34 protein-coding genes, 1 tRNA gene, 2 pseudogenes and 2 riboswitches are annotated in these 50,753 nt (G+C 70.1%); of the genes and pseudogenes, 12 read left to right on the forward strand and 25 right to left on the reverse strand.

The genetic code is table 11. The features are described from left to right. On the forward strand, positions 1 to 213 hold a 213-nt coding region (locus tag ABT112_RS25150), incomplete at its 5' end, for a hypothetical protein (protein WP_351513256.1). On the opposite strand, the gene ABT112_RS25155 is transcribed toward ABT112_RS25150, so the two are convergent. After that, on the reverse strand, positions 120 to 323 hold the full coding sequence (locus ABT112_RS25155) for a DUF397 domain-containing protein (protein ID WP_351513193.1): 204 nt from the start codon (positions 321 to 323) through the stop codon (positions 120 to 122). The genes ABT112_RS25150 and ABT112_RS25155 overlap by 94 nt on opposite strands. Continuing rightward, a complete protein-coding gene (locus ABT112_RS25160; protein ID WP_502975436.1) occupies positions 320 to 1,156 on the reverse strand; it encodes a helix-turn-helix domain-containing protein in 837 nt (278 codons plus the stop codon). Before ABT112_RS25160 ends, ABT112_RS25155 begins: the two co-directional genes overlap by 4 nt. 285 nt (positions 1,157 to 1,441) lie before the next feature. On the opposite strand from ABT112_RS25160, the pseudogene ABT112_RS25165 reads away from it, so the two are divergent. The 4 genes and pseudogenes from ABT112_RS25165 to ABT112_RS25180 all read left to right on the forward strand — a co-directional run bounded on the left by ABT112_RS25165 (position 1,442) and on the right by ABT112_RS25180 (position 4,402). Next, positions 1,442 to 1,974 (forward strand): annotated as a pseudogene (locus ABT112_RS25165) (PadR family transcriptional regulator). 124 nt (positions 1,975 to 2,098) lie between these two features. After that, entirely contained in the window at positions 2,099 to 2,527 is a 429-nt protein-coding gene (locus ABT112_RS25170; protein WP_351513197.1) for a PPOX class F420-dependent oxidoreductase, read from the forward strand. A 536-nt stretch (positions 2,528 to 3,063) separates the two neighbouring features. After that, on the forward strand, positions 3,064 to 3,486 hold the full coding sequence (locus ABT112_RS25175; protein WP_351513199.1) for a DUF2000 domain-containing protein: 423 nt from the start codon (positions 3,064 to 3,066) through the stop codon (positions 3,484 to 3,486). Positions 3,487 to 3,733: 247 nt separating this feature from the next. Next, positions 3,734 to 4,402 carry a DUF998 domain-containing protein gene (locus tag ABT112_RS25180; protein WP_351513201.1) on the forward strand — a complete coding sequence of 223 codons (669 nt, stop codon included), beginning with the start codon at positions 3,734 to 3,736 and terminating at the stop codon, positions 4,400 to 4,402. A gap of 52 nt (positions 4,403 to 4,454) precedes the next feature. Here ABT112_RS25180 and ppk2 read toward each other — a convergent pair whose 3' ends face one another. Then, entirely contained in the window at positions 4,455 to 5,240 is a 786-nt protein-coding gene (gene ppk2, locus ABT112_RS25185) for a polyphosphate kinase 2 (RefSeq protein WP_351513202.1), read from the reverse strand. 380 nt (positions 5,241 to 5,620) lie between these two features. On the opposite strand from ppk2, the gene ABT112_RS25190 reads away from it, so the two are divergent. Next, positions 5,621 to 7,501 (forward strand): phospholipid carrier-dependent glycosyltransferase, encoded by a 1,881-nt coding sequence (locus tag ABT112_RS25190; RefSeq protein ID WP_502975437.1) that lies wholly within the window; start codon positions 5,621 to 5,623, stop codon positions 7,499 to 7,501. A gap of 28 nt (positions 7,502 to 7,529) precedes the next feature. After that, positions 7,530 to 8,033, forward strand: a pseudogene (locus ABT112_RS25195) (tyrosine-type recombinase/integrase); the annotation flags it as partial. 141 nt (positions 8,034 to 8,174) lie between these two features. Here ABT112_RS25195 and ABT112_RS25200 read toward each other — a convergent pair. From ABT112_RS25200 to ABT112_RS25250, 11 genes are all read right to left on the reverse strand, one after another. Further along, positions 8,175 to 8,789 (reverse strand): hypothetical protein, encoded by a 615-nt coding sequence (locus tag ABT112_RS25200; RefSeq protein WP_351513204.1) that lies wholly within the window; start codon positions 8,787 to 8,789, stop codon positions 8,175 to 8,177. A gap of 17 nt (positions 8,790 to 8,806) precedes the next feature. Then, positions 8,807 to 15,661: a polymorphic toxin-type HINT domain-containing protein gene (locus ABT112_RS25205; protein ID WP_351513247.1), complete on the reverse strand. Its 6,855-nt coding sequence runs from the start codon at positions 15,659 to 15,661 to the stop codon at positions 8,807 to 8,809. A 144-nt stretch (positions 15,662 to 15,805) separates the two neighbouring features. Then, entirely contained in the window at positions 15,806 to 19,894 is a 4,089-nt protein-coding gene (locus ABT112_RS25210) for a LamG-like jellyroll fold domain-containing protein (protein WP_351513249.1), read from the reverse strand. 672 nt (positions 19,895 to 20,566) lie between these two features. After that, entirely contained in the window at positions 20,567 to 21,526 is a 960-nt protein-coding gene (gene lipA / locus ABT112_RS25215; protein ID WP_351513206.1) for a lipoyl synthase, read from the reverse strand. A gap of 113 nt (positions 21,527 to 21,639) precedes the next feature. Continuing rightward, a complete protein-coding gene (gene gcvH, locus ABT112_RS25220) occupies positions 21,640 to 22,014 on the reverse strand; it encodes a glycine cleavage system protein GcvH (protein ID WP_351513208.1) in 375 nt (124 codons plus the stop codon). Positions 22,015 to 22,158: 144 nt separating this feature from the next. After that, the gene (locus ABT112_RS25225) at positions 22,159 to 23,349 is read right to left on the reverse strand and encodes a glycine cleavage T C-terminal barrel domain-containing protein (protein WP_351513210.1); all 1,191 of its coding nucleotides are present in this window, start codon (positions 23,347 to 23,349) and stop codon (positions 22,159 to 22,161) included. Between the two features lie 180 nt (positions 23,350 to 23,529). Next, on the reverse strand, positions 23,530 to 26,400 hold the full coding sequence (gene gcvP, locus ABT112_RS25230) for an aminomethyl-transferring glycine dehydrogenase (RefSeq protein ID WP_351513212.1): 2,871 nt from the start codon (positions 26,398 to 26,400) through the stop codon (positions 23,530 to 23,532). Between the two features lie 52 nt (positions 26,401 to 26,452). Continuing rightward, a riboswitch (glycine riboswitch) is annotated at positions 26,453 to 26,550 on the reverse strand. Then, a riboswitch (glycine riboswitch) is annotated at positions 26,551 to 26,646 on the reverse strand. A 516-nt stretch (positions 26,647 to 27,162) separates the two neighbouring features. Further along, a complete protein-coding gene (locus tag ABT112_RS25235; RefSeq protein ID WP_351513214.1) occupies positions 27,163 to 29,025 on the reverse strand; it encodes a WD40 repeat domain-containing protein in 1,863 nt (620 codons plus the stop codon). A 271-nt stretch (positions 29,026 to 29,296) separates the two neighbouring features. Continuing rightward, positions 29,297 to 30,928, reverse strand: coding sequence for an endonuclease/exonuclease/phosphatase family protein (locus ABT112_RS25240; RefSeq protein WP_351513250.1), 1,632 nt, complete (start codon positions 30,926 to 30,928; stop codon positions 29,297 to 29,299). A gap of 666 nt (positions 30,929 to 31,594) precedes the next feature. Next, positions 31,595 to 32,092 (reverse strand): hypothetical protein, encoded by a 498-nt coding sequence (locus ABT112_RS25245; protein ID WP_351513216.1) that lies wholly within the window; start codon positions 32,090 to 32,092, stop codon positions 31,595 to 31,597. 3 nt (positions 32,093 to 32,095) lie between these two features. Next, positions 32,096 to 32,812 carry a hypothetical protein gene (locus ABT112_RS25250; RefSeq protein ID WP_351513218.1) on the reverse strand — a complete coding sequence of 239 codons (717 nt, stop codon included), beginning with the start codon at positions 32,810 to 32,812 and terminating at the stop codon, positions 32,096 to 32,098. Positions 32,813 to 33,032: 220 nt separating this feature from the next. Here ABT112_RS25250 and ABT112_RS25255 point away from each other — a divergent pair, with 220 nt between their 5' ends. Then, positions 33,033 to 36,833 (forward strand): nSTAND1 domain-containing NTPase, encoded by a 3,801-nt coding sequence (locus ABT112_RS25255; protein ID WP_351513220.1) that lies wholly within the window; start codon positions 33,033 to 33,035, stop codon positions 36,831 to 36,833. A 48-nt stretch (positions 36,834 to 36,881) separates the two neighbouring features. Here ABT112_RS25255 and ABT112_RS25260 read toward each other — a convergent pair whose 3' ends face one another. The 8 genes from ABT112_RS25260 to ABT112_RS25295 form a co-directional block, all read right to left on the reverse strand. After that, on the reverse strand, positions 36,882 to 37,043 hold the full coding sequence (locus ABT112_RS25260) for a hypothetical protein (RefSeq protein ID WP_351513221.1): 162 nt from the start codon (positions 37,041 to 37,043) through the stop codon (positions 36,882 to 36,884). After that, the gene (locus ABT112_RS25265) at positions 37,040 to 37,207 is read right to left on the reverse strand and encodes a hypothetical protein (protein WP_351513223.1); all 168 of its coding nucleotides are present in this window, start codon (positions 37,205 to 37,207) and stop codon (positions 37,040 to 37,042) included. Before ABT112_RS25265 ends, ABT112_RS25260 begins: the two co-directional genes overlap by 4 nt. 102 nt (positions 37,208 to 37,309) lie before the next feature. Continuing rightward, the gene (locus tag ABT112_RS25270; RefSeq protein WP_351513225.1) at positions 37,310 to 37,501 is read right to left on the reverse strand and encodes a hypothetical protein; all 192 of its coding nucleotides are present in this window, start codon (positions 37,499 to 37,501) and stop codon (positions 37,310 to 37,312) included. Then, positions 37,498 to 37,866, reverse strand: coding sequence for a DUF6415 family natural product biosynthesis protein (locus tag ABT112_RS25275; protein WP_351513227.1), 369 nt, complete (start codon positions 37,864 to 37,866; stop codon positions 37,498 to 37,500). The genes ABT112_RS25270 and ABT112_RS25275 overlap by 4 nt, the downstream gene beginning before the upstream one ends. Next, positions 37,863 to 38,306 carry a hypothetical protein gene (locus tag ABT112_RS25280; protein ID WP_351513229.1) on the reverse strand — a complete coding sequence of 148 codons (444 nt, stop codon included), beginning with the start codon at positions 38,304 to 38,306 and terminating at the stop codon, positions 37,863 to 37,865. The genes ABT112_RS25275 and ABT112_RS25280 overlap by 4 nt, the downstream gene beginning before the upstream one ends. Before the next feature lie 127 nt (positions 38,307 to 38,433). Next, positions 38,434 to 39,666, reverse strand: a complete 1,233-nt coding sequence (locus ABT112_RS25285) for a helix-turn-helix domain-containing protein (protein ID WP_351513231.1) — start codon at positions 39,664 to 39,666, stop codon at positions 38,434 to 38,436. Positions 39,667 to 39,854: 188 nt separating this feature from the next. Further along, positions 39,855 to 40,319 carry an ATP-binding protein gene (locus ABT112_RS25290; RefSeq protein ID WP_502975438.1) on the reverse strand — a complete coding sequence of 155 codons (465 nt, stop codon included), beginning with the start codon at positions 40,317 to 40,319 and terminating at the stop codon, positions 39,855 to 39,857. A gap of 122 nt (positions 40,320 to 40,441) precedes the next feature. Further along, positions 40,442 to 41,656, reverse strand: coding sequence for a helix-turn-helix domain-containing protein (locus tag ABT112_RS25295; protein ID WP_351513233.1), 1,215 nt, complete (start codon positions 41,654 to 41,656; stop codon positions 40,442 to 40,444). A gap of 243 nt (positions 41,657 to 41,899) precedes the next feature. Here ABT112_RS25295 and ABT112_RS25300 point away from each other — a divergent pair, with 243 nt between their 5' ends. Together ABT112_RS25300 and ABT112_RS25305 are read left to right on the forward strand one after the other, a co-directional pair. Beyond that, entirely contained in the window at positions 41,900 to 43,966 is a 2,067-nt protein-coding gene (locus ABT112_RS25300; protein WP_351513235.1) for a galactose-binding domain-containing protein, read from the forward strand. A 284-nt stretch (positions 43,967 to 44,250) separates the two neighbouring features. Continuing rightward, the gene (locus ABT112_RS25305; protein ID WP_351513237.1) at positions 44,251 to 44,871 is read left to right on the forward strand and encodes an HAD-IA family hydrolase; all 621 of its coding nucleotides are present in this window, start codon (positions 44,251 to 44,253) and stop codon (positions 44,869 to 44,871) included. Positions 44,872 to 45,112: 241 nt separating this feature from the next. On the opposite strand, the gene ABT112_RS25310 is transcribed toward ABT112_RS25305, so the two are convergent. The 3 genes from ABT112_RS25310 to ABT112_RS25320 all read right to left on the reverse strand — a co-directional run bounded on the left by ABT112_RS25310 (position 45,113) and on the right by ABT112_RS25320 (position 47,841). Then, positions 45,113 to 45,186 (reverse strand) — tRNA-Pro (locus ABT112_RS25310). Between the two features lie 485 nt (positions 45,187 to 45,671). After that, positions 45,672 to 46,556: an alpha/beta fold hydrolase gene (locus ABT112_RS25315; RefSeq protein ID WP_351513253.1), complete on the reverse strand. Its 885-nt coding sequence runs from the start codon at positions 46,554 to 46,556 to the stop codon at positions 45,672 to 45,674. Between the two features lie 718 nt (positions 46,557 to 47,274). After that, positions 47,275 to 47,841 (reverse strand): nucleoside deaminase, encoded by a 567-nt coding sequence (locus ABT112_RS25320; protein WP_351513238.1) that lies wholly within the window; start codon positions 47,839 to 47,841, stop codon positions 47,275 to 47,277. A 151-nt stretch (positions 47,842 to 47,992) separates the two neighbouring features. Here ABT112_RS25320 and ABT112_RS25325 point away from each other — a divergent pair, with 151 nt between their 5' ends. Both ABT112_RS25325 and ABT112_RS25330 read left to right on the forward strand, forming a co-directional pair. Next, positions 47,993 to 48,970 carry an antibiotic biosynthesis monooxygenase gene (locus tag ABT112_RS25325; protein ID WP_351513240.1) on the forward strand — a complete coding sequence of 326 codons (978 nt, stop codon included), beginning with the start codon at positions 47,993 to 47,995 and terminating at the stop codon, positions 48,968 to 48,970. A gap of 271 nt (positions 48,971 to 49,241) precedes the next feature. Next, positions 49,242 to 50,651 carry an FAD-binding oxidoreductase gene (locus ABT112_RS25330; protein ID WP_351513241.1) on the forward strand — a complete coding sequence of 470 codons (1,410 nt, stop codon included), beginning with the start codon at positions 49,242 to 49,244 and terminating at the stop codon, positions 50,649 to 50,651. Positions 50,652 to 50,753: the final 102 nt, after the last annotated feature.

The raw sequence follows: 50,753 nt of genomic DNA on the forward strand, positions 1-50,753 counted from the left end.
GCAGCGGGCAGCGGGCAGCGGGCAGCGGGCAGCGGGCAGCGGGCAGCGGGCAGCGCGAACGACGGCGCCCCGGCTGCCGGTTCCCACCGGCAGCCGGGGCGCTACGTCACCACCGAAGCTCAGCCCCGCGCGACGAACTCCACGAACGCCGCCCACTCACCCGCGGCAAACGACAGCATCGGCCCGGACCTGTCCTTCGAATCCCGCACATGAACAGCACCCGGCCGGGCAGCCACCTCCACACACTGGCCGCCCTCACCACCGCTGTAGCTGCTCTTCGACCAGGCCAGTTCAGCGGTCCTCGCATCTTCTGCGATGTTCATACCTCTCCCAGCAACTTCTCGATGAAGCCCAGCGACTCCCGTGGGGGGAGAGCCTGCGCTCGGATGATCCCATACCGAGAAGCGATGGAACGGACTTCGTCCCGGCCCGCGACGGTGGTGCTCCTCCCCTGCCCCTCCACGTACGCGACCTGGTCCCCGCCCTTGGGGATCAGCAGTGTGAAGGGTCCGTCGACACCGGCGTTGTCCTCCCGGCTCATCGGCATGACCTGGATCTCCACATTGCGCTTCTGGCTGTGGAGCATCAAGGCTTCGAGCTGTCCCCGCAGAACGGCGGCTCCACCGAGAGGCCGTCGCAGCGCGCCTTCTTCCACGACAAAGCTCAGAGTGGGCGCAGGACGCCGGTCCATCACCTCCTGCCGCGCCAGCCGCGCCGTCACCCGCTGCTCGATCATCTCCTCGTCCAGCAACGGCCTCCGCATGGAGAACACCGCCCGGGCGTACTCGTCCGTCTGCAACAGCCCGTTCACGATGTGAGTGTCGTAGACGTGCAGCTCCACCGCCTCCGCCTCCAGCCGCGCTGCGTCGCGGAAGAAGGCCGGGTACCTCGTCCGGGCCACCTCTTCCTTCATCGCCGCCAGGATCCCGCCTGCCGCCAGCACCTCGTCCGCCGTGTCGATGAGGAACGGCTTGGGGATTCTCCGGCCCTGCTCGACCGCCGAGACCTGGTCCTCGCCGTACCCCAGGCGGGCACCCAGTTCGGCCTGTGTCAGCCCCGCCTGCTCCCGGAAGAGTTTCAACTGCCTGCCGAAGCATCGGAGGAAGGCTCCCGAGCCGTCTCCGTCCGGTTGCTCCGGTCGCCCTGTACCGGCCAACGTCGCACCTCCGTCGTACCCGTGTCGTCGGACCACGCCCCCGCGGCTCCTGCACCAAGGCCCCGCGCAGCCCCCTCGATGGCCACCTTCGATGGCCTCCTCGATGACCAACGAGCTCCCCCGGCACGGACACGGCCGACAGCCCCGACAGGAATCCCCTCCGCCCACGACAAGGCGCACTCGCCGCCTCGCGCGCCCCTGCCCGCTTCCGCGGCGGCCAGGGCTCGCCATAAGTCGAATCGATATATGGCGCTTCGACGCTCTACGCTGTGCGCCATGTCCGGCATGTTGGATCTCGCCGTCCTGGGCTTCCTTCACGAAGAGCCCCTGCACGGCTACGAGTTGCGTACCCGTATGGCCCGGCTGACCGGGCACGCCCGCGTCATCAGCCACGGCACGCTCTACCCGGCCATCAAGCGCATGGAGCGGGCCGGCTGCTCCGGCGCGAGTCAAAGCCGGGCGCGGCTGCCGCGCCGCGCCACGTGCTGAGCCTCACCGAGGACGGCGAACGGGCGCTGCAGGACGCGCTGCGGGAGCCCGACGAGCCGTTCATCACCGACGAGAACCGCTGGTTCACCCTGCTCGCGTTCCTCCGCCATCTGCCGGACCCTGCCGCGCAGGCGGACGTACTGCGCCGGCGTCTCGCGTTCCTGGAGGAGCCGAGCAGCTTCTTCTACGAGGGCGACCGGCCACTGCGCGCCGAGGACGTCGACGACCCGTTCCGCCGCGGGGTGCTCACCATCGCCCGGGCGACTTCCCGGGCGGAGCGGGCATGGCTGGCCGACACACTGACCGAGCTCCGGGCGCAGCAGAGCTGACACCGGCACGGACAACCGGCACCGGCGACCCGCGCCGACGACCGGCACCATCACCGGCGACCGGCACCGCACCGCACCGCACCACAGCGACAGCGACACAACGAGGAGTGGCACCGTGCAGCCCATGACCGACACCGAGTGGCAGGCGTTCGTCCTCGCCGGAACCCGCACCGGGAAGCTGGCGACGAACCGCAAGGACGGCCGCCCCCATGTGACCCCGGTCTGGTTCCTCCTCGACGCCTCGGACGACCCGGTCCGTGTCGTCTTCACCACCTGGCACGAGTCGATGAAGTACACCGCCCTCCGCCGGGAGCCGCGTTTCTCGCTCTGCGTGGACGACCAGCAGACGCCGTACAGCTACGTCATGCTGGAGTGCACCGCCGAGTTCACCGACGACCCGGACGAGATGCGCACCTGGGCCACCCGGATCGGCGGCCGCTACATGGGGCAGGAGAACGCCACGGCATACGGCGAACGCAACTCCGTACCCGGCGAATGGCTGGTACGCGCCCGCATCGACCGGGTCATCGCCTTTCACGGCATCGCGGACTGACCTGAGCGAACGACACCGCACGCGCGGAGGCCTCCGGAAGTGCGGGCCGGGAGCCGGGGACAGACGAAGGGGTGCGGCCGAGACCGCCCGCGCCGACTGAGCAACAACTCACCTATTCACCAAGGGCATTGAAGGTGCGCAGCGGAAGGCGCCTACCACCCCTTCCAGGTGTTCCGGATGAGTTGCGCCCCACGGGGAAGGCCATGTCTCAGATGCTGGGCGTGCGTTGACGCACTCGCTCACGCCGACTTCCATGATCACTACACGGAGACCGCACCGGACCGCGCCGTGAGGGGAAACGCTGGGCCAGGTCGTGCCCTTCACATGCCGTTCCGATGTGGGCCGACGCGCCCCACACGCGCAACGCCCCGGGGCCGACACCCGAAACGGGCGACGCACCATCACGACCTAAGGCGTACGGGGACGTCTTCGGTCGGCTTCCCGGGCAGGCGAGGCGCCAGGACCGGGTGCGGGCTCCACCGCAGGCAACGCTTCACCGAACCCGAGAGCACCGAACCCCGAGAGCAAGGAACGCCATGCATCGTGATGTCGCCACCAGCAAGTGCGTGATCGTCGTCAACAGCGCACTGCCGACCGGTCTGATCCTGAACGCGGCCTCGGTCACCTCCCTCACGCTGGGACAGCAGGTGCCCGAACTGATCGGCACGGACGTCAAGGACGCCGATGGCGGTGTGCACCTGGGCATCACCTTCATTCCGGTACCGATTCTCCAGTCCACCGCCGAGGACCTCTCGCGCATCCACCGTGAGGCAGGGTCCGACCCGGACGTCGTGGTCGTGGGCTTCAGTGACCTGGCCCAGTCCTCCCGCACCTACGAGGAGTACGGCGAGCGCATGGCCACCACGCCCGCGCAGGAGCTGACGTATGCCGCGGTGGGAATCTTCGGTCCGAAGAAGCTGGTCAACCGCCTGACCGGCAGCCTGCCCCTGGTGCGCTGACCTCCCGTACCGGCTCCCCTGCTCGCCACTTCCCCCAAAGGAGCCGCACGCCCCCGGTCCGCGGTCCCGAAAACGAGGGACCGTCCTTCGCTCGTCTCAGCGATGTGCGGCCTGCCGCCGGCTGGAAAGTTGGGTCCGGCCGGCCGGAGAGGCCGCACGGGCACGGATGTTCCGCACGGACGGACGGTCCGGAACAGACGGACCATCCGGGACGGACGGACCATCCGGGACAGAGGGAGTGGGCGACATGAGCACCAGAATCGGCGCCGTCGCGTGGGTGGTGGGGACCGCGCAGTTCCTTGTCGTGCAACTGGTGGTGGCGGCAGCCTGGCGCACCCCGTACAGCTGGGGCGGCAACAACATCAGTGATCTGGGGAACGTCCACTGCCAGATCTGGGACACCTCACGTCCGCGCTATGTGTGCTCGCCGCTGCACAGCCTGATGAATGTGTCCTTCGCCGTCCACGGGGCGCTGTTGCTGGCCGGCATCCTCCTGACCGGCGCCTGCTGGGGCCGGGGCGGGGTCGCCCGGGCCGCCCGGATCCTGTGCGGCACCGGCGGAGCCGCGTTCGTCGTGGTGGGCCTGGTCCCCGCGGACGTCGACGAGAACCTGCACCTCCTGGCCGCCTTGTTCATCATGGGCGTCGGCAACGTCGGGCTGCTCTGTGCCGGATTCGTCCGCCGGGATTCCTTCTTCGGCCGGCTGCGTCCGGTGAGCCTGTTCGCGGGTGCGGTCGCGGTGGTCTCGGCGGGCCTGTTCTTCGCACAGCAGGATCCCGGGATCGGCCTCGGTGGCATGGAACGGGTGGCGGTGTTCACGCTCGACGCCTGGACGCTGGTCATGGCCTTAGCCATGTGGCGCAGCCGTGGGGACGCCACCGCGCTGTCCGCCCGGGCCGCTGTCGCCAAGGTCTGAGCCGCGTCATCGTCACCGTGACCGTCACCGTGCGGAACGCATCCCGGAGCGGTCAGCGCGTGAGCCCCGCCGCGTGGTCCGGGACATACGTCTGCAGGTCGCGCGGCGGGCGCTGATACCCGGTGGACGGCGGACGCGCCGGCAGTTCCAGCGTCGCACTCGGCACCGCCCGGTACGGCACGGTCGACAGCAGGTGGGCCATCATGTTGAGGCGCGCCCTGCGCTTGTCGTCGCTCTCCACGACGTACCAGGGGGCCTCGGCGATGTCGGTGTGCACGAACATGTCGTCCTTGGCCCGCGAGTACGCCTCCCACCGGGTGATGGACTCCAGGTCCATGGCGGAGAGCTTCCAGCGCCGCGCGGGATCCTTCAGCCGCCGCCGGAAGCGCTCCTCCTGCACCCTGTCGCTCACCGAGAACCAGTACTTGCGGAGCAGGATCCCGTCCTCGATCAGCATCCGCTCGAAGATGGGGCACTGCCGCAGGAAGAGCTGGTGCTCCTCGGGGGTGCAGAAGCCCATGACGTGCTCCACGCCCGCGCGGTTGTACCAGCTGCGGTCGAACAGCACGATCTCGCCGGCCGCGGGCAGGTGTTCCACATACCGCTGGAAGTACCACTGCCCCCGCTCCCGCTCCGTGGGCCGGGGCAGCGCGACGATGCGGGCCACCCGGGGGTTGAGCTGCTCGGTGACCCGCTTGATGGTGCCGCCCTTCCCGGCCGCGTCCCGCCCCTCGAAGACGACGACCAGCCGGGCTCCCTCGGACCGCACCCACTCCTGAAGCATCACCAGCTCGGTCTGCAGCCGGAGCAGCTCGCGCTCGTAGACCGGCCTTGGCACCTTCGCCGGCGGGCTCCCCGGGGCTCCGGATACCCCGCCGCGGGCGCGGCGCCGCCCGGGGTCGTCACTGCCCGACTTCTCGCCCACTGGCCCGCCTCCCGAGGTCCGGCTGCATCCTGAGGTCTGGATGCAGCCCGAGGTCTGGATGCAGCCCGAGGTCTACCCGCATCCTGATCCGTCTGCTGCCTCAGGCCCGTCAGCCGCCCGAGGTCGCTCGTGCAGCTCGTTCCGCCGGCCCCACGCGCGCGGCGGCCGGGCCCCACGCGCAGAGCAGCCGGACACCGCTGAACGATTCCGCACGGATCGTCCGTATCACAGGTCGTGCCGTCCGTTCCGGACGACACCCAGGGCGCTGCCGGACACACCGGGGTACGGGGACGATGACGCACGAACACCACACGGTCGTCGGTCCGGACACCCCTGAGCCCGCCGCGAGCCCGGGACACACCAGGCCGGGGACACCACCCGCGCCGCCTGCCCCTTCTGGTCCCAGCCTGGTGGCGGCGGAGCGGTGGACGAGCCTTCCGCCGCTGCTGCGGCGACACCGGCGCCGGTTGTTCGTCCTCGCGGTCGTCGCCCTGCTGGCCCAGATGGCGGTCGCCATGGTGTCGACGGCCGTGGAACAGACGCCGACCATCGACGAACCGGTGTACGCGGGCACCGCCGCGGTCTACCTGCACCAGCACAGCCTGCGGTACAACCCCGAGCATCCCCCGCTGGGCAAACTGATCATCGCCTCCGGCCTGGCCTTCGGCGAGGCGCGGCTCGACCCCGGCTTCACCGGGAACCAGACCGAGCTCGGACGACACCTGCTGTACGAGTCGGGGAACGACCCGCCGCGCCTGCTGCTCCGCGCCCGCCTGCCGGTGATCGTGACGACGCTGCTGTTCGGGCTGGTCGTGCTGGCCTTCGCCCGCGATCTCGCCGGCCCGGTGGGCGCACTGTGCGCGCTCGCCCTGTACGCCTTCTCCCCCGACGTCATCGCGCACGGCTCCCTGGCCACCCTCGACGTCCCGGCGGCCGGCTTCCTGCTGACGGCGGTGTGGTCGCTGTGGCGGGCGCGCCGGCACCGGCTCCCGCTCCATCTGGCGCTCGCGGGCGCGGCGCTGGGGGCGGCGCTGGCAACGAAGATGAGCACCTTGGCGGCGGTGCCGGTGCTGCTCGTGCTGACCGTCGTATCGGTCCGGCACGCCCTCCGGCGGCGTCGCGGAGGTCAGCCTCCGCCGTCAGCGCCGCCCGGGGGCGTGCGGCATGGCGTACGAGGGGCCGTACGGGAGGGGCTAGGGGATTCCGGACGAGAGGCCGTACGGGAGGCGGTACGGGAGTCGGTACGGAAACTCGCGCTCGGTGCGGCAGCGGCGCTCGGGGTGGCCCTGGTCGCGGTCGCCGTGGTGTGGGCCGCCTACCTCGTGGTCGACCCGCGGCTGCGCTGGACACCCCCGGCGGGCCTGCCCGTCATCCGCGGGCTGCGCGGGCTCGTCGCCGGGCTGCTGCCGTTCCCCGAGCCGTACCGGGACGGCATGCTCATCCAGTTCGGCTTCGAGTACGCGCACTGGAGCGGCTTCCTGTTCGGCCGCCACTACGACGGTTCGCTCTGGTACTACCTGCCGGCCGCGCTGCTGGTGAAGACACCGCTGGGCATGCTGGCCCTGTGGGCCGCCGGGTCCATCGCCATGCTGACCATCCGGCGACTACGGCCCGCCGCGCCGTACGTGCTCCTCCCCGCGGCCGTCCTGCTGGCCGCGGCCCTCCACTCCTCCCGCGACCTCGGCGTCCGCTACGCGGTCTTCCTGCCGATGCTGCTGGCGGTGGCGGCATCGGCCGTATGCGCGTCACGACACCGGTGGGCCCGTGGCGCGGCGGCGGCACTGACCCTGTTCGTCGCGGTCAGCTCCCTGCGGACGTACCCGTACTACCTGCCGTACGCCAACGAGGCCTTCGGCGGCCCGGCCGGCACACACCGGCAGCTGCACGACTCCAACGTCGACTGGGGCCAGGACCTGGGACGGCTGGCCGACCGCCTCCGGCACCGCTACCGGGGCGAGCGGATCTGGCTCGTCTACAAGGGCAGCGGCGTGCCGTCCTTCTACGGCATCCACGCGTCCAACCCGCTCAAGGCCCCCGCGCACAAGGTCCGCGGGCTGCTCGTGGTGTCGGACTCCTCACTCGCCAAGGCCGAGGGCCGGCTGGCGCGGCTGATCGAGAGCAGCGAACCCATCGACGATGTGGGCCACTCCATCACCATCTTCCGCCGGAGGTGACGCCGTCCTTCCGAGCCTCGATCAGGCGCGCACCAGCACCGGTGGGCTCACCACGCTCCCCACCAAGACCCGGGCCTCCGAACGCCGCATCGCCCTCCCCACCCGCTGCGTCCAGTCCCTGAAGGTTCACCGTGAGCAGCAGCAGCGCGAGCGGGAGGCCTCAGGCACCGCGTGGCGGCACAGCGGGCACGTCTTCACCACTGCGCAGGGCGGTCCGATCGACCCGACCAACCTCACCCGCGCCTTCACCACGCTCCTGCGCAAGGCCGGCCTCCGCCGCATCCGCTTCCACGACCTCAGGCACTCGACCGCGACCCTGCTCCTGGACCAGGGCGTCGAACTCGTCGTGATCAAGGAACTCCTCGGCCACGCCCACATCGGCGTCACCGCCACCGTCTACGCCCACGTCCGACTCCGCCTCCAGCGAGACGCCATCGACACCCTCAGCACCGCGCTCGACGGGTCGGCGGTCGCCAAGACGGTCCGTGCCGACGGCGACGAACCGCCGCCCTGCGCCGCCCTCGTCCGCTGACGTTGCCGTCAACTACTGCCGTCACCCATCGCAGAAGCCCCGCCAGGACGTACCTGGCGGGGCTTCAGATTTGCGCAAACGTACTGCTGTACGGGGCTCAGCACCTGGGCCGGATCGACTCCGGCGGGCCGCTCCGTGACGTTACGGCCGTCTACCGCTCGGAGGTCCGTAGTTGGCGGTCAGAGTTACGGCGTACTCGTCCGGAACGGTCCGCCCCGCGAAAGTCAGCGGGAGATACGACTCCAGTGCGCCTGACACCTCCAGGAAGGGCCCGAACTGCGTGCGCCATTTATTCCGTGCGGCCACGTTCGGAAAACCCCGGAAGACTGCAACCTCGGGATCCCTTTCGCCCCAACACCCCCACCTTCCGGAAGGTCCAGTCACAGCGATGACGTTCGCAGAGATCGCGATCGACCCCATGATGTCGCCGTCCGGCTCGTGACCGATCGCCGCCCAGTAGTCGTCCACGTCGGCCTCGACGGACAACGACAACGCTGGGTAAATCCGATACTCCGGGAGGTAGAACGCGTCGCAGTCCGGCTCAAGAACCAGCAGTTCGACGTGCCTGTCACCATGCCACCGGGCCATCGCGCAGAGCGCCCGCCAGAATTCCGGGGTGAGGACCACATCGAACTCACAGAACAGCGAGTCCTCCGCCCCCTCTTTGAAGACCTGGCCAGGCAGTCTGGCATCAAGATCGAAGGTGGCTGCGCTACGGGAGCGAATATCCAGATAGCCGTTGCGATCGATCACCATCGAATCCGCCTCTGCCATTAGTCCTCACCCAGCCTGATCTTGATGTCGGCCTTCTTTGACCCCGGATTGTAGTAGTCAGCGGTCCACCCCTCGTGACTGTTCGCCTTCCCGCGAAGGAAATACCTCGCCCCATCCTTCTCGTACATGATGTTCGGGCCCTTGTCAGTGCGAGCCCACCCGTTGGCCTCAAGGTTCTTTCCGAACTTCACGGGACCGACGTCCGTCGATTTGTTCAGCATGCGAGCGCCAGGACTAGTGATGTCCTCATATTTTGACGCGGTCGGACAGTTGCTGTTGTGAACGAGTACCGGTGTGGCCCCCGCCAGCACATAGTACGTGTGGACGTCGGACACGGTGAGGTTGCGGACCGCGGCCTGCTGTGCCCATTTCTTGACCGCCGTGATCTGAACCCGGGTCCCCGCCGACGTGCGGAGCCACTGGCCGGTGCGGAGATCGCTGGCGTCGATCCAGGAGTGGATTTCGGGGAGCCAGAAGGGGTGCCCGTCGGTCGCCGTGACTGAGGCGGTCTTGCTGCCCTTGTCTCCGTCAAGGTCAAGGGTGAGTCTCACGAGGTGTTTGAGACCCTTGCCCTTGATCTCGGCAGTGACCGTCTTGATGGTGGTCTTGCCGGTCTTGGGGTCGGTGGCGATGACCTTGTCACCGATCTCGACGTCCTCGATGGGTTTCGTCGTGCCGTCGGCCATCAGCACCCCGGTGCCCGGGGTGAAACTGTTACAGGCTTTCAGGAGCTTGAGGCCCTTGAATACGCGGGCCCACGGTAAGTCAAGGGCAGCTGTCCCACACGCCTTGGCGCTCTTCCCACTGAGACAGCTCTTCCACGCGTCGACGTCCGGGACAACCAGGCTGGTGACCGCCTTCGCGAACGCGCTCTGCTCGTAGCTCACCAGCCCGATCGCCTCGGCGGCGGAGCAGAAGCCCTTGGGCCCATGCACCCCCGAGTCGCACTTCCCCTGTGCCCATCTCTGGAGCTGCTCCTTGCTTTCGTACCCGGGGAAGCGAATCGCCAGTTCGCGGGCGGTCGGGATCCTGATGCCCTCCAGCCATAGCTCCCCCTTCTTCTGCGTGATGTTGATCGTCCGCCCGGGACGGTAGGACCTGCCGCTGCCGCTGCCGGGCCAGGATCGGGACGGGGAGTGGGACACCGGGTAGAGGAAGCGGCCGCCCGTCCCGTAGCAGCCCTCCGTGGTGCAGCCGGGGCCGTGACTCGCGGTCCATCTGTTGTTGTCGCCGTCGGCGCTGCAGCCGTCGCAGAAGAACCCGGTGGGATCGGAGCCGGTGACCGGGTTGTTGTTGGCGTAGGCGTAGCCGTTGATCTGCTGGGGGTCGGTCAGGTCCATGACCGAGTCGACGGACAGGAAGCGGCCGGTGGTGGGGTCGTATTCCCGTGCGCCCAGGTGGGTGAGGCCGGTGGCCTTGGTGTCGTCGGTCCCTCCCACGAAGCCCTTGGTGCCCGGCCAGGCCTTCGGCTCCTCGCCGCGGAGTTCACCGAAGGGGAGGGTGCGGCGCTGAGTGAGCTTCTGGGAGGCGGCGTCGACGGCGAGTTGTCCGGTGCCGTGGTGGTCAGCGAGCGTGATGGAGACGCTGCCGTCGTCCTGCTGCACGGCCTGGTGGCCGCCGCCGAGATCGATGTAGCGGGTGGCTTTCGGTGTGGACGAACCCTTGGGCAGCGTGATCTCGGTGGCGCCCAGGTAGAGGGTGGTTTCGGTGGGGGTGCGGCCGATGAGTCGGTTGCCGTCGGCGTCGTAGAGGTACTCGGTGACCTTGTCGGCTCCGCCCTCGACCGGTTCGGTCACCTTCGACAGGCGCCCCTCGGCGTCCCACTGGAGGGACTGGGTGTCGCCGGCCAGCCTCCGGGTAGTGGTGTTGCCACTCTCGTCGTAACCGAAGGTGTCCTCGGCGGTTCCACTCGGCCCCGTGGCCTTGACCGAGGTCAGCGTATGCGGCTGGGGGCTGCCGGGGGCGGGATAGCCATAGGTGCGTTTGGTGTTCTTGGCGGGATCGCCCGAGGGGTCGTGGAGGGTCTCGGTGCTGCGGTTGCCGACCTTGTCGTATGTGTAGGAGGACCAGTAGGCGGCCGGACCGCCCAGTACACCGCCGCTCGGGGTGCTGGCGCACTCCTTGCTGCCTTGAGTCCACGCTTCGGTCAGGCGCCGCAGATAGTCGTAGGTGAAGCACTGGTTGTCGATGCCGGAGCGGGATCCGTCCGCTATCGACAACACATTGCCCATCTCGTCGTAGCGGTAGGTGCTGTGCTGGTCGACGCCCGCCACGTCCTGACGGTCCACCCGCGCCGTGGCCAGACGCTGCGTGCCCCATTCGTAGGTGTTGGTGGCCCAGGTCTTCTTGCCGCCGCCGCTGGAGAGTTCGTACTGCTGCGGTTTGCCGGTGAGGCTGTACAGGGTGCTGGACTTCACTCCCTGGCTGCCGTCGACGGCGACGGGGCGCAGGGTCGCGTCTTCGTAGGTGTAGGCCATGCTTGCCGCCGGCAGGGATCCTGCCTTGGGGTAGCCGACGCTTTCCACAGCGTCGAAGACCTTGTAGCCGGTCGCCGAGAGATAGGTGCCCTGGAGTGCGCCCTCGGAGGCGGGGATGGTGACCGAGGAGCGAAGCGCACGGTAGAGGCGGTCGTAGGCCACCACCTTGGAGGTGTATGCCTGGCCGCCCTTGTAGCGGGTGGACTCGGCCAGCTGCCCCTTGGCCCCGCTGATCGTGTCGTACACCCACTTCGCACGCAGCTCACCACTCGGCGAGTCCTTGTGCAGCTCGGTACGTCGGCCGAGGCCGTCGTAGACGTAGGCGAGGGTGGTCTTGCGCCCGTCGGTGGTGGAAGTCAGCTGGCCTCGGTCGTCGTAGGCGCTGCTGGTGGTTCCCTTGTCGGGGTCCTTTGCCTCGGTGAGCTGGCCGAGCAGGTCATAGCTGTATCGCCAGATGTTCCTGGCGGGATCGGTGACCGACTTCAGTTCGCCGCGCGGAGTGTAGGCGTAGGTGGTGGTGTCGAAGGCGGCATCGGCTGTGCGCTGGTGGAGCTGGCGCAGTTCGGTGGTCTTGCCGCGGGCGTCGGTGAGCGTCGTTGTGGCTGTGCCGCCGACGGGTGGGATGACCGTAGTGCGGTCGCCGCTGTGGATGGTCTTGGTGACGCCCAGCACCGTACCGCCGTCGCCGTTTCCGGCAAGCTGCCGTGACTCGGTCTGCCGGCCCAGGCCGTCGTAGCTGTAGCGGTTCTGCGTCTCGAGGCTCAGCGCGTCTTCGGGTTTGAACAGAGTGCCGCTCGGCTTGCCGTCGGCGTAGTAGGCGGCGAAGTCCTTTTTCTTCAAACCGCGTTCGTCGTAGAAGGCATCGGTCAGCAGCCGTCCGCCGCCCGGTCCGGGAGCTTGCGTCTGCCGTTCCCGTAGCAGTCCGTCATAGAGGGTGTAGGAGGTCTGCTGGGTGCCGTTGTTCCCCAGCGTCTTGGTGCCCACCGCCACCGGTTGCCGGTCGGTGACAGCGTAGGTGAACTCGTACGTGGGGGTCTGTCCTGTGAGCCGGTCGGCCAGCCACACCTTGGTGGAGCGTCCCAGGGCGTCGTAGGCGTAGTGGGTGACCTTGCCGTTGGTGTCGGTCTGGGTCAACGGCAAGCCGCGCCGCACGTCACGCGTGGTGGTCGTGGTCTGTGCGGTGGCCCCATCGCCGCTCTTTGCGGGCGGAGAGGTCACCTTGGCGCTGGTGGGAAACCCTGTGGCGGGCGTATAGGCGGTCGTGGTCGTGCGGCCGTCGGTCCGGGCGGTGCGCTTGAGCGCTCCGGATGCGGTGACGGTGACGTCGGCCGTCAGGTCGGTGCTGGTGAGCACCCGTCCGTAGGAGTCGTAGGTGGAACCGGACTCCGTATAAGCGGCGGTGGTTCCGTCATATTTCTTCAGCAGCGCGGTTGCAGTGGCGTCGCCGGTCGCGGGAGCGTCCCCGTAGCCGCCGCCGTCGTAGGAGGTGCGCGCGTCGGAGATGACGTCGTCCGGTCGGGCAGCGGTCGCGTCACACGCTGTGGCGACGGCTTCCACCCGGGAAGGGAGGGTGAGGATGTTCTTGTCGGTGTTGGTGGCGTAGGTGGAACGGGTGCAGATGTTGTCCGCAGCGGTGTCGTTGTCTCCGAAGTCGTCGACCTGTTTGACCCGCCCGGCCACCGTGTCGAAGCTGGTCGCTGTTGAGGTGGTCCGCCATCTGGATCCGGCGCCGTCGTCCAGCGAGGTGAACGTCTTGGTGTGACCGGTTCCGGTGAGGTTGGCTGTGACCGTGCCCCAGTCGCGAACCTTTTTCGCGGTCTCGTGGCGCCAGGGGCGGTTCACCGTCTTGGCCAGGGTCTTGCCGCCGGGTCCGGAGTAGCTGACTGTCTTGTAGGCGAAGCCGGCCGCCGACTCGTGGTCGGTGAGCGGGTCGCCTTCGTCGTCGCCGAGCGCGACGGTGACACTCTTGGTGCCGCCTCCGGTGTCCTTGCGGTCGCCGTCCATGCCGCGCAGGAAGTAGGTGTCCTGCTGCGACTTCATGGCGGCCGCCCCGCCCTGGCCACCCGTCTGTACCCGGACGTGCCCGTAGCCGCGCCACTGCGACCAGGTCTTGAACTTCTCCTTCGTGAGTCCGTCGTCATCGTCGTAGTGCCAGGCCGCGCCGCCCTTGTAGTCGTAGGCAGTGACCTGATCGGGCGCTCCACCGGTGCGGTCGGTCGTGGTCACGGAGTCGACCACATACTTGTTGAACCACTGCCGCTCGGGGTCGTCGCTCGCGCTGCCGCCGATGAACTGCGGGAAACAGCGGGTGGTGTTCGTCTGCGGGGTCGGGAGGGTGCCCCAGTCGCAGGCCTCGGCGCTGTAGTTGACGTCGATCTGTCCGCCGGATTCGTCGGCGACCGTGGACAGGCGGTCCTTGATGAACGGTGCATAACCGTCGCCGGTCTTGTCCAGGCGGTTGGCCAGCTGGGTGTAGGCGAAGGTGGTCTTCGGCAGCGTGATGTCCGGTTTCTGGCTGCGGCCGGTGCGCTGAACGGACTCCAGTTCCAGCTGGTAGTCGGTGTCGGCCTTGCCCCAGCGGTGGCCGAAAGCCCAGCTGTCGACGTCCTGATAGGCGCCGCCGTCGAGGGCCTGTGTGGTGACCCGGGTCAGACGCTTGCGGGTGAAGAACACCGGAGAGAGCCGACCGTCGTCGCAGTCCTCGTCCGCCGTGCAGTTCAAATCCCAGGGGGTGTCGTACCAGTAGAAGGCGTCCTTGCTGATGGATGCACAGTCGGTCTGCGCATCGGGCAGGCAGCGCTCCCCACTCGTGAAGTCGACCTTCGCCAGCGCCTTGGTGCCGTATACCGAGGACGACTTCAGGCCGTATTCGATGCGGTCCAGGTCACCCCCGCGGACATAGCGGGTGTTGTCCTTGGCCTTGAGGTTACGGCCGTAGGAGTTCGCTTCCTTGTCGTAGTAGTAGGTGATGGCGTTGCCGTGAGGATCCACGACGTAGTCCAGGTTCCATCGCCACGCCTGCTGACACCACGATTCGGCGAAGGTCGCACCGTGACAGGGCTCGTCGGCACCGTTGCCGAACACCGGTACCGTCCATGCCGAATCGGTGGTCTCCTTGCCCTCGGTCCAGCCCGGCAGTCGGTTGTAGCCGAAGTAGTAGCGGACTCCGTCGGGTGTGGTGACCCGCCAGTACTCGTCCTTCCTGGCACCGTTGCCGCGCACGTTGTCGGCCGAACCGTAGAGGCGGTCGATCTTCGTGCCGTCATCGCTCTTCAGCTTCCAGGAGTCGGCGCCGCTGGGCACCAGCTCCCCGCCCTTGCCATTGAAGGAGATGAACGCGTTGTCGTAGGACCAGCACAGGTCTCCCGGCTTGCCACCGTCCGCGTGCTTCACCCCGTCGTCCGCGCACGATTTGTAACTGCGCTCGATGTGGCCGGGCCACAGGTCGAAGCCGTCGCCCACCCAGGAGGACTGGTTGTTGGTGTTCGCGGAACGGCCGTCGACCGCGCCCGAGGAGTAGGACAAGCCCACGCTCGGTGTCAGTCCACCTGGCACATCCGGCACCGGCATGCCGTACGACCAGGTGAAGTCGCCGGTGTTCAGGTTGGTGTCCCATGTCGCGGAAGGCGACAGCGAGGTGGCCTTGAAGTTCCCCTTGTCGCCCTTCCCTTCCGCCACGGCTGCCAGCACCGTCGGTTCACCGGTGCGCAATGACAGGTCGGGGGCGGTGAGGGTCCGCTTCTCGGTGTCGTTGACGACCTCAACAGGCTCGGGCGTACGGCATGACCGTTTGGCCGGCGAGGTCAGCACGCAAGCCGGCAGCTCGACCAAGGTCAACCGGGACGCGTAACCACCCCCGTAGGCCCCGGCGAAGGACGCATAGTCGACTCGGGCCCTTACCCGGCCCACCGTGGCGTTCTTCTTGCCGCTCCGCCCCATGTCGGGCTGCAAGCTGAACAGCGGCCCGTCGACCCCGGCCTTCTTCGCTTCCTCACGGCCCAGCACTCGGGCCGTGACTTCACCGCGGGCACCCTTGCCGTGCCTGACTACTGCGTCCAGGGCCAGCGGCAGGCCGCGCACCGGCTTCGGTGCCGCTCCGGCCTTCGCGCCGGATGCGGGCAACGTCACGACCGCTGACGCCGCCTTCGGCCAACTGGCCCGAGGCGCGGCCCGTGGAGTGCGGGGCCCCTTCATGACCGTGCGTGGCTTGACCTTGCCGATGGCGCCGGAAACCGGCTGCTCGGCCCGGGGACGGGCCGGCCGTCCCTTTCCGTCGTCCGCTACGGCAGCGGGCTGTGCCACCGCCTGCAGCAGAGTCGCCACCATGACCACGGCCGAGGCCAACGCGACACGAGGACGCAGCACTCGACCCCGCATGCTCGATCTGCCGTTCATCCCTGTCCTTCATCCCTCACTGTGTGCACCACCGGACGCGAACGCCGCGGGGTGAAGAGAAAGCCACTCCTGGGGAGGTGCCGGTGGCCGGGCAGCCGGAGATCATTCAGGCGCCCGCCACGTAGATCAGCTGCCGCCCGGCACATCCGTGGGCATGCCGGGCATCCCCGCCGCCAACTGGGAGACCTGCGGGTCCGTCAGCGCTCCTTGGAAGGCCCAGACGTCCGAGACGGCACCCGGCCAGAACTCGCCCCAGGAGGAGCCGGCCTTGAGCCGGCCCAGTTGCAGGGGCTGTGTGCCCTTGAAGGACAGCACGTTCTCCGCCGTGGAGACCCGGTCGGCGCAGGCAGCGTCGTCCGGGGCACCGTCCTCATCGGTGTCCCCGCACGCCACCTCTTCCAGCTCTCCGTTGACGTAGAGCTTGAGTTCCTTGTCGAACCCGTCGTAGACCAGCGCCAGATGTGTCCAGTCGGTGGGGCCGTGGAACTGGCCGTTGTCGACCTGCGTGACCGGGGCGTCCTTCGTGTCCGCACCAGCCATGGAGAGCCGCCACTGTCCCGGATCCGTTTCCGGGGTCGCACTCGGCGCGTACCGCACCGCGAAGGCGTTCTGCTGTGCTCCGGGCGCGCTGAGCAGCGTCACACCGTTCTTCGGCACGGCCGCCGCTTGCGCCCACGCGGTGACGGTGAAGCTCGCGCTCGTATCCACCGGCACGGTGGAGGTCATGGCGTAGTCGTCGACGCCATCGAGCACCGCGCCGCCGTCGACCCAGCCCGGTCCGATCCTGGCTCCGCTGTGGAGTGTCATGGCGTTGCCCGACGCTGACGCGTCCGGGGTGGTGAGCGGCGTGCCGGACGCCTTCTCGAACGTCCAGCGCCCCTTGACCAGTGCGCGCTGTCTGAAGAGCTGCTGCACCTCACCTGCCGAGACCGGACGGTCGAAGAGCCGGATATCGTCGATGGTGCCCGGGAAGTGGTTGCCGACGTTTCCGTCGTAGGAGCTCGCGCCGATGTACATGGCTCGGTCCGCGTAGAACGCCCCGGCCAGACGGGTGGCCCCCGCCTTCGCGCCGTTGACGTAGAGGGTGAGCGTGTCGGCAACGGTGTCGTGCACGCCGGTCAGGTGCACCCACTCCCCCGCACGCGCCTGGGTACCGTCCGGCTGCATCGCGCGGATGGGGTTCGCGTTCGTGGTGTCGGCGGAGTACTGGTTGACGGCCCACCTGTCGTACGTCTTGGAGTAGTACAGCTCGAAGCCTGGCGCGTGCTCACCGCTCTGGGCCGTGATCACCGCGGTATCGTCCGGCCTCCGGTCGAGCTTGGCCCACGCCGAGACGGTGAAGCTGCGGGAGGAATTGATGTGCGGGGCCCGCTCCTGGCCGACTCTCGCGAAACCGTCACTGCCGTTGAAGTGCGCCGCCTTGCCCGCCGCCCCGGGGATCCCGGTGGTCACGCCGCCCGCGTACGTCGCCGGGATCACTCCACCGTAGCCCTTGACGTCGGTGGCGCCGGGCTCTTCATCAAGGTGGAAGACGGTCACGGCCGGGCGGCCGGGGTCGCCCACGGCCTGCCGGGCATACAGCTTGTCGACCTCGTCCTGCGTGACCGGCTTGTCGAAGATCTGCGTCTCGTCGATGGTGCCGGGGAAGAAGTCCTCCGGCTTCCCCTGGGAGGCGCCCGCGCCGATCTGCAGTCCCCTGCGGGCGTTCCAGCCGATGGTGTGGGAGGCGGAGCCCACCAGCTTGTCGTCGACGAAGAGCTGCAGCTTGCCGTCCGCCCCGTCGTACGTGCCGACGAGATGGGTCCACTCCCCAGCCCGCACCCCACCGGGCGCAGCAGCCATCGCGCGCACCACCGTGGCACCGGGCTTGTCGTCAGCGAAGGTGTTGAACACCCAGCGCTTGTAGGAGGCCGAGTAGTACAGCTCGAAGCCGGCGTTCTCGTTGCCGATCTGCGAGGCCACCATCGCCGTGCGGTCCGGCACCTGCGCGAGCCTCACCCAGGCGGAGACGGAGAACCCCCGGGTGTTGTCCACCACGGACAGGTCGGTGGAGGCGTAGCCGTCCGTGCCGTTCAAGGAGAGACCCTTACCCGCCACGCCTTCTGCCCCGGTCTCGGCGCCGCCGTGCAGGGCGAGCGAGCGTGGTGGTGTGGATCCCTCGGACCGCGTCGCGCCGGCCGGCTCGTCCAGTTGCCAGGTGGCGCGCTCGGGCTGGCCGGCCTTCACCCTGAACTGGTAGGTGCGGATTTCCGATCCGTTGCCCGCCTGGTCGAACGCTTGCGCCGTGACGAAGTTCAGCCCCGGTTTCGCCGGAAGAAGCTTGACCGCCCTGGAGGCTCCCCCGGATGTCGATGTCTGGTTCGCCGACACCGGGTCGCCATTGACCCCCCATCGGTACCTGGTCACATCGGGCGAGGAGGAGTCGAAGGTGAAAGTGCCGTACTGCCCCACACCGTCGAGCCAAGGATCGTCGGGGTCGTCAGGGTCGGACGACGGGTACTCCCCGGAGCCCACCGCGGGTGCCTTGGGCACCGAGGTGTCGCGAACGAAGTAGCAGCCGGTCGCATCCCCCGCGGTGGACCACGGGGAGTACTGGGCACCGTCGTAGGACCGGACGTACCAGTCGACGACTCTGTTCGCCGGGATCGAGGACGGCAGGGGCACCGCGAAGTCCGATCCCGACTTCTTCAACGACGTCGGATCCGGCTTCCACCGGGCGACGGCGCCCTTGCCGTCACCGGTGTCCCAGGCGGCCTGGAACTGGACCGCGACCCTGTCGCCGTCGGGGTCGGTGATGTTGTTCGCGTAGATCTTGCCCAGGGTCCGCACACGCGGCGCGTCTCCGGGCTTCTTGCAGGTGCCTCCGTACTCCATGGTCAGCTGCGACATCCTGACCTGGCCCGGCGGACGGTTGTACTTCACCCGCAGAAACGCATCGTCGGAGAAGCGCTTCCAGCCGTAGCGGTCGCTCTCGCTCGACGCCCTGAGGCCGAACGTCATCGTCGGCCACTTCTTATTGGCGGCATGCTGAACCGCAGACTTCACCGAGAACTCCGCGTCCTTCGCAGAACACCCGTTGAAACCGTGGGCGAACGACTCCGTGGTCAGGTGATCGACCCAGAAATCCGAGGAGTTCTGCGAGTTCCAGGTGGTGGACGACGAGATCCCCTTCGTACGCCACAGCTGCACACCACGTGCGCCGCACGAGGCCGACCAGGTGTTCCGCACCACGAACTCCGCGGACAGCACGGACTTTCCCGCGAACCTCGATGTCGGCACCTGGTAGAAGAGCCGTTTGGTGTCGTCGGGCTTGCAGTAGTACCAACCGCAGTACCCCATGCCGCCGTCGGAGTCCCCGTTGAACTTCCACTGCGGCGAGGAGGCCCAGTACTTCGACGCCATCGTCCACGCCGTCGCCTTCGGCGAATACCACTGCGGATCGATGAACACCGGGTAGACGGTGTCCTTCCCCTTCAGCACACCGGCGTCGGGCCTGAGCACCATCTCGTTCTGCGTGCTGGGGACTTCGACCCCGACAGGGGCCAGCTTGCCCGACTCGCCCGCCCCGGGCTCCTCGTCCTGGGCCCCGGCAACACCACGGTCCGAGGCCTTCATGGGCTCCCGGTCAGCCGGCCGAGCCTTCGAGTCACGCTTGTCCGTGCGTTCCAGTGCGGCAGCTCCTGGGCTGGAGTCCCACATCACCGGCTGCGGCGCCTCGAACACGGTCCCGCCGGCGCCCTTGTCCTTCGCCTCGACGCCACCGGAATCGACCTTGCGGACGTTGAGTCCCTCGGCGTCGAGCTTCAGCCGTAACTCCGCCAGCGCTTTGCTGGAGGCCGCCTCTGCCGACTTCACCACCAACAGCTGTGTGAAGCCGTCCTCCTGCGCTCCCATCCGCAGATCCACACCCGGCAACACATCCCGATACGTGGCGGTGTCCCCCTGGAGCAGAGGAGCCGGCAACGCGGTGGGCCAGGACAGCGCCAGCTTGCGCCCTGCCTTCGTCATGCGGACCAAGGGCTCGTCGCCACCACCGGAGAACGCCAGATCAACCGTCGCGGCCTTCGGGGCCACCATCCCGCCATCGGTGGTGGCCAGGGCAGTATCGATCGGCCTCCACTTACCGTCGACGCGGGTCCGTACCGGCCGTAAGTGCTCTCTGGCCTCCAGCTTCCCGTCAGGAGTGGCGAAGACCTCACTGCTCTCCCCGCGCATGGAGGCGATCTCCACAGCCTCACCGTCCCGCTCGGCGAGAGCCCGCGCCTGCTCTTCGTCAGCGGCCGTCTTCTTGGCGTGTTTGACGGCCGCCTGACGGGGCGGCTCCTGTGCGACAGCGGACTGCACACCGTGCGACGGAAACACCCCCAGCGCCACCGCCGCAGCCAACACCACGCCGGGCACCCGAGCCCGCCGCCAACTCCCCCGAGGCATGCCTGACTCCCCCCACAGGGCCTCCTCAGACCCCATGATTATTTTGTGAACGATTCTGGACGAAATCGTGAAGATTACGCTACGCATCGATTCGCACACCCGTCCAGAATGCAGCGAATGCACATAGAGATACATAAGCCGCAAATACATCACCAGCATGACGTGATGTGCGCCACAACGAACACTGGTGATGCATCAGTACCGTGAACTACGGCAGCCCCATCGGCCGCGGCACGCGCATGGCGGGACGACCACCTGTCGGCAGGGCTGTCCGGACACGTGTCGTGTGCCGTCCACCCATACAGGTGCCGCCGCCGCCCCACACGACGGGCTTGGATCCAGTGGCGACGACGATGTGGTCGCTGGAGAGATGTTCGCGGGTGATGGGTCGAGCGCGGGCAGGCCCGCGCGGCCGATGGGCCCCCCGTGCGGTCCACCGGAGATCGGGCCGGTTCGTCAGTCGTGCGGCTGCTGCCGGGGCCTCCGCTCCCGGGCCTGCTGGTAGAGCCGTCCGGCGCGGTAGGAGGACCGGACCAGCGGTCCGGACAGCACTCCCGCGAAACCGATCTCCTCGGCCTCTTCCCGGAGTTCGACGAACTCCTCGGGACGGACCCACCGGTCCACCGGGTGGTGCCGTGCCGAGGGGCGCAGGTACTGGGTGATGGTGATCAGGTCGCAGCCGGCGGCGTGCAGGTCGGCCAGCGCGGTGGAGATCTCCGACCGGGTCTCCCCCAGGCCCAGGATCAGGTTCGACTTGGTGACCAGGCCGAACTCCCGCGCCGCGGTGAGCACACCGAGCGACCGGTCGTAGCGGAACGCGGGCCGGATCCGTTTGAAGATCCGTGGCACCGTCTCCACGTTGTGGGCCAGGACTTCCGGGCGGGACTCGAAGACCTCGGTCAGCAGCGCGGGGTCACCGCCGAAGTCCGGGATGAGGTTCTCCACCCCGGTGCCCGGGTTCAGCGCGTGGATCTGTCGGACCGTCTCGCCGTACAGCCAGGCGCCGCCGTCGGGCAGGTCGTCGCGGGCCACCCCGGTGATCGTGGCGTACCGCAGCTTCATCGTGGCCACCGACTCCGCGACCCGGCGCGGCTCGTCCCGGTCCAGCGCCTGCGGCCTGCCGGTGTCGATCTGGCAGAAGTCGCAGCGCCGGGTGCACTGATCGCCGCCGATGAGGAAGGTCGCCTCGCGGTCCTCCCAGCACTCGAAGATGTTCGGGCATCCGGCCTCCTGGCACACGGTGTGCAGCCCTTCGGCCTGCACCTGTGCGCGCAGCGCGGTGTACTGCGGCCCCATGCGCACCCGGGTTCTCATCCACTCGGGCTTGCGCTCCACGGGCGTCCGGCTGTTGCGCACCTCCAGCCGCAGCAGCCTGCGGCCGTCGGGCGAGGCGGCGGGGGTGAGGGCATCGCTCATGTCACAGCTCCGGGTACAGCGGGTGGGCGTCGGCGAGCTCTGTCACCGGGGCCCGCAGCTCGGCGGTGAGGGCCGGGTCGAAGTCGGCGAGCCGACGGTCGAGGATCGACATGTCACGCTCCTTCCGTGAGTGCCGCGTAGGCGGTGGCGTCCAGCAGGTCCGGCGTACGGGTGATCCGCATCCGGAACAGCCAGCCGGCCCCGTACGGGTCGGAGTTGACCAGGCCGGGGTCGGTCACGGCGGCTTCGTTGATCTCGAGGACCTCACCGTCCGCGGGAGCGAACAGGTCGCTCACGGACTTGGTCGACTCGATCTCTCCGCACACCTCGCCGGCCGTGATCGTCGTGCCGACGGCGGGCAGGTCGAGGTGGACGACGTCGCCGAGCGCGTCGGAGGCGTGGGCGGTGACACCGACGGTCGACACGTCGCCCTCGCTCGCGATCCACTCGTGGTCGCGGGTGTAGTGCAGGTCGGGGGGCAGGCTCATGAGCTGTTCTCCTGTGGTGGTGATCAAGCGGGTGCGGTGGCGATCCGGCGTAGGCGGTGGTGCATCAGGCGTGTGCGGTGGCAGTCACGCGCAGGTGGCGGGCATCAGGCGCAGGTGGCGATGATCAGGCGCAGGTCGTGGTGATCAGGCCGGGCGGCGGTGGAAAGGCAGCTCGACGACCCGGGCGTGCTCGTGGCCGCCCCGGATGTCGACGAGCACCTCGGTGCCGGGAGCGCTGCGGTCGGTCCGCAGGTAGGCCAGAGCCACGGGGTGGCCGAGGGTGGGCGACAGCGCGCCCGAGGTGACCTCGCCGATGTGCTCCCCGGTGTCCGGGGCGAGGACGGCGCAGCCGGTGCGCGGAGCCCGTCGTCCCGTCGAGGTCAGCCCGACCAGCACGCGGGTCGGGCCCTGGTCACGACGGGCGGCCAGAGCGGCCTCGCCGACGAACCCGCCGGGCTTCCCGAAGGTCACGGCGTGGCCCAGCCCCGCTTCGAACGGCGTGGTGCGGGGCGTGAGTTCCCGTCCGCACGACGGCGTCCCGGCCTCCAGGCGCAGCGTGTAGCGGCAGGCCAGGCCGCAGGCGAGGAGGCCGTGGCCCGTGCCCGCCGCGCTGATGGTCCGCCAGAGGGCCTCGGCGTCCGCGGGGCGGCAGTGGACCCCGAAGCCGTCCTCGCCGATGCCGCCGGCGCCTCCGGTACTGCCGGTGCCGCCGGTACTGCCGGTGCCGCCGGTACTGCCGGTGCCGCCGGTACTGCCAGTACTGCCAGTACCTGCGGTGCGGGCGAGCAACACCTCACGGCCGCCCAGTCGCGCCGGGGTGATGGCGTTGTGCTCCAGCGACACCACATCCCTGTCGGCCACTGCGCCGATGATCGCCTGGGCCGCCGGGCCCTGGACCGCGATCAGGGCCCGGTCTCCGGAGGCGTTCCGGATCGTGGCGGCGTAGCCGTCGACCCGGTCACGCAGCTGGGAGAGCACGACCATCGCGTTTCCGGCGTTGGCCACGATGCGGTAGCGCGTCTCGGCCAGGCGGTGGACGACGAGGTCGTCGAGGACTCCGCCGGTCTCGTGGACCAGCACCGAGGAGCACCCCCGGCCGACAGCGATCCTCGACGGCTGTCCGGTCAGGGCGTGGTCGAGGGCTCGCCCCGCCTCGGGGCCGGACACCTCGGCCTCTCCCAGGTGGGTGAGGTCGAAGAGGCCGGCGGTGGTCCGTACGGCGTGGTGCTCGGCGAGCTCGGAGGTGTAGCGCAGGGGCATGGACCAGCCGCCGCAGTCGGTGAACGTCGCGCCGAGCTCCGTGTGGAGGGCGTGCAGGGGTGTCTTCTTCGCCATGGTGGTTCCTCTTCGGACCGTGAGCCGGTCGGGACAAAACTCGGACCGTCACCGGCCGGGTCGGGACTCGGACGGTGGCCAGCCGGTGCAGGACGCGGACGGTGACCGGCCGGGCACGACGCGGACCGCGACCGGTCAGGTCAGGTCAGGTCAGGTCAGGTCAGGTCAGGTCAGGTCAGGTCAGGACGCGAACGCTTCGGGAGGCGGGCAGGAGCAGACCAGGTTGCGGTCTCCGTGTGCCTGGTCGACCCGGCCGACCGGCGGCCAGTACTTGTCGGGCGTGACGCCCGCGGGGAAGGCCGCCCGCTCGCGCGAATAGGCGCGGGTCCACTCGCCGGCGATCGCGGCGGCGGTGTGCGGCGCCTGCCGCAGCGGGCTGTCCTCCAGGGACCAGACCCCCCGCTCCAGCAGGTCGATCTCCGCACGGATGGCGATCATCGCCGCGCAGAAGCGGTCCAGTTCGGCGAGGTTCTCGCTCTCCGTCGGTTCGACCATCAGCGTGCCGGGGACCGGAAAGCTCATCGTCGGCGCGTGGAAGCCGTGGTCGATGAGCCGCTTGGCGATGTCGTCGACCGTGACTCCCGTGGCGGCGGTGAGCGGGCGTACGTCGAGGATGCACTCGTGCGCGACGAGGCCCGACTCCCCGGCGTAGAGGACGGGGAAGTGGGGTGCGAGGCGGCGGGCCACGTAGTTGGCGCTCAGCACGGCCGTCCGGGTGGCCTCGGCCAGCCCCTCCGCGCCCATCATCCGGATGTAGGCCCACGGGATCGGCAGGATGCCGGCGCTGCCGAACGGTGCGGCGCTCACCGCCCCGATCCCGTCGCGACGCCCGGTTTCGGGGTGCAGCGGGTGGGTGGGCAGGTACGGCGCGAGGTGTGCGGCCACCGCGACCGGGCCGACTCCCGGCCCGCCGCCACCGTGCGGGATGCAGAACGTCTTGTGCAGATTGAGGTGGGACACATCGCCACCGAAATCGCCGGGCCTGGCGACTCCGAGCAGCGCGTTGAGGTTGGCGCCGTCGACGTAGACCTGTCCGCCGTGCTCGTGCACCAGCTCGCAGAGCCGGGTGATGCCGTCCTCGTAGACGCCGTGCGTGGAGGGGTAGGTCACCATGATGGCGGCCAGGTCGTCGGAGTGCCCCGAGCACTTCGCCGCGAGGTCGTCGAGATCGACCGTGCCGTCGGGCCGCGACGCCACCACGACGACGCGCATCCCGGCCATGGCGGCGGAGGCGGCGTTGGTGCCGTGCGCGCTGGCCGGGATCAGGCACACATCGCGTCCGGCCCCGCCGTTGGCCTCGTGGTAGCGGCGGATCGCCAGGAGGCCGGCGAGCTCGCCCTGCGAGCCGGCGTTGGGCTGGACGGAGACCTTGGCGTACCCGGTGACCTCGGCCAGCCATGTCTCCAGCTGTTCGACCAGGGCCAGGTACCCGGCGGCGTCGCTGAGGGGCGCGAAGGGGTGCAGGTCGGCGAAGCCGGGCAGGCTGACCGGCTCCATCTCCGTGGTCGCGTTGAGCTTCATCGTGCAGGACCCGAGCGGGATCATCCCGCGGTCCAGCGCGAAGTCACGGTCGGAGAGCTTGCGCAGATAGCGCAGCATCGCGGTCTCCGAACGGTGCCGGTGGAAGACCGGGTGGGTGAGGAAGGGGGATGTGCGCCGCAGGTCCTCCGGAAGCGCCGTCGGAGCGCCGGCCGCCGGCCGGTCCGGGTCGTCCCCCGCCTCGTCCCCCGCCGCGCCGAAGGCGGCGAACACCCGACGGACGTGGTCCGGGGAGGTGGCCTCGGAGCAGGAGACGCCGACGTGGTCGCCGTCCACCAGCCGCAGCAGCAGCCCCCGGTCGTGCGCGGCCGCGACGACCTCCTCGGCGCGGCCGGGGACCCGTACGAGCAGGGTGTCGAAGAACTCCCGGTGCACCACCGTGATCCCGCTGTCCCGCAGACCCGCGGCGATGCGTGTGGCGTGCCGGTGCGTCCGTCGGGCGATCGAGGTCAGGCCGTCGGGGCCGTGGTACACGGCGTACATCGAGGCGACCACGGCGAGCAGGACCTGCGCCGTGCAGATGTTGGAGGTCGCCTTGTCGCGGCGGATGTGCTGCTCGCGGGTCTGCAGGGCGAGGCGGTACGCCGGCCGTCCGGCGTTGTCCACGGACACGCCCACGAGCCGGCCGGGCAGGTGGCGTTCGAGCCCTCCGCGGACCGCGATGCAGCCCGCGTGCGGCCCGCCGTAGAACAGCGGGACACCGAACCGCTGGGACGAGCCCACGACGATGTCGGCGCCGAACTCCCCCGGCGGCACGAGCAGCGTGAGCGCCAGCAGGTCGGCGGCCACCGTGACCAGCGCCCCGCGCTCCCGTGCCGCGGCGGTCACCCGGCGCAGGTCGCGGACGGCTCCCGAGCAGCCGGGGTAGGACAGCACCACTCCGAAGAAGTCGTCCTCCGGCAGCGGTTCGGCGACGTCGATCTCGACGACCTCGACGCCGACCGCGGCCGCACGGGTGCGCAGGACGTCGAGGGTCTGCGGCAGGGTGTCGCGGTCGACCAGGACGCGGGGGCGGCCCTTGCGGGCGACGCGGCGCATGACCGTGACGGCCTCGGCGACCGCCGTGCCCTCGTCGAGCAGCGACGCGTTGGCGGTCGGCAGTCCGGTGAGGTCTCCGACCATGGTCTGGAAGTTGATCAGTGCTTCGAGCCGGCCCTGGCTGATCTCCGGCTGGTACGGCGTGTAAGCGGTGTACCACGACGGGTCCTCCAGCACGTTGCGCCGGATCACGGCGGGTGTGGTGGTCGCGTGGTAGCCCAGTCCGTTCATCGGGACGGCCACGGTGTTCCGGCCCGCGAGCTCCTGCAGTTCGGAGCGGGCCTCGGCCTCGGTGGCGGCGGGGGGCAGGTTCAGGCCGGACGGGCTCCGGATGCCGCTCGGGACGGCGGCGTCGATGAGGGCGGCGAGCGTCGGGTAGCCGACTTCGGACAGCATGGCGGCGCGGTCGGCGTCGTCGACACCGATGTGACGGGTGGCGAACGCACCCGACGCGGAGGACTCGGGAAAGGTCATGGTGGGAGGCTCCCTGTGGGGGCACCGCGATCGCGGTGCCGGGGACGGGTGGCCTCCCCGCTCTGTCATCGGTACCTGAGAGCTTCACCACCGGGTCCGGCGGTTTGCACCGTGGGCGCAGGACATGACGTCCTGTCTTTCCAGAGTCGCCTGGCCGAAGCGGTAGTGGGGCCTGAGAGATTCTGGGGAGAGTTGCTCCTTCGGCGCCTCGCCAAGGGTGGGCGAGGGCTCTCCCGCTTCGGTTCGAACAGCGCGATGTGGAGTTGTCGGGCCCGGCGGTGAGGCCGGGGGTACAGCGGCCTTCGGCGCCACGTCGTGGGACGACGTGAGCTCTCCCGCGCAGAATCGTCAGCGGTGTATGCGGTTGTCGGGTCTTTCGGGAGGCAACGTACGGGCACCGGAACACCGCCGTCAAGAGTCTGCTCGGTGGACGCTCCCGTAACGGCATCTGCCCAGGACGGGCACTCTGAGCTGCACAAACGCTGCTCGGCACGGGCGAGCGCCGGACTACTCGCAAGTAGTGTCCAGCGTTCGGCCGGATCCGTGACGCGGCACCGACCGCGAGCGCCGTTCCCGGCACAGGGGAGCGACGCTCGCCCCGGTGCCGGTCGAGGGGAACGGCACGTGCTCCCGGTCCGGTCGAGGGGAACGGCGCTCGCTTCCAGTGCCGGTCGGAGCGGCGCTCGCCCCCGGTGCGGTTGCCCCCGCACGGCCGGCCTCGCCCGGCGGAGCCGTCGGCTCCGCCGGGCGACGCGAGGGTCGCTACGCCGTCGGCCCGGCGCAGATCCGCTGGAGCTCCCCGGCGGCCCACCGCACGGACGTGTCGTCGTCCTCCAGCAGCGGCAGCAGGACGGGCAGTGCCTCCTGAACCGCCGCGCGCTGCGCCCGGCCCCGGTCGCCCCGGGCGTCCGGGAGGTCGGCGATATCGGCGATGAGGAGCAGCAGGGTCCCGCGGGCCCGGTTGGCCGGGTCGGTCATGAGCTCGACCAGGAACGGTACGGCGGGGGCGGCCGCCGTCAGGGAGCCGTCCTTGGACACGATCAGCCGGTACAGGTCGTGGACGGCCTGCTTGGCCGTGGCCTCGTCATCGGAGCCGATCCGGACGATCAGGTCGGACACGCCGTTCTCGTCGGCCGGCCCGCGCGCGGTCCAGAAGGAGCTCCAGTCGATCTCGTCGAGCTGCTCCCGCATCTTCCGCGTCGGCCAGAGCCGGTCCAGGTCCAGCCGCAGCACGGCGGTGCCGTCCGGGCCGGTCACCCGCAGCAGGCCGTCGGCGTCCAGGGCCAGGCCCTGGATCCCGGTGCCGAGCCGCAGATCCGCGACGACGTCGGTGTAGAGGTCCCACACGCGGACCAGGCCGTCCGCCCACGCGGCCGCCACCGCCGGGCCGGTGCCGGGCTTCCCGGCGGCGACCGCCGTGACCGCCGTCCGCCTGCGGTCGAACGGGCTCCGCCGCGGGGCCTTGTCCGTCAGCCAGAAGCGGAGGACGCCGTTCGAGTCGCCGCTGACCACCACGCGCCGGCCGCTGTCCATCCGTACGCAGCCGGCCCCGGTCACCGGCGCGCGGTGCAGGGCACGGCTCTCGGCCTCGGACGGCGCCTCACCATCCGTCGCCCAGAGGTGGATCGCTCCGTCACGATCCCCCGCGACGACCGTGGTCCCGTCCTGATCGGCCGTCACCACCGTACGGCCGGTCACCTCGTCGAGGCCGGTCACGCGGGGAACGGCGGGCTCCTCCGGCGCGGCGCCCGCCGACACCACCGTCCACCGTCCCCGGTCGTCGGTGTCCCCGGCCGCGAGTGCCACCGGGCGAAGGTCCTCCAGGGGCGCCGGCACCTCGCTGGGCCCCTTGATGTCCCCGTCCTCGTACGGGACTCCCAGGGTGTCGGCGACCTGGACCAGCGCCTCGCGCGTGCGTCCGTGGATCACGATCGCGAAGTCCGCGCCCGGGCCCCGGCCGTGGCGGATCAGCGCGTCCGGTCCGCCGTACGACAGCGCGTCGGTGCCCATCTCCTGCCACGGCAGCAGTCCCAGCTCCCGGTAGGACGCGCGGAGCCGCTCGACGATCGCCGCGTCGTCCTCCACCACCGTGCGGTGGATCCGCAGGCTCCAGCCGAAGTTCCCCGGCATCCGCTCCATGGCCAGCTGGAGGAAGAACTCCGAGAGGGAGCGGGACTGCACCACCCAGCCGTCACCGGTGCTGACGAAGACCCGCGGATCCGGCCGGCCGGCCTCCGCGGCGAGGTAACCCCACTGATTGCAGTACTGGTACTCGGACATGAAGACGCAGACCCGCAGGTCCTCGTCCGCGCCGAGATGCGGGGTGTCGTCCGGAAGCTCGTCCCCGGCGATGCTCGGCGGCCACTGGGTGTGCGTCCAGTACAGCCGCGGCCGGAAGGCGAAGGAGTTGACCGGCGAGTCCCACCACTCGCCGAGCGCCTCCGGTATGGGAAGGTCCTCGTCGATCCCGTACTCCGAGTTCTCCCCGCCCCAGCGGGAATGCGGCGGCTCACCCCCCGGATCCTCGTAGCCCCACTCACGCTGAACCTCGTCCAGCAACGCCCAGCGCGACCGCTTCTCCTGCAGCCGCTCGGCGAACCGCCCGTAGTCAATGATCTCTGCCACGCAGGGCATCGTACGGTTTTCGGCCAAGTCCGGTTGTCGTCGGTCCGGTTGCGTCGCAGTCCGCGCGCGTTCCGGCCCCTCGGCCGCCCTCGCCGCGCACCACGCCCGGGATCGCCGGCCCCGGGCACCGGCCGCACCGCACATCGCGCATCAGCGCACGTGTGTCATTGCACGTGTGTCAGCGCATGTGTGTCACAGACCGCCCTGTCGGGGCGGACCGTGGTCGCGGTCCGCCCCGACACGGCATCCGGACGGCCTGTGGGAGCCCGGCCTACTGCGCGGCCTTCCAGGTCAGCTCTCGCTGGAAGCCGTGACGCCAGCCACGGGTGTGCACGGCGTCCTTACGGGGTGTGTCCGTATCCGTCGCCTTGGCATCGACGTCCTGCCCGCTGTCGAGGTAGGACTGCAGAGCCGAGGCGTGCCAATCCTCCTCTTTGCCCCACGAGAAGTACTGCTCATCACGGCCCCAGAGATCGTGGTTCTGCATCACCACCGGCCCACCGTTACCGCCCTCGTAGGCCATGACCTTGCCGATGGCCGGGTTGTAGAGGGCGAATTTGTCATTGCCACCCACCTGGAACCACTGGCAGCCCGCATCGGCATGGGCATCGTCCTTGAGCCATACGGAGTTGTTCGCGTCGCTCGCGCAGAGGTTGTAGCCGGGGAAGGCGCCACTCGCGACGTACTCCTGGTCTCTGGTGTTCCAGGTGAGTTCCATCTGGTCGCCATGGCGCCAGCCGCGGGTGTGGAGCGGACCGGTACGGGGCGTGTCGCTGCCGGTGGCCTTGGCGTCGATGTTCTGTCCCGGGTCGAGGTAGGACCGCAGAGCCGAGGCGCCCCAATCCTCCTCTTTGCCCCACGAGAAGTACTGCTGATCGCGGCCGCGAGGATCGTAGTCCTGCATCACCAGGGGCCCGCCGTTACCGCCCTCGTAGGCCATGACCTGGTCCTTGCCCAGGTTGTACAGCACGAAGTGATCGTTGCCCACGGGGTATTTCATCCACTGGCAGTACCCCTGGTCGGCCTCCGGGCCACGCAGCCACACCGAGTTGTCCGCCGCGCTCGCGCACAGCATCTGCTGCTTCCAGCGCCCGCTCGTCAGCATTTCCGGCACTCCGGCAGCTGCCCTCAGGTTCCTTCCGAACGAGACGGGTTGGTGATCGGATATCGGACCGCCCAGTTGGGCGGCGCGGTAGGCCGGGGTGAAGTCGTTGGTCACCATGTAGTCCAACTCGCCACCGTTGCGGTGCGTCGAACGACCGGAGTTGACCACGCGAACGGTGTTGCCCGGCCACGCGGGGTCGCTGACGAGCGCAGCCGGCGACCGGTTGAAGTCAGCGAGCAGGGCCCACGAGTCCACTCCGGCCATTTCCGTTCTGACCGCAGCCACGATGTTCGCCGCGTCATTTCTGTCATAGGCCCCTGCGTGTGCGGTCCAGAACACCGATCCGTCGCCCAGTTCCACGCCGAACATCGGCCTGCTTCCGGGATTCCCCCGCGCGTCGCGCTGGGGCGGCAGGATGTGGACCTCGTCGACCTCTTCGCGCGTCACCATGGCGAGGTTGACCCGGTTCCCGTTGGGGTCGGTCAGCATGTGGTAGATGTAATAGCCGCCGGTACGATTGGTTCCGGGCCACTGGTATTCGACGACCTGGTAGGCGACCCCGTTCGACCAGCTGGTGAACGTGCGCCGCCGGTTGGCCAGAGCGCTGCGGGGAACGGCGCCGGCTTCCTGAAGAGCCACCACGTCGGCCCCCTGCATGGTGAACAACTGCCTGAGCTGGTTCGTCCAGTTGCTCTCCCCACCACTCGTGGCACCCTGCATGTTCCAGGTCACCGCGGTGTGGTCCCGCACCGCCGCATCGGCGGGTGCGACCGGCACGGCCAGCCACGTCGCCACCATCAGGGTCACCAATACCAGTGCCCTGCTGCCACGTCTCCATCGTCCGATCGAGCGCGGCGGGATACCGCCTGATTGATCCGACACTCAGACCTCTCTCCGGGTCAGCGAAATCTCCCTGCCCGGAGGTGTTTTCGCCGGGCAGGCATGTGCACGCACGTAGCATTTCCTGCATGACGAAGCATCGATCCGGGAGCCCCGGAAGCGGGAATCCCGACTCGTCCAAAGAATTCCGGCTCGTCCAAGGAATCCGAACGCGCGGTTCCCTCGACTCCGCCGACTGCGATACCGGCGCCCCCGGGACATGCCTCATGCAATGAGCGCCCCTGCGGGAATGACATGTCCCCTCGCCGCACAGGACGCCGCAAACGGTCAGGAGGCCGCGAATCATCCGCCGCCCCTCCCCTCACGACAAGAGGGGCACGGAGAAATCCGGACACCGAGGCGACTCACCGGAGCTGCTTCCTGACGACTCAACGTCCCTGACATCCACCCCGGAGTGGGGAGAATTCCGGCCAACACACCATTTCTACGGAGGGCCGTGACGGTCGGACATGATGTGACTGCAGTCCGGCACCCCAACTGTGTCCGAAAATCGGACACAGTTGGGGTGCCGGACTGGACGGAAAGAGGGACGGGCGGCACCCGCCCGTCCCCCTCCCGCGCGCGCTACCGCCGCGCGGTCAGCACCGCGCCGGGACCCACGTACTGGGAGCCCGTGGCGGGGCGGTAGCCGACGACGTCGACGGTCCGGCCCGATGCCGAGACGGCGCTCGCCGCCAGCGGCTCGGCGCCGTCGGCGGGCAGCTTCATCGACACCCACTTCCGGCCGGTGTAGCGGAGCGCGGCACTGGTCTCCTCCGTCTTCTCCTCCAGGACGACGGGCTCCCCGCGGCTGACCGTGACCGATCCGAGCCGCCCGGTCCCGTTCGGCAGCGGGACTTCGGTCCACTTCCTGCCGTTGTAGTGCAGCGCCAGCGCCTTCCAGGACTTGTCCGGCGCCTGGATCTCCCCCACGGCCCACAGCTGCCCGCCCGGCCCGGCGACGACGTCCTTCAGCCCTGCGCGCGCGGCACCGACGCCGGGAACGGCGACCTTGCTCCAGCGTGTGCCGTCGTAGTGCAGCAGCACCGGCTTGCCCGACTCGAAGAAGCCCGTGCTGCCCACGGCCTACACATCGTCGGCGGCGAGAGCGGCGACGCTCGACAGCTGCCACCAGAGGTCCCTGTCCCCCGCGGTGACGTCCGGCAGCTTCTGCGCCTTCCAGCGGGTGCCGTCCCAGTGCTGAACTGTTCCGACGATGCTGGAGCGGCCTCCGGCGCGTACCTGTGCATACCCCGCTGCCCAGGCATCGCCGGGAGCGCGGGTGTCGACGGAGAGCAACCCGCCGCCCTCGGCCCCCCGCGGCACCGGAGCGACAGCGGACTTCCACGCCCTGCCGTTCCAGCGCTGGGTCACCACACCACGGGACTGCTCGGTGTAGTCACCGACCAGCATGGCGTTGCGCGGCGACGAGGCATCGACGTCGTTGAACCGGACATCGCCCCGGGGCACGGGCGCCGTCTTCACCCGCTTCCAGCCGGGGCCCTTGCGCTCGTCGCGCTCCCACAGGGCGGGCACGAGCTCGAGGTCGTCCCCGCTGCCCACGAACCGCGCCCCCGCCACCCATGTGGTCCGTGCGTCGGGCCGCGTGGTGGCGATGAGCGGGGCGTCGCCCCGGGTCACCCTCGACTCGCTCCACCCGGAGGCCTGCGGTGCGGCCGCGGACGGAGTGGACTCGGCCGCGGAGCCGGCGGCCCACGCCGGTATCGCGCTCGTGGTCAGCGTCAGCGCGGCACACGCCACCATCGCACCGCGGAGACCGCGGGTACGGATCAAGCTGTTCACGTTGTTGCCTTTCCCGTAGACGTCAGCGGACGGGCCCTGCGCTCTCGGGGGCGCTGCGGCTCGACCGCTCCGCCATTCCAGCGGCTGTACGGTTGTTCAGCAGCCCTCCTCCGAAGCACGGAACAATCACGAAAGGCGCTGGTCGCCGACGGTGCGACGGGGAGCGGGGCTCCACACGGGGGACAACAGAGGGGGAACGGTGGGCCGCCGAGAGAGGCCGGTGGACCCGAGCGCGGGTCCGGTTCAGCGCTTCGCCCACGAGCTGCGCAAGCTGCGTCAGGAGGTCGGAGGCCCGACCTATCGCACGATGGCGCAGCAGGCGCGGTATTCGGTGACGGCGCTGTCCCAGGCGGCGGCGGGCGAGCAGTTGCCCTCGCTGTCGGTGGCGCTGGCGTATGCCGAGGCCTGCGGCGGGGACCGGGCGGAGTGGGAGGCGCGCTGGCGGGAGGCCGCGGCGGAGGCGGCGGAGGCGGCGGCCGTGGAGCGGGCCGGGGACGACACCGCCGACCCGCCCTATCGGGGCCTGGCCCGCTTCGAACCGGGGGACCACGGACGCTTCTTCGGCCGGGACGGGCTCGTCGCCGACATCGTGGAGCTGGCGCGGAGCAACCGGTTCAGCGCCGTCTTCGGCCCCTCCGGAAGCGGCAAGTCCTCACTGCTGCGGGCGGGCCTGATCCCCGCGCTCCGGAACGCCGGCAGCGGCGGCGGTGACCCGTCGGCGCCGCCGCCCGCCGTCGTCCGGGTCCTGACGCCGGGTGAGCACCCCGCCCGCACTCATCGCGCGGCGCTGATCCCGAAAGCGGGGGACGGCGACACCTGGTTGATCATCGATCAGTTCGAGGAAACGTTCACGCTCTGCCGGGACCCGGCGGAGCGGCGGGAGTTCCTCGACGCGCTGCTCGCCGCGGGCGCACCGGAGAGCCGGCTGCGCGTCGTCGTCGCCGTGCGGGCCGACTTCTTCGGCCGGTGCGCCGAACACCGCGGGCTGGCCGCCGCACTGGGCGGCGCCACGCTGCTCGTCGGCCCGATGGGACCGGCCGAGCTGCGCGAGGCGATCGTGAAGCCGGCCGCCGCGGCGGGCCTGATCGTGGAGCGGTCGCTGACCGCCCGGATCGTGGCCGAGGTCGCCGACGAACCGGGCGGCCTGCCGCTGATGTCCCACGCCCTGCTGGAGACCTGGCGACGGCGGCGCGGACGGGCGCTGACGGAGGAGGCGTACGAGTCCGTGGGCGGGGTCCACGGCGCGATCGCCGCCACCGCGGAGCGGGTCCACGGCGAACTGTCCGCGCGCCAAGCGGAGCTGGCCCGCCGGATCCTGCTGCGGCTGATCACCCCGGGCGAGGGCGCACCGGACACCAGGCGCCCGACGGACCGGGCGGAGCTGGCAGCGGACGGGACACCCGGGGACGCCTCGGACGACACCTCGGTGGTGCTGGAGCGCCTGGTCCGGGCCCGCCTGGTGACCGTCGACGACGGGGTGGTGGACCTCGCCCACGAAGCGCTGATCACCGCCTGGCCGCGACTGCGGGGCTGGATCGAGGAGGACCGCGGACGGCTGCGCGTCCACCGGAGACTGACGGAGGCCGCGAAGGCGTGGCAGGGGCTGCACCGGGATCCGGGCGCGCTGTACCGCGGGACGCGGCTGGCGGAGGCGGAGGAGGCGTTCGGCACGGACGGGGAACGGGCCGCCCTCACCTCCCTGGAGCGGGCGTTCCTCACCGCGAGCAGCGGCGGGCGCCGACGCGAGCGCCGCCGGGTCCGCGCCGTGGTGGGCACGCTGTCCCTGCTGCTGGTCCTGGCGATGGTCGCGGGAGTGGCGGCCTGGCAGCAGAACCGCGAGGGTGACCGGCGCCGCGCGGAGGCCACCTCCCGCCGCGTCGCGTCGACCGCGGAGACCCTGCGCTCCACCGACCCGGTGACGGCGCTGCGGCTGAGCGTCGCCGCATGGCGGATCAGCCACACCGACGAAGCACGCGCGGCGCTGCTGGGGGCGGTGACGCAGCAGGATCAGGACTCCTTCACCGTGCCCGGCGCGAACGCCGATGGTGACACGTACGTCAGCGCGGACGGGCGGACGCTGGTGCGGGTCGCGGACGGACGGGCACAGCGCTGGGATGTGCCCGGCCACCGCCGGACCGGCACACTCCGGCTGACCCGCGGGGAGGAAGTGGTCGACCTGTCCCCGGACGGGCGGCGGCTATTGGTGACGGCAGGCGGTCGGGTGACGGTCCGTGACCTCGACACGGGGAAACCGGTGGGCGCGCGCCCGGTCCCCGTCCCCGAGGACTCGAATGTCGTGTTCGCCCCGAGCGGGCGCACGGTGCTCGTCGACGGCGACCATGCGGTCCGGCTGTGGGATGTGCGCCGCGGACGCTCGGTGTTCCAGCGCGAAGGCGAGGACGTCTACCAGCCGGTCGTCAGTCCGGACGACCGGCTCATGACGCTGTGCGTGGGGCACTCCCTGGAGCTCTGGGACATCGCCGCGCGGCGCCGGGTGCGCCCGCCCGGCTCGGCCACGCTGTCGCGCGCCGTCTGCGGTACCGGCAAGAGCCCCGACAGCGGCAAGGCGTGGGAGTTCGATCCGCGAGGCCGCAGACTGGCCGTCGGCAGCGAGAAGCCGGCCGTCCGGGACCTGACGTCCGGGAGGACGGTACGGATCCCCTACGACGGCGACACGCTGGACGGCGTCCGGTTCAGCCGCGACGGACGGTTCGTCTCCACGGTGGGCGACCAGCGGATCACGCTGTGGCGGATCTCCGCGGACTCCGCCGAAGAGGTCTACTCGCACCGGCTGGCCAGCGACTTCGCACTGGGCCACTGGCTCGATCCGGAGCGGGGCGTGATCCGGTACCAGGAGGGGGTCAGCGACGGCAGCGGCAGCGTGCGGACGCTGTTCCTGCGCGACGCCACCGCCCTCCCCCGGCGCCGGGAACCGGCCCGGAAGGCCGCGTTCAGCCCCGACGGGCGGCTGGTCGTCACCGCCCGCCGCGACGGGGAGCGGATGCGGTTCGAGGCGCGGCCCACCCACGGCGGCCGGGCGGTCCCGCTGCCGCCGGTCGACTGCGGAAGGCCCGACCGGCGGCTGCGGAAGAGCGAACAGTGCTGGGCACACCTGGCGTTCAGCCTCGACGGGCGGACCCTTGCCTATGGAGTCGGCGCGCAGCAGACGCGCCCGGAGGACGAGGGAGGGACCAGGGCACGCCCGGAGCGGATCACGGTGTGGGACCTGCGGGAACACCGCAAGCGGGCGGAGCTGGTACTCGCGGCGGACGACAAGGAGTGGGAGAGCGCCGAGACCATCGCACTGAGCCCGGACGGCTCCTCCCTCTTCGCCCTCCGCCGGGGCGCCGGAGCACTGGAGAAGTGGGACGCGCAGCGCCGCACCAAGGTGGCGCAGCATACCGAGGAGTCCCTGAGCGGAATGGGCTCCTGGTCAGCGCTTCCGACCGGCGCCATGGCGGTGCGCCCCGACGGCCGTCAGCTGGCCACCACGCAAGGGAGCGGCTTCGCCCTGCCCTCGGCCCGCCGGGCCCCGCACACCACCGGGCAACTGAACGCCCGGGCGCTCGCCTACAGCCCCGACGGCGAACGGCTCGCCCTGGGCGGCGCCTCCGGCCGGGTGAGCGTGTACGACGGCGACGGGGCGCGTCACCTGGGTTCGCTCGCCGGAATGTCCTCGGGCCGGCCCCGGAAGGGGGAGCCCGTGTCCGCCCTCACCTACTCGCACGACGGCAGGACGCTGGCCGTGGCGGGCACGAACGGCACGGTCCAGCTGTGGGACGCCGCCTCGGGCCGCCCGCTGGGGACCACGCTCACCACCGCCGCCGACCCCGTCCTGGCGCTCGCGTTCAGCCACGACGACCGGACCCTGCTCGTGGCCGGGACCCGCACCCCCCTCCGGGCCTACCCCGTCGACCCCGCCCGCACCACCGCCGCCGTCTGCGAACGCGCGGGCGACGGCCTGTCACGCGCCGACTGGTCCACGCACATCCGGGAGGTCCCGTACCGCGACATCTGCTGACCGGGGGGGGTGCGGGGCCGTTTCGCCGGATCACCAACCCGCAGGCGATCAGCGCACCGAGTACGTGTACGTGAGCAGCGCTACCGGCATCGCGGCGCACAGGACGAGACAGATCCTCCAGGCGGGAACGCCGAAGAAGCGGGTGCCCTCGCCGTCTGTGCACACCTCGCCATCATCAAGCACGATGGTCCGTTCGGTCCTGATCTTCATGTCTGCCTCCGGCGGATCATGGCGGCGGCGAGGAGTAAAAGGCCGGCCACCGGCGCCACGACCATACAGCCGCTCGTCTGCCCGTTGCCCTGGTCTCCGCCCGGCCCCGCCTTCTTCCGGCCGCGCTTCTCGGCTTTGTCCTCGTACTCGCTGTAGGTGCTCACGGCGCCTCCGCTGTCATCGGGGTGAGAGCCCCCGGTGTGTCGGGGGCAGGTGTGGTGTGGGGGCGGGCCGCCGACGGAGGGGGAACGCCGCCGGCGACCCGGTCAGATGCGGCGCCGCTCGTAGACGGGGCAGCCGCTCAGAATGGGGTCGAACGGTCGAAGCCTGTAGATGCGCATGCAGTCCGGGCAGGCGTACTGGATCGCGCCGGGCCCGCTGCCCGTCTCGATGAGGGCGATCAGCGTCGGCTGATCCGTTCGCCCGGTGCACCAGGTGCACCACTGCTTGGCGCTCATCCCTGCTCTCGTCCTTGAGCGAGGAGCCACCGGCACTCGTGCGCCAGGGTGGTGACCTGGATATGCGCGGAGAGCGGGCGCTCGTCGAGCTGCTGCTCCAGCAGATCCCGGAGCCGGTCAAGCCGGGAGCGGCCGTTGTACCAAGCAAGGCTGCCGTGCCAGAGCCGGTCGACGGCGGCCTCCGCCGCGGGGTAGAGGTACGCGATGTACCCCCGGAAGAGCCCGTTCAGCTCGGTCAGCTCGGCCATGACGAGACGGCCGGTGCCGGAGTTGAGGGCCCGCTCGATCGTGTCCTCGACGTCCTGCTGCGCCGGTGGCCGGTCGGCTGCCTCGTCGGCCGGGGGCGGGGTGGTGGCGCGGCTCATCCGAACGCCTCCGCGGGCAGCTGTGGGCCGTGGTCGGCGAGAGCGGCAGCAAGGGTTGCGGGGTCGGTCAGCAGGCCGGAGCCGTCGGGCGCCTGCAACCAGTAGGGGCCCGGCGGCTCGGTGCGCTCCGGGGCCGGGACGGCGAGGTAGCAGAGCTCTCCGAAGCACTCGGTCCCGTCGACCTGCCACGTGGCGGAAGTACCGCGGGGGACGAGGACGTAGGCGATGCGGCCGTACGAGTCGTGGATGACGGGGCCGGTGATGTCGTCTCGCTGGGTGATGCGAATTCCGTCGTCGGCGCCCAAGCGCACGGCGTCCCACTTCTGTCCGACGGGGAGGAGGGCGACCTGCATGGTGTCCCACCATCGGTCGGCGTGGACGGGGTCCGGGTCGGCCGCGGCGAGCCAGCGGCGCGCGGCCTCGGTGTTGGTAGCGGACACAGGTGATCCCCTCACACTCCGGTTGCGTTCTGTGAGGGGATCCTGTCGCGCTGTGAAGGGGTTCGAGTGGACAGCTTTGTCCAGGGGAGAACTGGCGCATATTGCTTGACTGGTGACTGAGCGTCAGCTATGCGCCCATCCACCGGGCCATGCCCGCGAGGCTCTCCTCCGAGTGCCGGTCCAGCCGCACCAACGTGGCCACGGTCTCCCGCGCCTGCGGCCGGAAACGCGTGTGCCCCGGGGCGATACGCCGCGCCTCTTGGAGCGAAGCGAACGAGCCGTGCCGGTCGCCCTCGGCGAGCTGCACCGCCGCAAGATCAATCCAGTGGTGCGACGCGCGCTCACCGACCGTCCCCGCCGGCGGCGTCCACAGCCCCCGGCCCTCGTCGCGGCCCCACTCGCCGACCCGCGCCAGCGCTTCCTCCGTCGCCCCGATCTCCAGCAGCGCCGCTACCTCGTGGATCCGGATGTTGGTCGGGCCGAAGCTGGTCTCGTACTCCAGCACGTCCAGGTCACCCGCCATGCGGGCCACCTCGCGGGTCTCGTCCAGCAGCGTCCGCACCGCCGCGTGGTCCCCGGCCCGCGCCTCCACGATGGCGAGCTTCAAGAGGAGTCCACCATCGACAGCCAGAGCGGACGCGGTGTAGCAGCCCTCCGACTGCAGTCGCCCCAGCTCGGCCCGCAACCCCAGCAGCTTCCTCCGGGCCCCGTCCATCGCGCCCTGCCGGAGCATCGCCCCGGCAACGAGGTACCCGGCGGTGACCTGCATCAGCGGGTCACCGGACCGGTCGGCCGCCCAACGCACCCGGTCCAACGCCGTGTTCGACAGGTCGTGATGCCCCAGCTTGTGGGCGAGAGAGTTCACAGCACGGTAGACCCGGGCGAGATCCCAGTAGGCGCGGCGCTGGTCCCGGCCGGTGGCGCCGAGTGCGACGTGCGTCAGCTCGGTGACGAGCGACGGGAGCAGCGGCCCCATCTCGGCGTAGGCGGCGTCCCGACGCAGGGCGGAGACCTGGTCGACCTCGGCAGTGAGGACAGGCAGGGCGCGCGGGGTGACGTCGAGGTCGTCGGGGCTGTCGTAGGTGAGGAGGACGCGACGGAGGTCCGGGATGATCGTCTGTGCCCGCTCCTGGCCTTCGGCCTCGCCGTAGTCGGGCAGGCCGTCGAGCACCTCGATGCCGACGTGGAGTGCGCGGGCCAGATCCAGCAGGATACGGCGGCTCGCGCGCCGGGCTCCGGACTCGATCTTGAGCAGGTAGTTCGAGCTGACGTGCACTCTGTCGGCGAGCTGCTGGGCGGAGAGCTGTCGCATGTGACGGGTCGTGCGGATCCGCTGGCCCGTGGTCGTGCCGGTCGTCATGCTGCCCCCATCGGGTGGTGTATGGGGTGCCAGAGTACGGGCGCCGGTGTGGCTGCGCCCAGATCTGCCGGCCGGTGCCCGGGCATGACGAAATGGCCCTGGTCATCCACCACGGGGCGGACGACCGGGGCCGGGTCGAGGGGCCGGAGCCGGTAGATGCGCATGCAGTCCGGGCAGGCGTATGCCGGTCATTCGTGCCCCTTCCCCCGCAGCTCTGCCCACACCCGTTTGCCCCACGGCAGCGGATCGGTGCCCCAGTCCTCGGCCAGCGCCTCCACGAGCGCCAGGCCGCGCCCGCCCTCGTCCTCGGCGCTCGGCTCCCGGGGCACCGGGAATTGCTTCGACTTGTCCACGACACCGATACGCACCCGCACTGCCTCGGGCCGGGTGACCGTGATCCGGATGGAATTGCTCCGGGCGTGCTGCACGGAGTTGGTCACCAGCTCGGAGACGATCAGGGCCGCGACGTCGGCCAGCTCTTCCATCTGCCACGCCGCTAAGGCGACGTGCACCAGACGCCGGGCGGTGGCCGCGCTCCCCGGTTCACGCGGCAGGGTCGCGCTGTAGCCGGGGTGCCCGGTCGGGCGGGCCACGATGAGCGGCAGGCATCGCCGGGGCTGCTTTCGTGACTGCCCGTCCGTGGATTTCGGCACGTCAGTTGCTCTTTCAGGTCGGCCGCAGCCCCGGCCGTTCACGAGGTCGCGGGGCAGTGACCATTCATGTAAGCGACGTACCAAGAAGGGTGACAGGGGCGGAACATCCCACTTTCACCACGCTATTCGCCGACCCCCAGGAACTCCGCCAACGGCCGGAGTCCCGGTGGATGGTTGGGGAGCGCCCACAGGTCGCGCACGATGGCCACGGCCAGCGTGTGATGCTGCATCCAGGTCGGTGCCACCCGGCGCAGGGACTCCAGCGCCTTCACCGCTCCGGCAGCGTCACCGGTGTCCGTGTGCGCTCGGGCCACGTCCAACAGCAGCCACGTCCGCCAGGACGGCGGAGTGTCCTTGCTCAGACGCATCCCCTTGGCCAGCGCCAAGGCATCATGCGGGTGCCCGTACTGGACGGCCAGCCGGACGCGTTCGATACGGACCGACGACGGGCTGAAGACGCTGACCATGCGGTTGTCACCGCCGTCGGGCAGCTTCGACACTCGGGCGGCTTCCTGCTCCGCCGTTGCCATCATCGCCGCCGCGCGCTCATAGTCACCGCTTCGCGCGGCCGACGTGGCGGCGCTCATGGTCAGCGCACCCCACACCTTCAGGCCGTCGGCCGTGCCGGTACGGCCCGCGTTCGCCATGTCCTCGGCAGCACGCAGTGCGATGCCCAGCGCGTCTGTCAGGCGCCCCTGCCGCTGGTAGGTCCACGCCGTGGAGTTGACGATCATCGGCACAAGCAGCGGATCGGAGGACTCTCCCGCAGCGTCTATGGCGCGTTCCAGGCTCGTCAGGGCCAGGTCCGTCTTGCCCATCCGCACGGCGACGTGTCCGGCGAGCTGCAGCGCCTTGGCCAGGGCTGCGAATCCGGCCCTGCGGTCGTCGTCGTTGTCCGAGACCGTGGTGGCGCGCGCGTCCGAGAGCAGGTCCGGCAGCGCCTTCATCACCGTGTCGAACTCGGCGGCGTGGTAGTGCGTCCAGCCTTCCGCGATCTGCTCACGCAGACGGTCCAGCGAGAAGTCGGGCCCCGGCGGCTCCGGGTCCGGCCCCCAGAGCACGGGCATGATGGCGCGGCGCACGGCCACGAAGCGTGGTCCGTCGTTCTCCCCCGTGGAGGAGACCGCCGGCGGGTCGCCCAGGAGCGTGGTCAGTTCCACGCCGAGACCGTTGGCCAGCGCGTGCAGGGTGGGCAGGCGCGCCGAGTGCTTCCGCCGCTGTTCGAGCTGGCGGATCACATCGACGGACACGTCGGAGCGCTCGGCCAGCTCTTCCTGCGTCAGGGAGGCCAGACGGCGCAAGCGGCGCAGGGTCCGCCCCAGGTCTTCGTTCGCCACGCTGCCACGGTACGCGGCCAGACTGCGTCCGCAGCTCACGATGCCGGCCGCAGTTGCGGAGGCACCACCGGCCCCAGGACGACGCCCGCAGAGCCGCGCGTATCCAGGCTCACATCATGGGCGTGTCGCCCTGCAAGGACGGGAACTGCCGAACATGAACGCTGCACGGGGGTTGGCGTTGCAGGCTCGTATCCCTAACGTAGAGCGGAATCTGAGCACCGCTCACATTTAAGGATGTACGCGATGGTCATCGTTCAACCTCTGCGCCGCAGACTCAGGTCGCTCGCGGTGGTGTCGCTGCTTGTCGCTGTGACCGCCCTGGTGCTCGGTCCCGTGCCCAGCTCCGCGGCGGAGTCCAGCTGGTGGGATCCGTCCGCGAGGCCCGCACCCGACTCGCAGATCAACGTCACGGGCGAGCCCTTCAAGGGCACCGACGCCCAGGGCCGCGTCAGGGGCTTCGTCGACGCCCACGACCACATCATGTCCAACGAGGGCTTCGGCGGCCGGCTGATCTGCGGCAAGCCGTTCTCGGAGCAGGGCGTCACCGACGCGCTCAAGGACTGCCCCGAGCACTACCCCGACGGCTCGCTCGCCGTCTTCGACATGATCACCAAGGGCGGCGACGGCAAGCACGACCCCAACGGGTGGCCCACCTTCAAGGACTGGCCCGCCCACGACTCGCTCACCCACCAGCAGAACTACTACGCCTGGATCGAGCGGGCATGGCGCGGCGGTCAGCGGGTACTGGTCAACGACCTGGTCACCAACGGCGTGATCTGCTCGGTCTACTTCTTCAAGGACCGCAGCTGTGACGAGATGACCGCCATTCGCCTCGAGGCGAAGAAGACGTACGACATGCAGGCCTTCATCGACAAGATGTACGGCGGCCCGGGCAAGGGCTGGTTCCGGATCGTCACGAACAGCGCGCAGGCCCGACAGGTCATCGAGCAGGGCAAGCTGGCCGTCGTCCTGGGCGTCGAGACCTCGGAGCCGTTCGGCTGCAAGCAGATCCTGGACGTCGCACAGTGCAGCAAGGAGGACATCGACCGCGGCCTGGACGAGCTGAAGGAACTGGGCGTCAGCAGCATGTTCCTGTGCCACAAGTTCGACAACGCACTGTGCGGGGTGCGTTTCGACTCCGGCTCGCTCGGTACGGCCATCAACGTGGGCCAGTTCCTGTCGACCGGCACGTTCTGGAAGACGGAGACCTGCCGCGGCCCGCAGCACGACAACCCCATCGGCAACGCGGCGGCACCGGAGGCGGAGAAGCGGCTCCCGAAGGACGCGGCCGTCCCCTCATACGCCTCGGGAGCGCAGTGCAACACCCGCGGGCTGACCGACCTGGGCGCGTACGCGGTGCGCGGCATGATGAAGCGCAACATGATGCTGGAGCTCGACCACATGAGCGTCAAGGCCGCCGACCAGGCCTTCGGCATCCTCGAATCCGAGTCGTACCCCGGCGCCATCTCCTCGCACAGCTGGATGGACCTGGGCTGGACCGAACGCCTCTACAAGCTCGGCGGGTTCGCCACCCAGTACATGGGCGGCTCCGAGGCCTTCAGCGCGGAGGCCAAGCGCACGGACGCGCTGCGCGAGAAGTACAACGTCGGCTACGGCTACGGCACCGACATGAACGGTGTCGGAGGCTGGCCGGCTCCACGGGGCGGGGACACCCCGAACCCGGTGAAGTACCCCTTCCGCAGCACGGACGGCGGCTCGGTGATCGACAAGCAGACCACCGGCGAACGCACGTGGGACTTCAACACCGACGGCGGCGCGCAGTACGGCATGGTCCCGGACTGGATCGAGGACATCCGGATCGTCGGCGGTCAGGGGGTCGTCGACGACCTCTTCTCGGGAGCCGAGTCCTACCTCCGCACCTGGGGGAACTCCGAGAAGTACCGGTCCGGGAAGAACCTCGCCGCGGGGGCGGCCGCGACGGCGTCCTCGTCGGAGTGGTGGAACCCGTTCGTCAGCTTCAAGCCCGGGAAGGCGGTGGACGGCGACACGGGCACCCGCTGGGCCAGCGAGTGGAACGACGACCAGTGGCTGCGGATCGATCTCGGATCCGCGCAGCCGGTCAAGCGCGTCACCCTCGACTGGGAGCAGGCGTACGCGAAGTCGTACCGCGTCGAACTGTCGGAGGACGGCACGAACTGGAAGACGGTGTGGTCCACGGCCTCCGGCGACGGCGGCCTGCAAACGGCCCGTTTCGCCGGAGCCGAGGCGCGCTACGTACGCGTCAAGGGGCTGCAGCGCGGCACCCAGTGGGGGTACTCGCTTCGCGAGGTCGGCGTCTACGCCGACTGAGGCACCGACGAGGCGGTATCCAGGGCCCGGCCCCGGTGGAGCGGTGCACCCACCGGGGCGCCCCTCCCGCGCCGTCACTCGCGCTCGCGAACACCCTGCGGGCACTGCTAGGTCGGCTCCGCGGGTTTGGGCGGTGTCCTGCCCGGTCTGGGGTCGAGCATGATCAGGGGGCCGCACCCTCGGCATCGACATCACCGTCGCCGTCAGATGGCAGCGAGCCGCCGCCGGCGACTGGGCCGCCTACGCCGCCGAGGTCAGCCACCGAACCAGTACTCGGGAGTGACATGCCTCTTCTGCCCTACGACGCCGTGCTCTGCGACATCGACGGCATGATCCGCCATTGGCCGGTCGCCGACGGGCTGGAGCAAGAGCACGGGCTTCCCATCGGCGCGCTCGGAGCCGCAGCGTTCGCACCCGCCCGCCTGCACCCGGCCATCACCGGGCAGATCACCGACGAGCAGTGGCGATCAGCGGTCGCCGCCGACCTCGCCGCCCGCCACGGATCAAAGGAGCGAGCGGATGCGTCGGTGCGGGCCTGGTCCGCCCTCCTGCCCATCGTCGATCAAGAAGTCGTCGCGCTACTCGAGAAAGTACGCGAGGTCACATCCGTCGCCCTGGTCTCCAACGCAACCACCCGGTTGGAGCGGGACCTGGAACGCCAAGGACTCGCCGACCTCGCCGATGCCGTCGTGAACACCGCGCGGATCGGCGTCGCGAAACCCGATCTTCGTGTCTACCGCACCGCTGCCGAGCGTCTCGACGCGGCGATCGACCGCTGCTTGTTCATCGACGACACCGAAGCCAATGTCACAGCGGCACGCAAAGCCGGGATGACCGCCCTCCACTACCGCCGGCCCGAAGATCTGCACGAGGCTCTGTCGCCGCTTCTCAACGGATCGAGCTGAAGGGCATTCCAGGCGTTCCCATACCCGACGTCACCATGACACCCGGACCAACGGTCCATCGACCTTGCGGGGGCAGCGCTCAGCGCGCATCTCTCGGCCGGCCGGAACGTCTCTGGCCCCAAAGTGGTCCCAGAGACCGAACCGAAGCGGCATCTCCGGCTTGTCCGGTGACCCGGTCCCGATACACGAAGAAGCCCGCCGACCTGGAGAAATTCTCCAAATCGGCGGGCTCTTTGCACCGTCGGGACGACAGGATTTGAACCTGCGACCCCTTGACCCCCAGTCAAGTGCGCTACCAAGCTGCGCCACGTCCCGGTGCCCGTGCGGCCTGGGGTTTCCCCTGCCGACCGCGCACGAGAACAATACCGCACTTCACCGGGTGCTTGCTCACCCCAGGCTCGGACAGAAGCGTCGGGCCACCCCTGGGCGGGGACACCGACGGTCACGGTCGAGCGGAAGCAGCCCTCTCACCCGACGACTCCGGGCTCACCCCATGCTCACCTGCGGCAATCACGGGCACGGCACCTCCAGTGGCCCCGATCCGGCACCTCCCTGGCGAACCTCTCCCCCCTCCCCGCGAAGCACCTGCGGTGAGGCCGACGCACGGCCCACCGGGCACCCGGAGTCAGGGGTCAAACACTCTCATTCACCTCATAGCAGACATATCACTTACGACATCCCCGTAGTTGGCTTCGGCGGCACACCGAGACCGGGACTGCGGGCCTCTGGGTGCGGCCCCGACCTTCACCGACGGGACATGCATCGTCACTCGTAGCGACGTGCTCCACACGGAGTAGCCGTCAGGACGCCGGGACGTGCCCGTCCAGCCAGTTCAGCAGGTCGTGCTGCACCTCGTCGCGGTTCGTCTCGTTGAGGATCTCGTGGCGGGCGTTCCGGTACGCGCGCCAGGTCAGGTCCTCCGTGCCGAGGTAACGGAAGTCCTCCAGCAGCTCGTAGACCAGGGTCAGCCCCTGGTGGCAGGGGTCCTCCGAGCCCACGGCGAGGTGGACCGGCAGCCGGGCCGGGATGCGGGCGAGGTTCCGTGGGTCGTTGATCTTGCGTACGGCCCGCACCCACTCCAGGGCGAGGCCCGCACTGAACGCGAAGCCACAGCGCTCGTCGGCGGCGTACAGGTCCACCTCCGCCTCGTCGCGCGACAGCCACTCGAACCCCGTGCGGTGCGGGTACGGATCGTTGAACGCGGCGAAGAGCTCCGGGATGAAGCCGGAGGGCGCACCGGCGCCACGGTCCGCGATCTCCCGCTCCAGCGCGGCGGCGGCCCCCTCGGTCTCGGCGCCGGGGAGGGAACGGAAGACGCCCGACAGGATCAGGCCGTGCAGCTCGGATCCGTACTCCTGGGCGCAGTCGCGGGCCAGCATGGCCCCGAGGCTGTGGCCGAGAAGGACGAGGGGCGCCCCGGCGTGTTCGGCTCGCGCCCGGTCGCCGACGGTTTTCAGGTCGGTGACGATCGCCGGCCAGGCTCCGTCGCCCGCGACGCCGTAACCGCCGGTCGAAGCGGCCGTCGCGCCGTGCCCGCGGTGGTCGGAGGCGACGACGGCGAAGCCGTGACCGGCGAGGAAGCGGGCGAACCGGTCGTAGCGCAGTCCGTGTTCGGCCGCCCCGTGCACGATCTGCACGACGGCCCGGGGACGATCGCCCGCCGGTGTCCAGGTGTAGGTCGCCACGCGCGTTCCGTCGGGGCGGTCGAGGTGGCCCGCGCGGTACGGATGGGGTGGGCGGCCGGCACCACCGCTGCCGTCACGGCCGCCCCCGCCATGGCTGCCGAGACGGCGGTCGCGGGCGCCGTCGGAGCCGCCCCGGCCGACGCTTCCCTGCTTGGTGCCGCGCGCGTCGGAGCCGCCCTGGTCGATTGGTCCCTGTTCGGCGTTTCGCTGCTTGGTGCCGCGCGCGTCGGAGCCGCCCTGGTCGGTGGGCCCCTGTTCGGCGTTTCCCTGCTTGGCGGCGCTCGGGTCGGTGGTGCCCTGGTCGGTGCTTCCATTGCTGATGGCGTGCTCCGCCATGCGGCTCGCCCTCCGTGTCGGGTGCGTCGGGTCATCGGCTGGGACGGGGCCGCCGTAGCGGCCCGCGTTTCCGGTCCCGCCATGACCGTCCCCCGGCACACGGACGTCATGCACACCCCTCACAGAGGCACACCCTCACAGAGGAAGAGCCCCGCCCAGCTTGCTCCGGGCGCAGCGCCCCTGGCCCGATGCCCCGTTCCGGGATCGGAGCGCGCCGGACGGCCCGTGCGGTGGGCGCGGCCGAGACACATGTCCCGGTACCTCGACCGCGCCCGCCGTACGGGCCGTGATGGCGAGGGTGGGCGGCGCCCAGCCCCGATCCCCCGGGCCCCCGGTCCCCTGGTCTCCCGCAGCGGGCGGACTTCCCGTCAGTTCCCCCGCGTCAGTACGGGTGGTGGTTCGGCTTGTCCGCCCACGCCTTGTACGACTGAGCGCCCAGCTCCGGGTGGATCTGCTCGAGGGGCAGGCTGCGCTGTTCCGGAGGCTTGGCGAAGTCCTCGTACTGGAACGCGTCGTCGAAGCCGATCTCCTGGGTGGCCTTCCAGTCGCAGCTGTAGTACACGGCGTCGATCCGGGCCCAGTAGATGGCGCTCATGCACATCGGGCAGGGCGCGCCGCTGGTGTAGATCAGGCAGCCCTGGAGCATGCAGGCGCGTTCCGGTACGACGTCCTGGGAGCCCTCGGGGCGGGGGATCAACTGCAGCGTGTACTGGTTCTGGTGCTCCTCGGCGATGCTGGGCGCTTCCGGGTTGAGGAGCTGTACCGCCTTGCGGATGGCTTCCACTTCGCCGTGGGCGGTCGGATCGGCCGTCAGCAGGACGCGGTTCTGGCCGCGGGCGATGATCTCGCCGTCCCGGGTGATCACCGAACCGAAGGGGCCGCCCCACCCCTTCTCCACGGACTCGGTCGCCAGCCGGACAGCCTCCGCCATGAACTCCTTGTGCCCCATCGCCGCACCTCCGCCGAGCGGCTCTCACAAACGAACCGCTCTCGCAAACCGGTCAATCGGTCATCGGTCAATCCGTCAACCATCCACCGTCAACTGAGCATCAGCAGACACCATTTGTCCGATATCCACCTTTCCGCCTAGACTACTCCGTATGACTGTCGGTGCAAGCCGCAACCTCAGCAGCCACAGCGCGACCGTGGTGACCTCGCAGCGGGTCCGGGACGGCCATGACGACGCGTATCAGTCGTGGCAGGAACGCATGAACCGGGCCGTGCGGCACTTCGAGGGCTTCGAGGGCACCGAGCTGTATCCGCCGACCAACGGCGACGGGAACGAGTGGGTCGTCGTCTTCCGCTTCTCCTCGGTCGAGCAGCTGACCGCCTGGCTGGAATCGGGTGCGCGGCAGCAACTGCTGGACGAGGGGCGCCCGCTGTTCGACGGTCCCGCCACCCAGGAGGTCCTGGCCGGCGGAACGCCCGCGGCGCCCGACCAGGAAGCCGTGACCGCGGTCATCTCCCATGATGTGCGGCCCGGCCGGGAGCAGGACTTCGAGCGGTGGCAGAGCAAGATTCTCAAGGCACAGGAGCAGCAACCCGGCTTCATGGGCTCGGAGTTGTTCCGGCCGTTGCAGGGCATTCAGGACCACTGGGTCGTGGCGTTCCGCTTCGACACCCGGGACCATCTCGACGCCTGGCTGGACTCCGAGGTCCGCGAAGAGCTCCTGAAGGAGGGGCGCAACTACTTCTCCTCCTACGACGTCCGCAAGATCGGTTCGGCGTTCAGCGGCTGGTTCCGCTTCGGTGACGGCGAGGACGAGGGCGTCCCGGCCAACTGGAAACAGGCCATGTCCGTCGTCCTGGCCCTCTATCCCACGGTGACGGTGCTGAATCTGGCGGTGAACGACGAGCTCGGCGATGCGGGCGTTCCCGGCTACCTGAACCTCTTCATCGGGAACCTGCTCAGTGTCAGCGTCCTGACGTGGCTTCTCATGCCGCTGGTCAACCGCGGTCTCGCCTTCTGGCTGCAGCCCAGCCGGGCGAAGTCGGCCCGTACGCACATCCTGGGGGCGGTCGTGGTCATCGTGTGCTGGGGCATTCTGCTCACCATCTTCGGGCTCACCCTGGACTGACGCCCTCGGCCGGTGCGTCAGCCGGGCGCAGCGGCCCCTGCCCCGGGGCGGCACCGCGCCCGTGCGCGTGCCCGCGTATGACCCACTAAACTGGTACATGCCCCACCTCGTGGCAGTGCGGCCTCGGGCAGTACGGTCTCGTCGTCCATCGCGGCACACGGCTCAAGGGCTGGGCTCTCCCAACGGAACGAGCGCTTCCCCAACGGAACGACCGAGGGAGACCGCCTGCGAATTCGCGTACCGGCAGCGAGGAGTGCAGCGAGGAGTGAGCATGCGCGAACACCCGCAGGCCCACGGCGTCGAGGGGCGGGTCGAAGGGCAGATCGTGCGGCGGGGGGACGTCGCGTACGAGCCCGTCCGGACGAGCATGGTGTGGAACGGGCTCACGCCGGGGCGCCGTCCCGAGGTGATCGTCCGGGTCGCGTCGGAGCGCGACGTGCCGGCGGCCGTCCGGATGGCCCGCGCGGAGGGGCTGCGGATCGCGGTGCGCGCGGGTGGCCACAACTGGTTCGGGACCTCCCTCCGGGACGGGGGGATGCTGCTCGACCTGTCGCGGCTGCGCCGGTTCGAGATCGATACGGCGTCCGCCACTGCCACCGTGCAGCCGGCCGTCCGGGGGCAGGACCTGATGCCCGCACTCGCCCGGGAGTCGCTCGCCTTCCCCGGCGGCCACTGCCCGTCCGTCGCCCTCGGCGGGTATCTGCTGAGCGGCGGTCTCGGCTTGAACTCCGCGGCCTGGGGACCGGCCTGCGCGAGCGTCCTGGAGATCGAGGCCGTGACCGCGGACGGCGAGCTGCTGCGGTGCAGCGCGAAGGAGAACGCCGACCTGTTCTGGGCGGCGCGGGGTGCCGGGCCGGGCTTCTTCGCCGTCGTGACGGGATTCCGGATCGCGCTGTACCCACTGCCCCGGGTCATCCGCACCACCACGCACGCCTTCCCGCTGTCGGACGTCGAGCGGGTGACGTCCTGGGTCACGGACACGGCCGAAGGGCTCGCCCCCACGGTGGAGTCGGTGCTCGTCCTGGCCACCGCGGCACCGGAGATGACGAGCCGGTCGCCGCGGCCCAAGGTGGTCGTGGCCGGCGCCACCGTGTTCGCCGGGACGGACGAGGAGGCCGACGCGTCCCTCGCACCGCTGCGGGACTGCCCGTTCGGGGACCGGGCACTCTTCTCGGACACCGACCGGCCCACCTCCTTCGACGCGCTGTACGCCGATTCGGCTGCCGTCTGGCCCCCTGAGCACCGCTACGCGGCCGACACTCTCTGGTCGGACGAGGACTTCACCACGCTCCTGGCCAAGCTCAGCGAATCAGCCGCCGCGTGCCCCTCCGACCAGTCCCTGGTCCTCGCCCCCGTGCTGCCGGTCTCCACCGACGAGCGGCTGCTGCGCGACATGGCGTTCTCGGTGCTCGGCCGGAGTTACGTCGTGCCGTACGCGGTGTGGGACGACCCGGCGGAGGACGCCGTCCAGATGCGCTGGCTGCGCGAGGCGATGCACACCGTGGAGCCGTTCGGGACCGGGCACTACATCGCCGAGGCCGACCTCACCGCCGCCGCCTCACGGGCCGAGCGGTCGTTCGCGCCGGCCGACTGGCAGCGTCTGCGGGCGCTGCGGGCCGCCTACGACCCCGACGGGGTCTTCCACTCGTATCTGACCCCGGAGGAGGGCGGCGCGTCGTAGCCGGCCTCGGAGGAGGGCGGCGCGTCGTAGCCGGCCTCGGAGGAGGGCGGCGCGTCGTAGCCGGCCTCGGAGGAGGGCGGCGCGTCGTAGCCGGCCTCGGAG

Source organism: Streptomyces sp. NPDC002055 (genome assembly GCF_040296705.1).
In the GTDB taxonomy this organism is placed as follows: Bacteria; Actinomycetota; Actinomycetes; order Streptomycetales; family Streptomycetaceae; genus Streptomyces.

Bases quoted from the DNA above. Each gene is read 5' to 3' on its own strand.
- ABT112_RS25285 (WP_351513231.1), bottom strand. From the start codon at position 39,666: ATGACGACCGGCACGACCACGGGCCAGCGGATCCGCACGACCCGTCAC.
- ABT112_RS25260 (WP_351513221.1), bottom strand. From the start codon at position 37,043: ATGAAGATCAGGACCGAACGGACCATCGTGCTTGATGATGGCGAGGTG.
- ABT112_RS25210 (WP_351513249.1), bottom strand. From the start codon at position 19,894: ATGCGCGGGGAGAGCAGTGAGGTCTTCGCCACTCCTGACGGGAAGCTG.
- lipA (WP_351513206.1), bottom strand. From the start codon at position 21,526: ATGAGCGATGCCCTCACCCCCGCCGCCTCGCCCGACGGCCGCAGGCTG.
- ABT112_RS25205 (WP_351513247.1), bottom strand. From the start codon at position 15,661: ATGCGGGGTCGAGTGCTGCGTCCTCGTGTCGCGTTGGCCTCGGCCGTG.
- ABT112_RS25275 (WP_351513227.1), bottom strand. From the start codon at position 37,866: ATGAGCCGCGCCACCACCCCGCCCCCGGCCGACGAGGCAGCCGACCGG.
- ABT112_RS25170 (WP_351513197.1), top strand. From the start codon at position 2,099: ATGACCGACACCGAGTGGCAGGCGTTCGTCCTCGCCGGAACCCGCACC.
- gcvH (WP_351513208.1), bottom strand. From the start codon at position 22,014: ATGAGCCTGCCCCCCGACCTGCACTACACCCGCGACCACGAGTGGATC.
- ABT112_RS25325 (WP_351513240.1), top strand. From the start codon at position 47,993: ATGACTGTCGGTGCAAGCCGCAACCTCAGCAGCCACAGCGCGACCGTG.
- gcvP (WP_351513212.1), bottom strand. From the start codon at position 26,400: ATGACCTTTCCCGAGTCCTCCGCGTCGGGTGCGTTCGCCACCCGTCAC.
- ABT112_RS25155 (WP_351513193.1), bottom strand. From the start codon at position 323: ATGAACATCGCAGAAGATGCGAGGACCGCTGAACTGGCCTGGTCGAAG.
- ABT112_RS25330 (WP_351513241.1), top strand. From the start codon at position 49,242: ATGCGCGAACACCCGCAGGCCCACGGCGTCGAGGGGCGGGTCGAAGGG.
- ABT112_RS25225 (WP_351513210.1), bottom strand. From the start codon at position 23,349: ATGGCGAAGAAGACACCCCTGCACGCCCTCCACACGGAGCTCGGCGCG.
- ABT112_RS25300 (WP_351513235.1), top strand. From the start codon at position 41,900: ATGGTCATCGTTCAACCTCTGCGCCGCAGACTCAGGTCGCTCGCGGTG.
- ABT112_RS25240 (WP_351513250.1), bottom strand. From the start codon at position 30,928: ATGGTGGCGACGTGGCTGGCCGTGCCGGTCGCACCCGCCGATGCGGCG.
- ABT112_RS25190 (WP_502975437.1), top strand. From the start codon at position 5,621: ATGACGCACGAACACCACACGGTCGTCGGTCCGGACACCCCTGAGCCC.
- ABT112_RS25270 (WP_351513225.1), bottom strand. From the start codon at position 37,501: ATGAGCGCCAAGCAGTGGTGCACCTGGTGCACCGGGCGAACGGATCAG.
- ABT112_RS25320 (WP_351513238.1), bottom strand. From the start codon at position 47,841: ATGGGGCACAAGGAGTTCATGGCGGAGGCTGTCCGGCTGGCGACCGAG.
- ABT112_RS25175 (WP_351513199.1), top strand. From the start codon at position 3,064: ATGCATCGTGATGTCGCCACCAGCAAGTGCGTGATCGTCGTCAACAGC.
- ABT112_RS25180 (WP_351513201.1), top strand. From the start codon at position 3,734: ATGAGCACCAGAATCGGCGCCGTCGCGTGGGTGGTGGGGACCGCGCAG.
- ABT112_RS25305 (WP_351513237.1), top strand. From the start codon at position 44,251: ATGCCTCTTCTGCCCTACGACGCCGTGCTCTGCGACATCGACGGCATG.
- ABT112_RS25200 (WP_351513204.1), bottom strand. From the start codon at position 8,789: ATGGTGATCGATCGCAACGGCTATCTGGATATTCGCTCCCGTAGCGCA.